This window comes from Pseudomonas sp. H11T01, assembly GCF_048515765.1.
In the GTDB taxonomy this organism is placed as follows: domain Bacteria; phylum Pseudomonadota; class Gammaproteobacteria; order Pseudomonadales; family Pseudomonadaceae; genus Aquipseudomonas.
Genome location: NZ_JBLYED010000031.1, coordinates 1 through 57,671, shown reverse-complemented (window position 1 = coordinate 57,671; position 57,671 = coordinate 1). Strand labels below are relative to the sequence as shown.

Genomic DNA, 57,671 nt, shown 5'->3' with positions numbered 1-57,671 from the left:
GAAACGAGTTTCACGCCTAGTCGGGGCGTAGCGCAGTCCGGTAGCGCACTAGCATGGGGTGCTAGGGGTCGAGTGTTCGAATCACTCCGTCCCGACCATATTTTTCAATGCCTTGGCCCAATCTTCACCGGTTGGGCTTTTTCATGTCTGAAAAAATACTCCCACATTTACTCCCACGGATATTCTGGATCTAGGTAGCTTCGTGTGAGCTAGCGATATCTTTGGCACTGCTTCGCGCGAGTTTTGGTGTAAGTAAGAAGATGACCCGCCTCGAAACCCTCACCGACATCCAACGCGCCGCGCGATTTTTCTACCTGCAGCATCATACCTTCGCAGGCCAAGGTCACCGGGCAGACATTCGGCACCGCCACCACCGGCCTGGCCATTAACCTATTGCGTATCGAGGAAAACCTCTCGGCTGCCTGGCAGCGCCAGTCCGGCACCTATGTTGAAAACTTATTTTGGCTTGAATGCGCCGAACGATACGATCGCGCCCATACCTTCCACTACATGGGCCCGCCTTACAGGCAGACTGCCGGTTAGGGGGGACTTTTAGTTTGAGAACGACGAGCGGATGACCAACGAAGATCGCTGGCGAATACGCCAGGAAAAAGCGGCACCCATCCTCAGCGCACTGCATACCTGGATGTTGGCCCCGCGCGATCTTGTGCCCGAAGGGTCGGCTATCGCCAAAGCTCTGGATTACAGCCTCAAGCGCTGGGCTGCACTGACTCGCTATGCCGAGGATGGCGCTGTGCCCACAGATAACAACGCAGTCGAAAACCAGATCCGGCCGTGGGCGACGTTCGAACTGGTTGTTCGCTGGCTCGTTACGCAGCGGCAAACGTGCGGCAGTGAACATGAGTTTGATCCAGACGGCGCGCATGAATGGGCATGATCCTTATGCCTACCTCAAAGATGTGCTGACGCGGCTGCCGACGGAACGGGGGAGTGAGCCAGTTGCTGCCGCATCGGCGGATGCTTGCCTGAGTCACGCAAGGTGACTTGGCAGGACGCTTGCGGCCCTCCCGATCGAGTCAGGAATGTGGCGGTATTGGAAGGCTGCTGGCACACAAAAAAACCGCTCTATAATGCCCCCCAGAGTGTGCGCCAGTTATGCATAACGGTGTACTGTGGCTGCTGGCTTGTTGCAGAGGTGTGTTCATGTATCAGGTGCTTGGTATTCAAAAATGTCTCGGTTACTTCGCCCTATTGTGCTTCATCGTTTTCGGGGTGCTGAGCTTCTGGCGCCTGCCTGAGGTGTTCAGTGACTTTTCAGCTTTTTGGTCTGTAGCCAAAGTAGCGGTAGGTGTTGCAACGGTTGTCCTGCTTGGCGTGGGTCAGACACCTATGTTCCCCTGGATCTGCAAGCTGCCCTTGGTCCGGAAGTTTTTCCCTCCCATTGATGGAGACTGGCTGGTAACCATCCGGTCGAACTGGAATGTGGTCAGGCAGTTAACGGGGCAACCGGCTGGCGATGCGCTTTTCGACAAGCAGGGCAAGGTCACCATCACATCCCGCCTGTTCAGCGTGCGGATGAAGTTTGAGTCTGATGATAAGTACTCAAAGTCGAGCACTACGATCGTGGGCGTACGGCGCGATCCAGAGCACGGAACCATTGAACTCAACTACTCATACCTTAACGTCACCCGGAATCCGGAGGTAACGGATAGCGGCTGCCATCATGGTTCGGCGCGAGTGGAGGTTCATGACGAGAATGGGGGGGTAACTCTTGATGGGGAGTACTGGACGAATCGGAACTGGAACAAGGGCTTGAATACAGCGGGTATGATTTTCTTTGAGCGACTGAAGTGAGTTAGTCGCTGCCTTGGCGCCTTCGCCAGGCCAGCTTGGTTGGGCCGATCATAAAATTTGGTTACCCCTCTCTTTCTGGCGCCTATTCGAAGCACTTTTCGAGGGGGAGGCGCTCGGCTGGAGCTCCCTCCTTAACAGGGGCGGATTCCAGTAGCGAACTGTGGGGTTGCCGGGAGCATTCGGTTATCGGCACTTCGCCTGAAGCCGTCATAATCAAGGTGCTGCTCCCAGCGCATTGCTCTCAGGGTCTCAGCCACAACCTAGTACAGCCAACGTGTGGCGATTACACAATATGTGGTGTTTTTTGCCTATGTTGCCCCATGTATTGCACAAGATGTAGGTGTCTGGCAGTATTGGATCCAGCTTGTGTCCGCTTCGCTACAGTTGCGCGCTATTTGGCTACGAATCCATTGCCGGTTTGTGGCAGCACGGAAGAGGTTGGTTCTTGGGAAAGGGTTCCCATCGCGAGGGTTAGCATGAAGACAGGCACGGTGCTCACTAGCCATCGACTGGAGATGTTTCATGCCCAACCTGAGCCCCTTGCTGTACACCACCAAAGACCGTCCCGATGGCGACGGAACCGTCGCCGATCACCCGACATTTCTGAAGTCCCTGGATCTCACGACCGACGAGAAGCAGAAGATCGACGCGGCGCGGAAGGACATTCGCCAAGCACTACGTGATGGCCTACCCCAAGCCTTGCGGGACCAAGGTTACGAAGGTGAGACGTGTGAGCCGAAGTTTTACATCCAAGGCTCCTGGGCGTACAAGACGCTGAATCGCCCGTGCCAGACTCCGCCGCAACAGTCTGATGTTGACGACGGGGTGTACCTACCGCTGAGCATCATGAAGGAGGAGGAAAAGCCCCACCTGGCGATTGATGACTTCTTTGATGCGGTGCGCGAGGTGCTGAAGCCGTTGTGCGACGTCAACGGTTGGTCGCTGGAGCGCAAACCCAACTGCATGCGGGTCGTGATCTCGACTTACGCACATATCGACCTGCCGCTCTATGCGATCCCTGATGTGCAGTACATGCTCTTGAAGGCGGGTATGGAAGCGCGTGGCGTTCCAGTCATGGACGGTATCAATGCCACTGCCGCCACCCAGAGCTGGAAGAAGCTCCCGTCCGACAAGATCTTGCTCGCGTGCGATCGTGGCTGGATCAAGTCCGACCCTCTGGCGATGAAGGAGTGGTTCGAGTTGGAGGTGCAGGACAAGGGCGAACAGTTGCGCCGGGTGATCCGCTACATTAAGGGATTCCGTGATCAGCACTGGGATGATAAAGGGCCTAGTTCAATTCTGCTGATGGCGGCCGCCTGCCCACTCTTCGAACTCGAGAGCAAGCGCGATGACCAGGCACTGCTCAACGTAGTGAGGGGCATCCCAAAGGCCCTGCGAGATGGCGTTCTAAGCCCGATTGATTCCAAGGTTTACCTCACGGCCGCGATGTCCGAGGATGAGCTCCAAGCGGCGGCGGAGAAGTTTGAAACGTTCGAGAAGTACCTTGATGCTGCGATCAACGCGAGCTCTGAGGCAAAGGTGTCAGCTTGTCGCTGGATGCGGGAGATGTTGGGTGATCGTTTCCCGAACCGGCCGGATCTGATTGATGACAAGCCTGTGGCAGCGCTGCCAGCGGCGATGGCGGCTGTTGATCCGGAGCCCGGCGAACTGGAAATGCTGAAACGTTCGAAGTCGGGTTGATGGTCAATGGTGATCCCTCAGCTGCTGCAATCAATTAAGCCCCTGGGATTCCGTCGTAAGAAATCCCAGGACGTTTCGGGCTACCTGGCAGTGGAAGGCGCGCTGGAGACGCGCTTTGGTTTGGTGCCGTGCGACGTATTCATTGACCGCGAGCTTCGTTCGTTCCCGACGATCATTCTCCAGCATCCGTTGTCGGAGCTTCTGCTTCCTTTTGCGCCGCATGTTGGGCCGGATGGTTTTCTTTGCTATGTAGCGGAGGGGACAGTCGTGTTTGACATGTACAGACCTATCAGCCAAACGATCGCTGCCCTGAAGCGGGCGGCGGTCGTTCTCGATCAGATCATGGCCAAAGAGCGGGTGGATGATCTGGAGGAGGAGTTCTTCGCGTTCTGGCGTGGTGACTACTGCTACACCGACATCGAGAGGCCTGAATCAGGCGAAGTTGCGGCGCTGAGTCTGGGTAAAGGGCAGGGGCTCGTTTTCACCGATGATCTGGCACGCGCAGAATCAAAGTTTGCTTACCGAGCAGGTCGCGTCGAGGCGCTCCTTGGAGTCACGGCAAAAATCACGACGAAGGTTCCTCCTCGTCCTTTGATTGGTGCCTGGCCGCCAAAGACTGTCGGTGAACTTCTAGACTGGCAATCGAAACTGGATCCTCCATGTCGCCGGAAGATCCTGGCCCGAATCATCAAGGCCTACCGTGCTGACAAGCAAGCCATTGTCGTAGTTATTGACGCACCTACGATCCAGTATGGGTTTCTCGTGACAGATCTTCAGAAATACAAACGCACATCCAAGGCGGATCAGGGTACTCCTATCTTCGAAGCGCCTATTGAGTTGATGCAGATGGTCAGGATGGACGATCGATATATTGTAGGGCGCAACATTCCCGGGCAGAAAACGCTCGCAGGCAAGAAGATTGCGTTGGTTGGCTGCGGAACCATTGGCGGCTACCTTGCGGACTTGCTGGTTAAGGCGGGTGCCGGCACGGGCGGTGGTGAGTTGCAACTGATCGACAATCAGAAGCTTGCTCCTGGGAATATCGGACGTCACCGACTCGGCGCCAATCGGTTAGAACTGAACAAGGCGCAAGGGTTAGTCACAGAGTTGAAAATCGGGATGCCCTCAGCAAACGTCAGGGCCCTCCCGGAGGACGCCTTTTCGGTCAACCTTGCAGGGTTCGACCTGATCATCGATGCGACCGGTGAGCAGGGCCTCGGGAACTGGCTGGCTGGTCAACAAGCGAATGGTAGTCTGCCGAATGGCGGATGGCAGACTCCGCTCCTTCATGTCTGGATTGAAGGTTCTGGTGAGGCAGTGCGGGCGCTTCTCAAGCAGCATCGGTCTGAGGGCTGTTACCGCTGCTTATGCGATTACGAAGCCGAGCAGCGGTTCCTTTCAGTAGCCGGAGGTGTGCGTCCGATCCTCGCTGGAGGAGGCTGTGAGGGACAGTACGTGGCGTACCCTGCATCGGTGTCTGTTCAGGCAGCAGCGTTAGGCCTGGATGCTGCTTTGGCTTGGGTAGGGGCCACGTTGTGGGCTCCCTTATCCACTCGCGTCATCAGCCGGGCGCATGATCCTGCCACGGGGGATGTCACGATCCTTCCACGACCAGGGTGCCCCGCATGCGGTTCATAAACGCCTGGAAAGATCCAGCCAGCGAACGGCTTGTGTATTTCGCTCCACAGGTGATCGAAGTCTTCGAGCGGTACATCCAAGGCGAGAAGGACGCAGAGGCGGGCGGCATTCTGCTTGGTCATGTTCGTGGTATCCACCTGGAGATCCTAGAGGCCACGGTACCCACGCCAAAGGATCGTCGGCTGAAGTACTTTTTCGAGCGCTTGCTCGATGGCCATCAAGGCATCGCCGAACGCCGGTGGCGAGATAGCAACGGGCTGGTCAGGTATGTCGGGGAGTGGCACACGCACCCTGAAGATCATCCGACGCCATCTGGCCTGGATATCAGCGAGTGGCAGAAGCTTGCGGCCTCTCGGAGAGATGGGAGGCCTATGTTGGCAGCGATTGTTGGGCGGCAGGACTTACGCGTGGAGTACATGCTGTCGGATGGAGCGAGGCACCGCTTGTACCCCTTCAGCGGGCAGTAGCTGTGTAACTGAACGCGATACCCATCACCTGAGTAGTCCATGTCGGAAGCGGTGATGCGGACTCGAAGGTCAGTGTACTCATGGAGTAACCAAGTGTGCGGGAAGTGCAGCCTACATCTCCACTTACTTCATGTCGCGTCCGCTACCTTCGTGCCTGAAGGTTGCAAATTAAGATCAGCTCACCTCTCGTAAGAGGTTCTTTGGCGCGCGGATGGCCTAGGCCTTCTTTGGAAGGTTGGGGAGTCAATTGCCTGGCCCTTCAGTGAGACGGGATAGATCTTCTTCAGGCCCGAATGCATGTAGATCATCAGCGGCGTGTCGCTACCGCCGTGGGCGCGAGTAGCACTTGTGTGACCCGTTGCTGCGCCTCGTCTTTCGTCAGCAATTTCGCGGTTGTCTGGATCCTGCACAGGCCCTCACGGTACTCGAACCACCGTGGAGCATTTCCATACTGAGCATCCACTCAGGAGACTTCCAAGTGCTTTTCGCCGACGCGTGTCCGAGTGATGATAGGAAGAAATTTTGCCGTGCTTGTGGTGCGTATCTCGTCGAGGTAGGTCGATACCACGGTGGTGCCATCCGGCACCCCATTGGTACGTGAAAGAGGCGCAGGCAGGAAGCCGGAGCCCCTGATGGCGTCAATAAGGCCGTTGATCGCCCGGAAGTCGTTTTCTTCCTCATCGAGCGCGACCTCTTCTGCCTCTTTCGCATCCGCGCGGTGGCGCAGCGGCGGAGGATGCGTTCAAAGCTTAGGGGCAGGGCAGACCAATGAGGTCTGGTTCAATATATGGAAAAAAAGCAAGGTGGCGATGCAACTAAGGCAGCTTCTGAATAGGGGATGAGATTATGGTCTTTGCACTCGGGCCAACCTTCTCCGTAGGCTAGTATTCGTTGCCATTCGTCATATGGACAGCCGGCGCTACCCAAGGTACCGTTCTATCGTCGTGGCGATGCGCCATCACGACGATGTCTAGAGGGATTTAGAGTGCACGTTAAATCGATCAAGCTGATCAACTTCAAAAAATTCCGCGACGAACTTCTAGAGTTCAACGACGACGTCAATATTTTCGTCGGCGACAACAATGCCGGTAAAAGCACAATCCTGGAAGCAATGGAAATTGTGCTCAATTACAACCATCGCGGACGGCCCTTCAACGGCGAATTCTCCCCTGATCTTTTCAATCAAGACGCAGTCACTCGGTTTCTCGCCTCCGACTTGAGCTCCAAGCACCTGCCCAGTCTGATCATTGAGGCCTACATTGACGGTGTGCCTGAGTACCGAGGCTCGAACAACAGCCTCAAGGCTGACGCCCAGGGCGTCGTGGTACAAGCCTGTTTCGACCCGTCGCTGGAGGCTGTGTACGAGAGCCACCTGCTGACCAAGCCGAACATCACCAGCATTCCGATCGAGTTCTATAAGGTGGAATGGCTCGATTTCGGCTGGAACCCGATAAAGCCGATAGCCAAGAAGTTCAAGGCGCTGTACATCGACCCCACACGCATCCACCCCACCATGGGGAAGAACCAGTACATATCGAGCATCCTCAACACCGCGTTGGCGAAGGAAGAGCTCGTCAAGCTGACCCTCAATTATCGTGAAAACCTGCAGGTGTTTAACAACTCCGGGGAGGTCAAGACGGTTAACGCCAGCCTTGATTCGGATCACCTCATCACTGATAGCAAGCTCACCATTGCAGCAAGTACGTTACCAGCAGGTTCCATACAGACCGGCCTGCAGCTTGAGGTCGATGATGTGCCGTTTCACTTCATAGGCAAGGGTGAACAGAGCAATGTGCAGATCAAACTGGCCATTCAGAACAAATCCCACGACATCGATCTGGTGATGATGGAGGAGCCCGAAAACCATCTGTCTCACACCAATCTGAACAAGCTGGTGCACTACATCGAAACCCAGCGGGGCGACAAGCAGCTGTTCCTGACCACCCACAGCTCGTATGTGTTGAACAAGCTGAGTATCGACAGGATTTGCCTTGTGCAGTCAGGGTACAAAAGGCTGCACACGCTAGACCCCAAAGTGGTAAAGACCCTCAAGCGTCTCCCTGGCTACGACACCTTGCGGGTGGCACTGTCGGGCAAGGTCATCCTGGTCGAGGGGCCGTCGGATGAACTGGTGCTCAAGAAAATCTACCAGCGAAAACATAACCGACTGCCTGAGCAGGACGGGATCGATATCATCGTAGTGCGCGGTGTGGGGTTCAAGACGTTCATCGAGGTGGGCAAGGAGATCGGCACCAAGATCCATGTGCTCAGGGATAATGATGGCGACTATAACGGTAACGTTGTGCAAGGACGTCTGGAATACGCGGCGTTCCCTAACATCCAGCTGTTCTCGTCGATGAACAACGCCGAATTTTCGCTTGAGCCTGCGATGATTTATGCCAACGCAATTGACATCAAGACCCTTGACTGTTTTTTGAGACCAGATGCTCGGAGCCGGCCGGTTCATACCAGTACTCACCGGTCTTGTAGGTGATCGCCTTCTGCCCCTTGACCTGGGAAATCACCTGGCCTTGCAGCACGTACGCCATGGCTGTGCCGTCATGTTTATGGGCGATGGAGGATTGGCCGGGCTTGTAGTCGACCTCAATCATCATGGCCTTTTTGCCGGGCACGTTTTGCAGCAACTCGTCCTGCAACACCGTGACTTTTTCCGAAGGGCCGTGGGCGAAGGCCGAAGCAGAAACGGTCAGGGCCAGGGCGGCGAGTAAACTCAAAGCTTTCATGGTTGATCACCTGGGGGGATAGTTGTCAGGGACCACAGTAAGCCTCGGGCCGGGGCGCGAAAACCGCCAATTTTCGGGAAGGTGAGGGGACCAATTCCCGGGTTTCTGGCGTAGAAGTGAGGTGGCAATATTGACGCGTTCGCGAGCAGGCTCGCTCCCACAGGTGACCGAGTTCCTACAGAGGAATGCGATCAAATGTGGGAGCGAGCCTGCTCGCGAACGCGTCGGAGAGGTTTACACAATCGGAAAGCTGTTGAAGTCCACGGCATTGGCCAGGCGGCTGTCGATCAGGCCGATAAAGCCTTGCACTTCGGGGCAGTTGAAATGGGATTGCATCGCCGCCTCCGATTGCCAGCGGGCGCTGACTGTCCAGCGGTTGTCGTCCTCGGGGCAGCGGTCGACCATATAGGAATCACAGCCTGGAAGTTCGCGCAGGGTTTCGACAATCTTTTGCAGTTGCTTGCCCAGTTCTTCCGAGCGGCCTGCCGCCGCCTGCACCTGTACGGTATTGATCACTTCGTTGGACATTGCTCACACTCCTGAATCAGGCCGGACGAATCCTGCTCATTGAGGGATAACGCCCATGCAGAATAGGCCTGCACCACCGGACCGCCAATAGCCAATCGCCGGATAAAGCCCCAGACCAATGCCTCAGGCCACCTGCCGCAAAATGTCGCGCAAACGGTCCAGCGCGGTGTCGATGTCCAGGGTTTCGACGGCGCCAAACCCCATGAGCAGCCCTGCACGCGGTGCTTGCTGATAGAAAAAGCCTTCAATGGAATAGAGCCCGACTTCGACTTTTCTGGCCAGTTCGATGATCAACGGGATGTCGATGGGCACTTTGCACAGCACCACCATGTGAAACCCGGCGACAGTCGGCACGGCCTCAAACCAGGGTGAGAGATCACCCGCCATGCGCGCCAGGAGCCGCTCGCGGCGCCCGGCGTAGATCGTGTGGCACCGGCGAATGTGCTTGAGCAGGCAACCCTCGGCGATGAATTTGGCCAGCGCCCATTGCGGCAGGGTGGAGGTGTGCAGGTCGGTGAGTTGCTTGGCGCGGATCACCGCTTCGAGAATCGCGGGCGGCAGAATCGTGTAGCCCAGCCGCAGCTCTGGCAGCAGGGTTTTCGAGAACGTGCCGACGTAGGCGACGATGCCGCGCTCGTCCATGCTTTGCAGCGAATCAGTGGGCCGGCCTTCGTAGCGAAATTCGCTGTCGTAATCGTCCTCGATGATGATCGCGCCCAGCTCATAGGCCCGTTCCAGCAGGGCGACCCGACGCGCCTGGCTCATCGGCATGCCCAGTGGGAATTGATGAGACGGCGTGACATAAATCAGCCGCGTGCCGTCGGGAATCAAGTCGACCTGAATGCCCTCGGCGTCCACCGGCACCCCGACCACCGTGGCGCCGTGGCTGCCGAATAGCAGCCGAGCCGGCGGATAACCCGGGTCTTCCATCGCCACCAGGCTGCCGGCCTGGATCAGTACTCGGGCTATCAGGTCCAGGGCTTGTTGGGCGCCGTCGCACACCACCACGTCTTCGTCCTGGCAATTGACCCCACGGGAAAACGCGATGTGCCGGGCAATCGCATGACGCAGCGCCGGCAGGCCTTCGGGCAGGCTGTAGAAACCCTTGGAACCGGCAATCTGGCGTAACGCGTGAGAGGTGCAGCGCCGCCAGTCGTCCAGGGGGGACTGGCCTTTGCTGGTGGCGCCGCCGATAAAGTCGTAGCGCAGCGAACCCTCCAGCGTAGGGTGACGCAGGAACACCGGCAGATTGCGCCAGGACTCGATGACCTCGCTGCTGGCCAGTTCCGAGTGGCTCTGCTTGCGCTGGATTTTTGCCGGGCGTGCGTTGACGTAAGTGCCTTTGCCGATCACCCCGGTCAGGAAGTTTTCGTAGGTCAGTTGCGAGTACGTGTCGGAAATGGTCTTGCGCGAAATCCCCAACTGCTCGGCGAGCAAGCGGCTGGGCGGCAGTTGCGTGCCGGCTGCCAGTCGGCCGGTTTCGATGGCGCTGCGCAGTTGTTGGTACAACTGGCCTGCCAAGTCCTTGCGGCCGTTGATGACAACGTGAAGTTCCATACCGGCGGGGCTCCTGAGGCGACTGTGGGTCGCGCAAGATTACCCCCATTGCGCCGTCGCATAGAAGTTGCGTGGGCAAATAGGACTGAATTGGCCTAAGTCCGGATGGACCCTGGATTTTTCGTTGAATTGGATCTGTAACGCCTGCGCATCAGCGCCTGCCGTGAATACACCTATTTCCGCGCTACGAGGCTCTGCCATGAATCCCCGCCTGGACTACTACAGCGCCTCGCCCAAAGCGATGAAAGCAATGATTGCCATGGAAGCGTAGACCAGCGACCTGAGCATCGAACCGGCCTTGCTGCACCTGATCAAAATCCGCGCCTCGCAACTCAATGGCTGCGCGTTCTGTACCGACATGCACTCGGTGGATGCCCGGCGCCTCGGCGAGACGGATCGGCGTCTTTACTCGATTGTGGTCTGGCGCGACAGCAGCTTCTTCACCCCCCGGGAAAGGGCGGCGTTGGCCTGGGCTGAAGCGGTGACGCTGCTCTCCGAAAGCCACGTCCCGGACGAGGTCTATGCGCTGGCGCGGGAGCAGTTCAGTGAAGGTGAGCTGGTGGACCTGACCGTTGCCGTGACCACGATCAATAGCTGGAATCGGTTGGCCGTGAGCTTCCGCCAAACCCCCAGCGATTGAAATTATCGCTTGGCCTGAGTGACAACCCTTGTGGCGAGCGAGCTTTTGTGGCGAGGGGGCTTGCCCCCGTTGGGTCGCGAAGCGGCCCCCTGCATTCTTCCCGGCCCACTAAGTGGACTGGATTTACGACTGCTGCGCAGCCGAACCGGGTGATGCGGCATTCCGACAAACCCCCTCGCCACAAAGGCCCCTTGTCACAAGGATTGTGCTTAATTCAGCACTAATGCAGGGCCAGTTCACTTGCCTATCAGCAACGGGGAAGTCCCGACAGTCGGCGCCGGCCGTTGCGGTTTCACCGACGTGCCAAAGGTATTGCCCATCCGCGTACTGGTCGCCGCCGGCGTGGCCAGCCCCAGCTGATTGGGCGGGCGCTTGTTGACCGGGTCGTTCATCGCCTCCTGATTCTTCTGCGCCGCCGTCGCGCCCTCGGGGTTGTTGCCCATCTGCTGGCTCAGGCAGCCGTAGTCCGGCGCTTTGTAGCCACCGACACTGACCTCGACACACCCCGGCGGTTGTTCCGCCTGCACCGCGCTCACGCCCACCATCAGCAGCACGCCTGCCACCCCACTCACTATCGGCTTCATCACTGGCCTCCTGGCCGACCCGGTTGGGCCGTTCTGGGGGTTGAGTCTAGTGCAAAGCCCTTGACCGCCCCGTGATGGTTTTTTTGCACCGATCGTCACACCAGAGTCATAAACAGCCCTCAGGATGACGGTTTTCAGGGGTACGTCATCCGTGCAGCGAGGCAGAGCCAGGGACGGGCATCGTGGTTCAGTGTTCAGGGCTCGAAGCGTGTTGCGCGGCGTGGTGTGCCTGTGGCTGTTGATGTGGCTGATGCCGGCCCGCGCCGAAGTCGCGCCGCCCCAGGCCTGGAACACCTACGACATTGCGGCGCAGGAGCTGAGCAGTGCTCTCGACGCGTTCAGCCGCAGCAGCGGCATGGCGGTGCTCGTGGATCGCCAGTTGACGCGCGGTCGGCGTTCGATCGGGGTTCAGGGCCGCTTAACCGCTACTCAAGCCTTGAACACCTTGCTTGTCGGCACCGGATTGATGGCGCGTTACGCGCGCGCGGATGCGTTTACCTTGCAGGTTGCACAAGTTGCGCCAGTGCCGTTGCCGCCGGGTGCCGCCGCCAGTGGCAGCAGTCAGGTCGGCAGCAGCTATGCACTGGCGATTCAATCGGCCATTGAGCGTCGATTGTGCGCGTCGCCCTTGACCCGCCCTGGCGGTTATCGGGCGTTGCTGCAAGTGTGGATCGGCCGCGATGGCGCGGTGCAACACAGTCGGCTGGTCACTTCCAGCGGTAATGATCAGCGCGATGCGGCGCTGGTGGACAGCGTGCAACACCTCAGGATCGAACGTTCGCCGCCCAGCTCATTGCGCCAGCCAGTGACCCTGCTTCTCGTACCGGACTCATCAGGAAAACGCATGGAATGCACACAGCAGCAAGGAGCCCTCGGGGCATGAAAGACAGCGGACAGAGTTCGATGGTCAGGTTGTTCCTGACGTCCTACGACGATTTCAAGGTGCGCCTGCGCCGCCGTCTCGGCTCCGAAGACCTGGCCAACGACGTGCTGCACGAAACTTACCTGCGGGTGGACCGCATGGAAGCCCCGCCGAACATCGTCCAGCCCAACGCTTACCTCTATCGCATGGCCCTGAACATCGCCGCCGACCGTCGCCAGGCCGATGCGCGGCTGTTGACGGGCAGTGAAGTCGAGGAACTTTTGCAGATGTCCGACGACGCCCAGGACCCGGCGCGGGTGGTGGGCGGGCAGAAGGAAATCCAGACCCTGCTCAAGGCCCTTTACGAGCTGCCCGCGCGACGCCGTAAAATCTTTATCGCCGCGCGCCTGGAAGAAGCCCCACACCTGGAAATCTCTCAGCGTTTCGGCATCTCCACGCGCATGGTCGAGAAGGAAATCAAAGCGGCGTTGGGGCACTGCGCGGCCCGTTTGGAAAGAAAAGTGATTCAGCGGTTCGGTCCCGGGGCAGGAAAACCGTCTTGATAGAAGAGAATGAACTAATCCGTGAGTATCCCCGCGCTTGAACATCTTCCGTTTCCCATCGCCTGAGCCTTCACCCGAAGATCGCTTGCACAGCGAAGCCCGGGACTGGCTGATCCTGCTGACCTCTGGCCAAGCCACCGTCGCCGACGCCCGGGACTTGCGCCAGTGGTGCGCGCAAAGCGCCGAACACGTGCAAGCCTTCGAGCGCAGCAAGGCGTTGTGGCACAGCCTGAAACCGGCCACCGAGGCTATGCAAGCGCCGCGGCATTTTGGGCGGCGAGCGTTTTTGGGGGGGGCAGTGGCCGCGTCGGCAGCGCTGTTTTTGGTGCGATACACCGTGCCGGGCGGCTTTTCCGGGATCGGCGCGGACTACATCACCGAAGTCGGCGAACAGCGGCGATTCGAGCTGGGCGAGGGCGTCAGCCTGGAACTCAACACCCAGACCCGCGTCAGTCGCCGAACCCTGGCCGACGGTGGACAAAGTATCGAGGTGTTGAGCGGCGAAGTCGAAGTGCTGGCGCGGCAAACCACACCGTTGAAAGTGCAGGCCGGGGCAGGGTGGTTGAGCGCCAGCCAGGCGCGCTTCAACCTGCGCAACACCGACCAGAGCGTCTGCGTCACCTGCCTGGAGGGTGCGTTGCAGATAGACGTGCAAGGCCAGCGCATTCGCTTGGAATCCGGCCAGCAACTGACCTACAGCGCCCAACAAGTCAGCGCCCCGAAAGCCGTCAACACCTCCGACGTGATCGCCTGGCGTCGGCAGGTGTTGGTGTTCAATGACGCGACGTTGAGCCAAGTGATTGACGAGATCAACCGCTACCGGCCAGGCATGTTGTTGCTGCTCAACACCGAGCTGGGCAAACGCAAGGTTCAGGCGCGGTTCAGCCTGGATCAATTGGCGGGCGTGGCGTTGCTGATTCGCGATGCGTATGGCGCGACCTGTACCGAGTTGCCGGGTGGGGTGGTGGTGCTCAGCTGAGTGCTGGGTTGCCTGGACCAACGCCTTCGCGAGCAAGCCCGCTCCCACAGTTGATCTTCAGTAAACACAGAACCTGCGTTCAACAGTAATCCCCTGTGGGAGCGAGCCTGCTCGCGAAAGCGGTGGGTCAGTCAATATCAATATTGGATGACAAACAGCCTTCGCGAGCAGCTTCGCTCCTACAGGAGGTCATCGTCGTACACAAAATTTGTGTGCACCGCAGATCCCTTGTAGGAGCAGAGCTTGCTCGCGAAAGCGGTGGATCAGCCACCCTCCATCCTCAATCCGATATGAAGCTTTCATGACAAAAGTTCGGTAGCACTTCGCCAGTCCGGTCATGCCTATGTGACGCGCTTGAGGGGGCCCAAGGGCCACTTTTTTAAGCCGAGGCGGGACGCCGGGAGTGAGGCAATGGGGACTATGGAACGCTACTCGAAAGTGGGCATGCAAGAGCTTGATCAACGCTTGTCGAAGATCGTCGAAGCCGCGCGCAAGAAGCCGGTTTCGGTGTATCGCTACGGCGCGCCGTGGGTCGGGATCGTGTCGCAGGATGACTGGCAGGGCGCGCTGAAAGAGGTGTCCAGCTACATTCCGCCGGGCCATTCGCTGGTGCTGCTGCGCCCACAAATCGATGACTTGCTCGATGACCATCGCGACGTCCTGGCCGGCCTCAACGCCGAGCCCGGCATGCTCATCGCCCCGCAAACGGTCATGCATATCCTGTTGTTGCAACTGCTGTATTCGGTGCCCAGCGAGCAGCAACTCTACGAGCAGCTCAATTACAACCTGCTGTTCCGCTGGTTCGTCGGCCTGGACCTCAATCAAAAGGTCTGGAGCTTTAGCGTCCTCAGTCACGACATCGCCGCCCTGCTGAACAACCCGCGGGCGGTGCAACTGATCCAGAAAATCATTGGCGAAGTGTTCTGCGGTGCCTTGCTGCAAATGCCGGAGTTCTCCTTGAACTTCGCGCTGTTGCACACATGGCTGGGCAAACACGCCGCGACATCGACAGCAAGCAATTGAGTGGGCCAAACGCCGGGCAAACGGCGACGGTCATTTCGAATTCAGGGGGTGGTGTGGAGCATCTTTTCAAGACGCGGCTAGGGCTGTGGGGTTGGCTGCTGATGGCGGCGAGCGCGCAACCGGTGTTGGCCGAGGACGCCGTGCCAGGCAAATTGGTCGATGTGAACGAGTACTTCGTGCGCGGCAACACCGTGCTCGACGCTCGGGCCATCGAAGAAGCGGTGTACCCGTTTCTCGGCCCGCAAAAGGCCCTGACCGACATCGAAGGCGCCCGCGAAGCGTTGCAGAAAGCCTATCAGGCGCGCGGCTATCAGTCGGTGTTCGTCGAGTTGCCCGAGCAGAAGGTCGAGGACGGCATCGTCTACCTGCAAGTCAGCGAAACCAAGGTCGGCCGGGTGCGGGTGGTCGGTGCCAAACACTACTCGCCGCTGGATATCCGCGAAGACGTGCCAGCGCTGAAAGAAGGCGAGGTGCCGGACTTCAGCAAGGTCCAGAGCGAACTGGCGCAACTGAACAAGACCCCCGGCCGCCAAGTGATGCCGCTGGTGCGCGAGGGCCAACGTCCCGGCACCATGGACGTGGATTTGCAGGTCGAGGACCAGAACCCGTGGCAGGCCAGCGTCGGGTTGAACAACGACTACAGCGCCGACACCGAAAAGCTGCGCACCGTCACCAGCCTGGGCTACAACAACCTCTGGCAGCTCGGTCACAGCCTCTCGCTGACGTTCTTCACCGCGCCGCAAGACACCGACAACGCCAAGGTCTGGTCCGGTTCCTACACCGCGCCGTTGAACGAGCGCTGGAGTGTGCAGTTCTCCGGTTATCAGTCCGACAGCAACGTCGCCACCATCGGCGGCAGCAACGTGCTGGGCAAAGGCCATTCCTATGGCGTTTCGGCGATCTACACGCTGCCGTCCAGCGGCAACTGGTCCAACTCGTTGTCCGCCGGCATCGACTTCAAGGACTTCGACGAGCAACTGACCCTCGGCGGCGAAAGCGACAAGGTACCGCTCAAGTACGCACCGTTCACCTTCGCCTACAACGGCTTTCGCTACACCGAAAGCAGCCAGTTGGGCCTTGGCCTGAGCCTGGTGGCGGGCACCCGCAGCCTGTTCGGCTACGGCAGTTCCGACGAAGACTTCGACTACAAACGCTACCGCGCCAGCCCCAGTTTCGCGGTGCTCAAGGGCGACACCCATTACACCTACACCTTCGCCAGCGACTGGCAGACGGCGAGCAAAGCCGCGTTCCAGTTGGCGTCCGGGCCGTTGGTCTCGAACGAGCAATTCTCTGCCGGCGGCGCGACTTCGGTGCGCGGCTATCTGGCCGCCGAACGCACCGGTGACGACGGGGTCCTGCTGAGTCAGGAGCTGCGCACGCCGTCCTTCGCCAAGTACCTCGGCCCTTACGTTCAGGAGTGGCGTGTCTATGCCTTTGCCGAAGGTGCGCAGTTGTACCTGCGTGACGAACTCCCGGATCAGGACGCCGATTACGCCCTGGCCAGTGTCGGCCTGGGCACCCGCGCGAGCCTGAGCAAATGGCTGTCCGGCAGCCTGGATTGGGGGTATCCGCTGCTGGACGGGCCGAACACGCAAAAACACGATTCGCGCCTGCATTTCAACCTTCAGGCCACATTCTAAAAGGAGCATTTTCATGCAGCGCTTATTCATCGCTTTCTTTATCTGCCTGGGCTTCGTGCTCCCGGCTACCGCCCAGGCCTGGTGGCAGGACGACTGGCATTACCGCAAGCAAATTGCCGTGGACACCACGCCGCAAGGCGCGGCCATCAACGAAGCCCTGGGCCGCACGGCGCTGCTGGTGCGTTTGCACACCGGCAACTTCACCTTCGACGGGGTCAAGGAGGACGGCTCGGACCTGCGCTTCGTCGCCGCCGATGACAAAACCGTGCTCAACCACCAGATCGAAAGCTTCGACCCGTTGATGGGCATGGCGCTGATCTGGGTCGATGTGCCGAAGGTGGAGGGCGGTCAGCGCCAGGACATCTGGATGTATTACGGCAACCAGAAAGCCCCGGCCAGCGGCAACGGTCAACTGACGTTTGATCCGAATTACACCGCGCTCTATCACTTCGACGGCGCCAACGGCACGCCGACCAAAGACACCACCGCTTACGGCAACACCGCCCAAAGTGCGACTGGCGCGAGCATCGACGGCGTCATCGGTCGGGCCTTGCAGTTCAGTGGCCAACCGTTGCTGCTGCCGGCCAGTCCTTCGCTGCAACACAACACCGGCAGCGCGTTTACGTTCAGTGCCTGGTTGCGTCTGGATCAAGCCACGGGTGAGCAACTGGTGTTGGCCCGACGTGAAGGCGCCAATAGCCTGCTGCTGGGGTTGAACCAGGGCATGCCGTTTGTGGAAATCGACGGCCAGCGTGCCGTGTCGACGCAACCGCTGAACCCTGGCCAATGGCAGCACCTGGCGCTGAGCGCCGAAGGCGGCAAGGTCTCGCTGTACGTCAATGGCCGCGAAACCGCGAGCCTGGCGGTGGCAATGCCGGCGTTCAACTCGGTCATGGCCATCGGTGCCGACCTGTCCGCCAGCGCTTACTTGCCGTTCTCCGGCGCCATGGATGAGTTGCGCCTGTCCAAGGTTGCCCGTCCGGCCGCGCTGTTACTGGCCGACGCCACGTCCCAGGGCGCCGAATCGAAACTGGTGGCCTACGGCGTCGATGAAGAACAGTCGGGCTACGGCTTCGGCAGCCTCGGTTTTCTGCTGAACGCGGTGCCGCTGGACGCCTGGGTGATCATCGCCGTGCTGGTGCTGATGATGTTCCAGTCGTGGGTGATCATGATCCGCAAGAACCGCATGGTCAGCCGCGTCAGCGCCGCCAACGAAGGCTTTCGCGAGCAGTTCGCCAAGGTCGGCACGCGCCTGGAAATGTTTGCCGACGATCAGGACCTCGCCCAGCGTTTGCAGCATTCGTCGCTGTGGCGTCTGTACATGGTCGCGGTGAAGGAAATTCGCACCCGCCGCGAGCAGGGCGCCGACACCTCGTCGGTTTCGGCCGCGACCATCGAAGCGATCCGCTGCTCCATGGATGGCGTGCGTACCCGTGAGAACCAGGCCCTCAGCTCGAAACTCTCGACCCTGTCCAACGCCATTGCCGGCGGGCCTTACATCGGCCTGCTCGGCACCGTGCTGGGGATCATGGTGGTGTTCCTCGGCACGGCGATGGCCGGTGACGTGAACATCAATGCGATCGCCCCCGGTATGGCCGCCGCGTTGCTGGCCACCGCCATGGGCCTGTTCGTCGCGATCCCGGCGCTGTTTGGCTACAACCGCCTGATTACCCGCAACAAGGAAGTCAGCGCTGATATGCGGGTGTTCGTCGACGAGTTCATCACCCGCCTGGCAGAGATGCACGGCGAGCGCCAGTTCAGTGAATCGGCCCATCGCCGTGGCAATCACACCAATACGTCCGTACCGGCCTGAGGAGCGAAAGAACATGGCTTCCGTAAATGCTTCCCACGACGACGAAGACGATGCAGCGGTGGACACGATCAACATCACGCCGTTGGTGGACGTGCTGATGGTGGTGCTGGTGATGTTCATCCTCACAGCCACCGCCCAGGTCTCGGGCATCCAGATCAACTTGCCGAAGGCCAGCGCCTCGGTGTCGTTGTCCGAAGCCAAGACCAAGGCGATTTCGGTCAACGACGGCGGCCAGGTGTTCCTCGATGCCTACCCGGTGACGTTGGCTGAGTTGGAAGATCGGCTGCGCATTGAGAAGGCCCAGAGTCCGGATTTCCCGGTGATCGTGCGCGGCGACGCCCAGGTGCAGTACCAGAAAGTGATCGAGGTGCTGGACTTGCTGCGGCGTCTGGAGTTGTCCCAGGTCGGTCTCGTTACCGGCAAACCGAGCCAGGGCTGACCATGACCGCACAACAACCTTTCAAGCCGTTGCCGGTGAAGCAGTCCCCGGTGCGCTTCCTCAAGTGGGGCGCGGGGCTGCTGCTCGGCGCCGTCGCGGCGTGGTTTCTGTGGCAATGGGCCAACGACATGAGCGGCATCCGCCGAGAAGCGCCGAAGGTGCCGACGATCATCCCGTTGCCGCCACCGCCACCCCCTCCGCCGGAGAAACCGCCGGAGCCGGAAACCCCCGTGGAAGAAAAAATGGTCGAGCCACAGCCAACCCCAGAGCCGGAAGAGGTCAAGCCTGCGGAAGAGGCGCCGCCATCCCCGGCCGACGATTTGGCCAACCCGATGCAAATGGACGGCGATGCGCAGTCCGGCAACGACGCCTTCAACATCGGCGCGGGCAAGGGCGGCGGCATGGCCGGGGCCGGCGGCGGGCGCGTGGGCAACGGCACCTACAGCCAGTTTCTGGCCTTCACCTTCCAGCGGTTGCTGCGGGAGAACCCGGACCTGCGCAACCTGGCGTTTTCGCTACAGGCCGATGTCTGGCTGAGCAGCGTCGGCGAAATCACCCGGGTCGAGCTGGTCAAGTCCAGCGGCAAACCCGACATCGACACCCAGGTGCTCGCGGCCTTGCGCAGCGCGCCGCACCTGAGCGAACGGCCACCGGCCTCCATGACTTTGCCTGTGCGCCTGTCCCTGCAAGGGCGGCGTCCGGGTTAACCGAATTATAAACAGTTTGCCAAAGGAGTTGTGTGCAGATGATTTCCAACGTGAATCGATTGTCCCTGGCGCTCGGCATGGTCATTGCGACCCTGGTCGGGCACGCAGCGGCAGCCCCTGCGCCCTCGGAAAACGCCACGATCAATCTGATCCGCTTGCTGGTCGAGCAGGGCATTTTGAAGCAGGACAAGGCCGATGCGCTGATCGCCCAGGCCCAGAACGAAGCGGCGCAGGCGCGTCAGGCAGCGAGTGCGCCGACGGCGGTGGCGGCCGGTCCGGTCGCCGCGCCGGGGGATGTGCGGGTGCAATATGTGCCGGCCGCCGTACGTGATCAGATCCGCGATCAAGTGAAAGCCGAAGTCATGGCCATCGCCAAACAAGAGAACTGGGCTCAGCCCAACACGTTCCCGGATTGGGTGTCGCGCATCAGTTTCGACGGCGACATTCGCCTGCGGGACGAATCGCGTTACTACTCCGATACCAACAGCAACCAGGTCGTCGACTTCGCCAAACTCAACAACAATGGTCCGTACGATGTGAACCCCAACAGCAGCACCAATTTGCCGCCGTTGCTCAACACCCGTGAAGACCGCTCCAACCTGTTCCGCCTGCGGGCCCGTCTGGGCATGAAAGCGGTGCTCGCGCCGGACTGGACCGCCGGCATTCGCCTCGGCACCGGTTCGGACAACAACCCGGTGTCCACCACCCAGACCCTGGGTGGCGGCTTTGGCAAGAAAGACATCTGGCTCGATCAGGGCTACCTGAGCTGGAAGGCGACGAATGATTTGACGCTGACCGGCGGGCGGATCGCCAACCCGTTTTTCTCCACCGACATGCTCTATTCCAATGACTTGAACTTTGACGGCATCGCGGCGATTTTCGACCACAAGCTCAGCCGCGACTGGGGCGTGTTCGGCACCGTCGGCGCGTTCCCGGTGGAGTACACCAACGACACCAGCACCAGCAATGGCCTGGACAAGGAAGACAGCGACAACAAGTGGCTGTACGGCGCGCAGGTGGGCGCCAAATGGGCGATCAACAGCAACAACCGACTCAAAGGTGCGCTGGCCTATTACCGTTTCGACGACATCCAGGGCGAGCGCTCCAGCCCCTGCGCACCCTGGGCCGGCGCGCCGGGTTGCGACACGGACGGCAGTCGCTCGGCGTTCATGCAGAAGGGCAACAGCGTGTTCCTGCTGCGCGATATCACGCCCAACCCGCTCAACCCGGCCGCCACGCCGCAGCCGCAATTTGTCGGCCTGGCTTCGGAATTCAACCTGCTGGACCTGAACCTGGTGTGGGACGCCGACCTGCCGAATGACTTCAAATTGCGCAGCCAGGGCAACTACATCCACAACCTCGGTTACGACGAAGGCGACATGCAAAAACGCTCTGCCGGGCAGATCGTCAACAACCTCGACAGCAGTGGCAACGTCGAAAGCGGCGCCAATGCGTGGATGGTGCAATTCACCCTCGGCAGCGAGCTGGAGTTGAAGAAGCAGGGCGACTGGAACTTCTTCGCAGGCTACAAATACATCCAGCCGGACGCCTTGCCGGACGGCTTCAACGATTCGTCGTTCCACTTGGGCGGGACCAACGCCAAGGGCTATTTCCTGGGCGGCAATTACGGCCTGGCCAAGAACGTCTATGCCACGGGCCGCTGGTTGAGTTCCGAAGCGGTGTACGGCGCGCCGTTCGACATCGATGTCTTGCAGCTTGAAATCAACACGCGCTTCTAGCGCGCAGGGAGAGCTTCATGAAATCACTATGTGTGCTGCTGACGCTGGGGCTGCTGTTCGCCCAGGGCGCGAGCGCCGAAGGCATGGAAGAACGCCTGCGTACCCAGTTGCGCAGCACCACCCAACAGTTGCAAGCCCTGCAAAGTCAGCAGGCCCAGGCCAGCGCCGCGCAACTGGCGGCGCAGGGCGAAGCGAAGGCGGCCCAGGCGCAAATCAAGCAATTGAGCGCTGAACTGGCCAAGGCCAAAGGCGTGGCCGAACAACTGGCCGGCCAGCAAAGCAGCCTGCAAAACCAGGCCCAGGCGCAAGTGGCGGCCAGCAGCGAGCAGATCGGCAAGTTCAAGAAGGCTTATGAAGAGTTGTTGGTCATGGCCCGTGCCAAAGAGGCAGAACGGTCAAAGCTTCAGGCGCAATTGGCTGAACGTGACACACAAGTGCAGCAATGTTCAGTCAAGAATCAGCAGATGTATGGCGTGGCCAAGGAGATTCTCGCGGCCTACGAAAAAATCGACGTCGCCGACGTGATGAAGATCCGCCAACCGTTTGCCGGTGGCGCTCGGGTCAAGTTCGAAGAACTGGCCCAGGGCTTCGGCGACGAACTCTACAAGACGCAATACGACGCGCCCCAGGCGGCGGTCGCTCACTAAATCCAAGGATGAACTCCATGACTCAATTGATCAGCCACGTATCGCCGCAATCCCTGACCGACGTACTGCAAGCCGCCGGGTATCGGGTCAATCAGACCGAACAGAACGGCATCGTGCAATTGCTCAGCGCCAGCCAGGGCATCGGCTACGCCGTGCGTTTCGGCAACCCGGCGGTGGAGCAGGGCAGTTACGTCGACTTCACCTTTAGCTGCGCCTTGCGCGTACAAGGCGAATTGCCGGCTGGCCTCGCCGAACTGTGGAACGCCTCGCGGCGCTTTGCCCGGTTGTCGGTGCAGGGCGAGTTTCTGGTGATGGAAATGGACGTGGTGGTGGCTGCCGGTGTCAGCGCCGATCACCTGAAAGGCAACCTGGAATTGTGGGACCGTTTGCTGCAGGAGTTCATCGTGTACCTGCGTGAATACAGCCAGAACGCCGCGCAATTGCAAGCTCAGGCGCAAACCGTCGAGCCTGTGCCACACGAGGTGCCGGCCCTGTGAAAAAACGAACGGCAGTGGTCAGCGTCGGTGCGCTGACTTTGCTGGTGGTGGCCGTTGCGTTGGGGCTGCGACCGGGTAACGACCCGGTGGCGGCCCAGCAGCCGACACCCTCGGCAGTGAATGTGAACGGGCCAGCGGTGGCGCGACTGGGTAATCAGTTGGTCACACCGGACGAGTTGAAAGCCTTGCTCGCCACCGTTGCGCCTGAGGTGCGCGAGCAACTGCGCGGCAATCGCGGGGCGCTGGAAAGCTGGATTCGCTCGCGTCTGGCGCAAAAGGCTGTGCTGGAACAGGCCGACGCCCAGGGCTGGCGGCAACGCCCGGAGGTGGAGCAGCAAACCCGCGCGGCCACCGAGCAGATTGTCTTTCGCGACTACTTGCAGTCGGTCAGCCAAGTGCCGGCCGATTACCCCAGCGCGGCTGAATTGCAGCAGGCTTACGAGGCTGGCAAGTCCGGGTGGGTGACACCGCCGATGTACCGGGTCAGCCAGATTTTCCTTCCGGTGAATGACCCACAAAGCCTTGAAACCGTACGCAAGCAGGCACTGGAACTGAGCAAAAAAGCCCAGGCCGCACCGGGCGATTTTGCCGCGTTGGCGGGACCGGGCGATGTCAGCGATACCGGGCTGCAACCCTTGCAGCAACTGGTGCCCGAGGTGCGCGGCGCGGTGTCGCGGCTGAAAGTCGGCGCCGTTTCCGAACCGGTGCAAAGCGCGGCGGGTTTCCATCTCATCAAACTCACCGAACAACAACCGTCCCGCGTCGCCACCCTGGACGAACTGCGCGAGCGCCTGACATTGGCGCTGCGTGCCCAGCGTCAGGAGCAAATTGCCAAGGCCTATCTGGAAGGCATGCTCAACACCGCGACGTTGAGCATCGACGGTGCGGTGTTGAACAAAGTCCTGGAGGAAAAACTTTAGATTTACGGCGCTGTGGAGGGCGCTTTCGCGGGCCTCGCTCCTACAGGACGGCGTGTTTTTTGTAGGAGCGAAGCTTGCCCGCGAAGGCGCCGGACGAATCGCCACACATGCTCCAAACCAAACAAAGATCGACAGGGAGTCATCGATGTCATTCATAGAACCCGCAGGACGCCAGGGCACCATCGATTACCGCGCGCCGTCGCACACGCCCAATGACTGGCTGGCGCTGGCCGCCGGGATCGAGGACGACGTGGCGCAGTACTTCATGGTCAGCGCCCGGTGTGGCTGTTTCATGCAGGCGGCGCGCAGTCTCAATATCCGGGCGACCGTGTTGCGCAAGCAATTGGCGCAGCTGGAGGCGCGGTTGCAGCGTTCGCTGTTCAGCTTCCAGGGCAGCGCCCTTACCCTCAGTCGCGAAGGCCAGCAACTGCACGCGCAATTGACCGTCCTGGCCCACGAACGCAGGTTGCCGGTGGTGGAACAGCCCTCCATCCGCCTGGCCGTGGCGGAATCGCTGCTGCATGACATTCTTGGCCGGGATCTGATTTCTTTACTGCGGCGCAACGCGAGCATTCGCCTGGAAATCATCTCCCTGGACAGCGAACTCGCCTTGCAATCGGTCAGTGCCGATGTGGTGTTGTGGCTGACGGCCGGGGATTCGCCGTTGCCTGGCCCCACGTTCACCACCGGTGAGCCACAACGCCTCGCGCAACTGAGCTACCTGCCGCACATCGCCAAACGCTATTCCCGGGTGACGGCGCGGCCGGACAGCGTCGACGACCTGGCCGATTTCATGTTGGTGCAATGGCAGCACGATCGGCAGGTTGACGGCTTTCGGCCCTGGAACAACCTGGTGGAACAACGCCTGGCCGGGGTGGTGAAGTTGCAGTCCTATGCGCTGATGCTGGACATGATCCGGTGCAGCGCCTGCATCGGCCTGCTGCCCGCTTACATGACCCGTTACGACCGCAGCCTCGTGGCCTTGCCGGGACTGTTCAGCGAACCGATGCAGCATCAGGTGTGGCTGGCGGTGAATGACGAGACCGAGGACGTGGCCGAGGTGCAGATGATTGCGCAACTGATCCGCAACACCTTCGCCGAGCGGCGGGAGTGGTTTGAATCGTAGCTCCGCCGTATTGCGAAAGCCTGTAGCAGTGGCAATCAGGGGGGCGTCAGTCCAGCGGGCCCATGACCTGGCGATACTTTTCTACCCCTTGCGGTGTCTTGCGGGTCAGGCTGACCTCGATGCCCAAAGGGTTTTCCTTGCGGTTGCCGCTTAACGTGCGCCAGCCCTTGTCTGCCTCCCAGACCCGCAACGTAGCGTCGCTGACGTCATTCAACACCGCGACGCCGTCCGTGGGGGCGGGCAGCGGGTAGCGGCTGCGAGCCGGTGCAATCGCCCGGTACAGCACATCACCCTTGAGCCACCAGCGCACCCGTTGCACTTCACCGTTGCCATCGGCCGCCGCGCGGATCACCTCCAGGCGAAAGCCCTTGCCTTCGGTACTGCGCACGCTCAACGCGGGTGGGGCGTTGGGCGCCTCATTCTCTTCACCGGGTTTCAGCGGTTCCGCCAACTCGGTGCTCGCGCGCAACGCGACGTCCCGTTCCATCTGGTTCAGCGCCCGCAGCAAGGCTTCGGTCTGTTCGGTGCTGGCCTGTAAATGCGCGTCGGCGCGGGTCACGCTGTCCAGTCCGCGCCAGGCAATCAGGCTGACGATTGCCATCAGCATGATCGCGACCATCACCTCTATCAGGGTAAAACCTTGTTGCGCTTTCATTGCACGCTCACCTGACCGGCCGCACTGCGTTGCACGGCGATGCTGTGTAAGCCGTCGGAGAGCGTCAGCCGCAGCGGTGGGTTGATCCATTCGGCGTTCAAGACGATTTTTTGCCGAGGCTCGACACTCACCGCCATGCCCGGCGTCTGCCAGGGCCGAGGCCGCAATTGTGAGTCGTTGTTGAAGTGCTCGAAGCCCTTGCCGCTGTCATTGCGGCGGCTGAAATGAAAACCCTTGGCGTCGGCCCGCCAGGTGATCGGACGCCCATCGGCCCGGGCTTCGGCCTGGGCCACTTGCAGCAACTGCGCCACTTGTGCGGCGTCTTTACGCAGCAGGTGCAGCGGGTCCGGTTTGATGCTCAGGCTGATGGCCGCACTGGCGATGCCGATGATCACCAGCACCACCATCAACTCGATCAGGGTAAAGCCGTGTTGTCTGAAACCGTTCATCCGCTGCGCGCTCCTTTGCGTCGATTTTCATCGTGCACGGTGAAGATGATGAGTGTGTGAAATAAAAACGTGAACATTGCGCTGTACGCTCGGGGCAGGGACTAAAAGGAGATTCAGCCCATGTCATTCACCGAGCGGTTTTCCGCGCCACAACTGGTTCAAACGTTTGCCGTGCTGGCGGCGCTGGCCGGCATCGTCACGTGGTCGTCGCTGATGCTGACGTCTGCCCAGTCACGCACCCCGGACATGGCGCCGCCCCTGAGCGCGATCCGCAGCGATAACCCGGCACTGCAATGGTTTTCCAATCAGGCGGCGGTCGACATCAAGGTCAGCGGGGTCATGGCCGGCGCTCGTGGGGCGGTGGCGATTCTTAGCCTCAATGGCGGTTCACCCCGGAGTTTTCTGGTGGGGGAAAGCGTGAGTCATGGGGTGAAAGTCGTGGCCATCGAAGGTGATGCGGTGGTGATCGAGCGGGGGACGGATAAAAGCCGCCTCGAGCTCAGCAAATTGCCGGATTCGCCGTTTTTGCCGGACTTGTTGAAACGCTAGATCATTTCGCCGCTGGCCGGCTCAATAAGGTATCGAGCCGCGCCAACGGTGGCGCCTCGCGGCTGCGATCAAACACCTGCAAGCCAACCTGCAACAACCGGCCATTCTGTGCGCTGCCAATGGCTTGCTCGCAGCGCAGCAACAACCGCCCCTGATCACATTCGACCGCTCGAAAACCCGATGGCAATCGACCTTCAAGCCGCAGTTCTGCCAGGCGACTTTGCGCTGCCAGCAACGCAATCGAGCGGTCGCGCAACAGCCCGTTGCTCTGGGTCATCAACCCGGCCACGCGCACGGCGGCGGACATCGCCACGGCGATAATTGCCAGCGCCACCAGCACTTCGATCAGGGTAAAACCGGCTTGTCGGGAAGGGCGTCGCATCGGGGGCTCGAACGGTTTGAATGAGCCGCAGGTTAACGCTCCGGGCTTGACCGCTTGACGACCAAAGCTCCCGAGGATTTTCAACGTCACTGACATATCTTCTTGCAACACTGCGCGTCGAATCGAATCAAGCCAGGGAATGACGAGATGGATATCGCACACTGCACAGCATTCAAACACAACCCTCGTCGGCATCATGGGCAGGGCGGTTTCACCCTGATCGAAATCATGGTCGTGGTGGTGATCCTCGGGATTCTGGCCGCCATGGTGGTGCCCAAGGTACTGGACCGCCCGGACCAGGCCCGGGCCACGGCCGCCAAGCAGGACATTGGCGGCTTGATGCAGGCCCTGAAGCTTTATCGCCTCGATCACGGCACATACCCGAGCATGACCCAGGGCTTGAAAGTGCTGGTGGAACGTCCCGCCGATGCGAAGAACAGCAACTGGCGCTCGTACCTGGAGCGCTTGCCGAATGACCCGTGGGGCCGGCCTTACAACTACTTGAACCCGGGGGCGAATGGTGAAGTCGACATCTTCTCCCTCGGCGCCGATGGCCAGCCTGACGGCGACGGCGTCAATGCCGATATCGGCTCCTGGCAGCTCTAAGGCCCGGCATGAAAACCTATTCGAAGCAACGCGGCATGGCGATCATCAGTGCGTTGCTGATCGCGGCGGTGGTGGCGGTGATTGCCGGGGGCATGCTGACCCGCCAGACCGTGTTCACCCGCAGCCTTGAAGCCGAACAGTTGCGGGTGCAGGGCACTTGGGTGCTGCACGGCGGGATCGAAATCAGCCGCCAGTTGCTGCGGGATGCGCATCAGCGTGACCCGTTGACCCGACTGGATCAGCCGTGGGCGCAGCCGATTGTGATGAGCCCGTCAGGTGTTGTGGTGCGCACCTTCGACGGGCGCCTGGAGGATGAGCAAGGCAAGTTCAACCTGCGCAATCTGGTGGCCAACGAGCGGATCGATGACGAGCAGTTGCGCAACTTTCAGCGCTTGTGCCAATTGATCGGGGTGAATGCTGCCGTGAGTCAGCGCATCAGCCAACGGGTGATCGCGGCCTATCCTCGGTTGCTCAATCCGGGGCTGGCGGACAAGGCCCCGGTCAACAGCGGCCTCGACAGCGGTCGTAGCACCTCGCCCAATGCCGTGCGCAAACCCGAGCCGGCCACGCGTCCGATGCTGCGCAGTGTCGACGATTTGCGTGGCATCGAAGGCGTCAGCGACGCGCTGATGGCGAAAATCAGCCCGTTTATTACCATCCTCCCGGCCAACACTTGGCTCAACGGCAACACCGCCAGCGCCCAGGTGTTGGCGGCGTATGTGCCGGGCTTGTCGATCGAGCGCGCCCAGGCGTTGGTTGCCGAGCGTGATGGTGGTCAGTGGTTTATCAACCGCGGCGACTTTGTGAATCGTCTGCGCATGCCCGAGCTGGAGTTGACGACGATCAAGGTCGGCATCACCAGTGACTGGTTCCGCCTGCGCGGACAAGCCCGCAGCGAACAACACCGGGTCAGCCTCGACGCGTTGCTGCGCCGTACCGAGAACCGTTTGCCCGAGGTGATCTGGTCGCGGGTGGGCGTATGAGCCTGGTGCGCGTGGCCTTACCGCCCCTGGCGCAACTGACCCTCGAAAGCCCCGTGAGCGTCACTTGGCTGGACCGTCAGGGTCAGGTGACTCGCGAAGGGCAGAGCACGTTGCTGCAATTGGGACAGGGCGGCAAAACCCCGGCGATTGTTTTTTTCCTGCACCCCCAGGACAGCCTGCTGGCGAGTATGGACTTGCCGCTGCTGCCTGCGGCAAAAACCGTCGCGGCGGTGCAGTGCGCGGCGCAGTCGCTGATTCTCGGCGCCAGCGAGCAGATGCACATTGCCCACAGCCCACGGGATGCGCAGGGTCGGGTGCATATTGCCTGGCTGTCCCGGCAATGGCTGAGCGAGTTCGGTCAGTTGTTGCGTCTGGCCCGATTGACCCTGCGCGGGTTGTACCCGGCCGCTTATGGCTTGCCGGTGAATGCCGCGGGCCTGTACGAAGATCATCTGCTGGTGCGCCATGATCTGGAGCACGCGCGGGTGCATCCGCATTTCGAGGAAGCATTGAGTGATCTGTTGCTGGAAGCCGGCAGCGGTTTGCAGTGGATTGGCGAAGCGCCGCCGCAGGGGAGACTCAAACCTCTGCCCGAGGCGCAACGCTGGACCGGTCCGTTACCCGGCTGGGGCTTGCACGGGGGTGTTCAGCAACGCCGTGCCAGTCAACCGGGTTGGGGCCGCGCGGCGGTTTTTTGCGCGGTAGCGCTGGCGGTCTGGTCCCTCGGCCTGAACCTGTACGCCGCCCGCGAAGCTGCGCAAGGGCAGCAACTCAAGGCGCAGATGAATCAGCGGGTGAAACAGGCCTTTCCTGAGTTGCCGGTGATTCTCAACCCGTTGCAGCAGGCGCGACAGCAACTGACCGCGCGCCAGGCCAGCGCCGCGACCGACGCCACCCAGCGTTTTTCCAGTCTGGTCTTGCAAGCGGGCAGCGGCATGCCGTTCATGGCCGGCAGTGTGCAAAGCCTGGTGTTTGAAAAAGGCGAACTGCAATTGAGCCTGCTGGAAGACGCGCGGCGAAACACCGCCGACAAGGCCTGGCAAACCGCGCTGACCCAGGCTGGCATCGACGTCAGCGCCACCGAGGCGGGTTGGGCACTGCGCCCGGCGGCCGAATCAACCGCCAGCGAGGCGGACACCCACGCCGGAGCCGACGATGAATAAGCAATCCTTGATGCGGTTGCGGGCCCGTTGGCAGCACTTCAATGGTCGCGCACGGGTGATCTGGCAAGGCCTGGCCCTGCGGGAAAAACGCATGGTCGCGGGCACTGCACTGGTCCTCGGCGGGCTGTTGATCTGGTTGCTGTTGATCCAGCCACCGCTGAAAAAAATCGATTACTGGCAAGCCGAAACCCCGAAATTACGCGCGCAAACCGAAGCGCTGGACGTGTTGCTGCGCGAGGTCGCAACCCCGCCCGCTGGGCAAAACCTCGAGCAATCATTGCAGCAAACCCTCGATGCCAGTGGACTGGCTGGGCGCTACAAGTTGCAGCCTGAGGGTGCCGCGTGGCGTCTGACGTTCGAGGATGCCCCAGCCGATGCGGTGATCGGCTGGCTGTTGGGCAATCCCCGGCAGTTTTCACTGGAGGTGGTCGAGGCCCGTTTGCAACGCGCAGACAACCCCTCGACCGAAGTCACTGCCGGCACTTTGTCAGGCACCGTTCGCATGGATCAGGCGCAGGGCGCTAAGGAAGCTTCATGAAGTGGTCAGGATCCAAACCGGCACGTCTGGCGTTGCCGATGCTGCTGATGGCATTGAGCGCGTGCAGCACCACCACGCCACAGAATCAGCCACCGTTGCTGGTCGACAGTGAACTCGGACGGCCGCTGGCCAACACCCAGCGCAGCGGCGATGCGCTGGTGGATCGGCAGCGGGCGCAAACCCCGACGCCGCCGCGGCCGCAGCATAAAATCATTAACCTGGCGCGCGGTGGCGCTGCCAGTCGCAGCAGCACATTGCCGAGCAATCCACTGGGCGATCAACCGGTGACGCTGAATTTCGTCGAGGCCGACATTCAGGCGGTGGTGCGGGCGCTGTCGCGTTCCACCGGTCAGCAGTTTCTGGTCGATCCACGGGTCAAGGGCACGCTGACCCTGGTTTCCGAAGGTCAGGTGCCGGCGCATCAGGCCTATGACATGTTGCTGGCGGCGTTGCGCATGCAGGGCTTCAGCGTGGTCGATGTCGGCGGTGTCGCGCAGGTGGTGCCGGAGGCCGACGCCAAGCTGCTCGGCGGGCCGATCTACAGCGCCGACAAACCGGCCGGCAACGGCATGCTCACGCGCACCTTTCGCCTGCAATACGAAAATGCGGTGAACCTGATCCCGGTGCTGCGCCCGATCGTCTCGCCGAACAACCCGATCAACGCCTACCCCGGCAACAACACCATCGTCATCACCGACTACGCCGAGAACCTGACGCGGGTGGCGCAACTCATCGCGGGCATTGACACCCCGAGTGCCATCGACACCGATGTGGTGCAGATTCAGAATGGCATCGCGGTGGACATCGCCGGCATGGTTTCGGAGTTGCTGGAACAACCGGGCAACGACCCGACCCAGAAAATCTCGGTGATCGGCGACCCGCGCTCCAACTCGATCATCATTCGCGCCGGCAGCCCGGAGCGCACCGAGCTGGCGCGCAACCTGATCTACAAACTCGACAACGCGCAAAGCAACCCGAGCAATTTGCACGTGGTGTACCTGCGTAACGCCCAAGCGGCCAAACTGGCCCAGGCGTTGCGCGGCTTGCTCACCGGGGAAAGTGAAAGCGGCAGCGGCGACAGCGGGCGTTCGGTGTTGAGTGCAATGGGCGGCGGTAACGCCGGTGGCGGGCAGAACGGCCAGAGTGGCAGCCAGAGCAGCACCAGCCAGACGTCGACCTCCGGCAGCAACACCGGCAGTGGCAACGGTTACGGGCAGGGCGCCAGCACGTCGGGCGGTCAAACCGGCGGCCAGCAGAATGAGCAGAGCGTGGCTTTCAGCGCGGGTGGCGTGACGATCCAGGCCGACGCCACCACTAACACCTTGCTGATTTCCGCACCGGACCCGCTGTACCGCAACCTGCGGGAAGTCATCGACATGCTCGACCAGCGCCGTGCGCAACCCCGGCATCGGCAAGGTCATGGACCTGAAGGTGCTGGCCCACGCGCTCAAGAGCAAGGGCGGCACCAACGTGCTGTCGACGCCGAACCTGTTGACCCTGGACAACGAAGCGGCGAGTATTTTCGTGGGCCAGACCATCCCGTTTGTCAGCGGCAGCTACGTGACCGGGGGCGGCGGCACCAGCAACAACCCGTTCCAGACCGTGACTCGCGAAGAGGTCGGCTTGAAGCTTAATGTACGGCCGCAGATCTCCGAGGGTGGCACGGTCAAGCTCGATATCTACCAGGAAGTCAGCAGCATTGATGAGCGTGCTTCGGCCAGTTCGACCTCGGCGGGCATCGTCACCAACAAACGCGCGATCGACACCAGCATCCTGCTCGATGACGGGCAGATCATGGTCCTTGGCGGCTTGCTGCAAGACGGCTACAGCCAGAGCAATGAGGCGGTGCCGTGGCTGTCGAGCATTCCGGGGATTGGCGCGTTGTTTCGCAACGAACGCCGGGCGATCACCAAGACCAACCTGATGGTATTCCTGCGCCCGTACATCATCCGCGACAGCGCCGGCGGGCGGGCGATCACCCTCAACCGCTACGACTTCATGCGCCGCGCCCAGGGCGGGCTGCAACCGGAACGCAGCTGGGCCATGCCGGACATGCAGGCGCCGCAATTGCCCGCGGCGGCGCAGGGCGTGCCGGTGGTGAATGCGCCGCCGAGGGCGACGATTCGCGCGGTGCCGGCCTCCGGGAGTACGACGTAATGATCCGCACACCCTTCCCCTGTGGGAGCGAGCCTGCTCGCGAAGGCGGCAGCCCATTCAGTATGGTGGTGACTGACACCCCGCCATCGCGAGCAAGCTCGCTCCCACAGGGGATCTTCGGTGTTTTGCAGATGAGCGTGTCGTCATGAGCGCCTTGCCCTACGCCTGGGCCAAGGCCCAACGCATCCTGTTGCGCCATGGCGAGGAGGGCGCGGTGCTGACGGTGTGCCCCTCAACCCCCGGCTGGTCGATCAGCGAAGTCCGTCGCCAATTCGGCCCGGCACGCCTGGAGCGGGTGCGCGATGAAGAACTCGATGGCTTGCTCGCCAGTGCCTACGCCGACACCGGCAGCGCGGCGGCGGTGGTCGGGGCGGCGGAGAACGAAGTCGATCTCGACCGCCTGATGCAGGACATCCCGGAAATCACCGACCTGCTGGACACCCAGGACGGCGCCCCGGTGATCCGCATGATCAATGCCTTGCTCACCCAGGCGGCGCGGGACGAGGCCAGCGACATTCACATCGAACCCTACGAAAGCCATTCGGTGGTGCGCTACCGGGTCGACGGCACCCTGCGCGACGTGGTCTCGCCGCGCAAGGCCTTGCACGGCGCGCTGGTGTCGCGGATCAAGATCATGGCGCAACTCGACATTGCCGAAAAACGCCTGCCCCAGGACGGGCGTATTGCCTTGCGCGTGGCCGGGCGGCCGATCGACATCCGTGTTTCAACGGTGCCCACCGGCCACGGCGAGCGGGTGGTGATGCGCCTGCTCGACAAACAGGCCGGGCGCCTGCAACTGGAAACCCTCGGCATGGATGCGCAGGTGCTGGCCAAACTCGACACCCTGATTCGCCAGCCCCACGGCATCGTGCTGGTCACCGGCCCCACCGGCAGCGGCAAGACCACCAGCCTCTATGCGGCACTGGCGCGACTCGATGCCAGCACCAGCAACATCCTCACCGTCGAAGACCCGGTGGAATACGACTTGCCGGGCATCAGCCAGATTCAGGTCAACGCCAAGATCGACATGACCTTTGCCCTGGCGCTGCGCGCGATCCTGCGCCAGGACCCGGACATCATCATGATCGGCGAGATCCGCGACCTCGAAACCGCGCAAATCGCTGTGCAGGCCTCGCTCACCGGGCACCTGGTGCTGGCGACCCTGCACACCAACGACGCGGTGTCGGCGGTCAACCGACTGATCGACATGGGCGTCGAACCGTTCCTGCTGGCCTCGTCGATGCTCGGCGTGTTGGCGCAACGGTTGGTGCGACGCCTGTGCAATCACTGCAAGCAGGAAGACCCGGCGGCTCCCGGCACTTGGCGCCCGGTCGGTTGTGCGGCGTGCAACCACACCGGCTACAGCGGCCGTACCGGGATTCATGAATTGTTCTGTATCGACGATGACATTCGCACGCTGATCCACCAAGGCGCTGGCGAGCAGGCCCTCAAGGCCGCCGCCCGCCAAGCGGGCATGTTCAGCCTGCGCGAGGACGGCGAACGCTGGGTGCGCAGCGGTGCCACCGCGCGTGAAGAAATCCTGCGTGTAACACGGGACGCCTGATGAATCGCTACCGGTTTGAAGCCGCCGACGCCACCGGCAAAATCGAGGCCGGGCACCTGGAAGCCGACAGCCAAAGCGCCGCGTTCGGCGTCTTGCGCAGCCGTGGCTTGACCGCGCTGTTGGTGCAGATCGAAAACAACACGCCCTCGGGCGGCCCTGGCGGACTGTTCAGCGCCAAGCTGTCGGACAACGACCTGGCCTGGGCCACCCGGCAACTGGCGAGCCTGCTCGGCGCGAGTCTGCCGCTCGAAGCAGCCTTGAGCGCCACGGTCGAGCAAGCCGAAAAAAAACACATCGCCCAGACCCTGAGCGCGGTGCGCGCCGACGTGCGCAGCGGCATGCGCCTGGCGGAAGCCCTGGCCGCAGGGCCGCGGGACTTTCCGGAAATCTACCGGGCGCTGATCGCCGCGGGGGAGGAGTCCGGCGACCTGGCTCAGGTCATGGAGCGCCTCGCCGACTACATCGAAGAACGCAACAACCTGCGCGGCAAGATTCTCACCGCGTTTATTTATCCGGGTGTGGTCGGGTTGGTGTCGATTGCCATCGTGATCTTCCTGCTCAGCTACGTGGTGCCCCAGGTGGTCAGCGCGTTTTCCCAGGCGCGTCAGGACCTGCCGGGGCTGACCCTGGCGATGCTCAACGCCAGCGACTTTATTCGCGGCTGGGGCTGGTTGTGTTTCAGCCTAATGGCCGGCAGCTTCTGGGGCTGGCGCCTGTACTTGCGCAACCCGGCGGCGCGGTTGAGCTGGCACAGCCGCATCCTGCGCTTGCCGTTATTCGGCCGCTTCGTGCTGGGCCTGAACACTGCGCGTTTCGCCTCGACCCTGGCGATTCTGGGCGGTGCCGGGGTGCCGTTGTTGCGTGCGCTGGAGGCCGCACGGCAAACCCTGTCCAACGACCGCTTGAGCCTGAGCGTCAGCGACGCCACGGCCAAGGTTCGCGAAGGGGTCAACCTCGCCGCCGCGCTGCGGGTGGAAAAAGTCTTCCCGCCGGTGCTGATCCACCTGATCGCCAGCGGCGAAAAAACCGGCTCGCTGCCACCGATGCTCGACCGCGCGGCGCAAACCTTGTCCCGGGACATCGAACGCCGGGCCATGGGCATGACCGCGCTGCTGGAACCGCTGATGATCGTGGTCATGGGTGGGGTGGTGCTGGTGATCGTGATGGCGGTGTTGCTGCCGATCATCGAGATCAACCAACTGGTGCAGTAAAAGCTTCGCGAGCAGGCTCGCTCCCACAGGGGATCTGCGGTGTACACAAGTCCCTTGTGGGAGCGGGCTTGCTCGCGAAGGCGGCCTGACAAACGCCACCGCCCTCAAACTTTTTCTCCCTCATCCGCGCACCACCCGAGCCTTCCTCGGGTTCTCCGTTCTGTCATGTGCAACGGCAGATCAACCGTTCCAGCCAGCCCCTGCCAGATCCCGCCAGAACTCCCTCCCCAGACGCCTGTAAAGAGGTGACAAACACCCGAGAATTCCCCGAAAAATCAACGCCCGGCTCCCGAGGTTTTTTCCTTTATCTGTCACTGGAAGCTGCGAACTTCTAACCCATGGCCTCACCCCGGACGACCTTCAAGGCAAGGCGAGGATTTGAGCGCCATGGCGTCATTAAACGAGCACATCACCCCACGTACGAACACGACGAAAGGAGCTTCTTCATGTTTAAGCGCACTATGATCGCAGCCTCGTTGGCTGTTGCCGCACTGGCCTCGGCCCAATCCATGGCCGCTGTTGTTGGTGGCGGTGCAACCCTGCCGGAAAACCTCTACAACGGTACATCGACCCTGCCACGCCTGCTGCCGACTGACTTCAGCTACACCGGTGTTGGCAGCGGCGCCGGCAAGACCCGCTTTCCTGACCAACGCCCCGGCTTCGATCGGCCAACCTGCCGGTACGCCAGTGGATTTCGCCGGTAGCGACTCGGTGTTATCCCAGGCTGAACTGGATGCCTACAACAACCTCAGCACCGGCAAGGTTTCCACCTTCGGCAAGCTGATCCAGGTGCCAGCCGTTGGTACTTCGGTGACCATCCCGTACAAACGCACTGGCGTCACCACGCTGCAACTCAGCGCTACTCAGCTGTGCAACGTGTTCTCCGGCACCACAACTACTTGGGGCCAACTGCTGGGCACCGCTGACACCACCGCGATCAAAGTGATCTACCGTTCCGGCAGCAGCGGCACCACAGAACTGCTGTCCCGCTTCCTGAACGATTCCTGCCCAACCAAGTTCGGCGTAAACGGTACATTCACCACCGCCAACATCGGTGCAGAGCCTGCCAACTGGCAAGCCGTGGCCACCAGTGCTGACGTCGTGACCGCCGTCAACGCTAACGACGGTGCCATCGGCTACGTCAGCCCTGACTACGTCAGTGCCAACAACAACGCCGTGGTTGCCCGTGTCAGCAAGGCTGCAATGGCTGCCGGCACCGCGCCGCTGCCAAACGCCACGAATACCGGTACCGCGCTGGGTACCGCACTTGCACCGTCCACCGATGCAGACCGCGCCAACCCGCTGAAATGGGTACCGACCTTTGGTAGCAACTCTGCTGCCGGCGACCGTCCTGTTCCAACCACTGGCTACCCAATTGTTGGCTACACCAACTTCCTCGTAGGTCAGTGCTACGCCACCGCCGCCGACGCCACAGCTGTACGCAATTTCCTGACCGACCTGTACACCGGCGCCAAAGCCACCACCATCACGCTGCACTCGTTCGTCAGCCTGCCAACCGCGTACGCGGCTGAAATCAAGAAAACCTTCCTGGACAACACCTACGCCCAAGGCCTGGACATCGCTAACACCAGCGTCTGCAACAGCATTGGTCGTCCGTAAACCAAACGCCTGACATCACTTCGCGCGGTACCGGCGAAGGCAATAACAATCGGCAGCGGCCAACAAGGCGCTGCCGATTTTTGCGTGAGTGTGGGGTGGCCTTACCCGACCTATATGAACTTTGCATGACAAGCGTTCGGTCCCGGCCCGCGCCAACTGCCTTATCCCATATCAGCAGCGCCAGCGTTGCAGCAGCCCGTTTTTGAGAATTGCAAAAGGAAGAGTAGTGATGCCTCGCGGTAAAACCACGCCTGATCTGAATGTCCCTGTGCGCTCGATGGAGCATCCGTTGTTGCGCTTGAAACCGTTGGCCCAGGCCATTGCGTTGCTGATGATTGCCGGCAGTGCCGAGGCGGCCACGGCGTTCAGTTCCGGTTGGTTTGCCGCTAAGGGCGCGGCCCAGGCCAGTGGCGCCGCACGCCCCGGCGCGCAGGTGCCCGGCGCGCCGCCACCCCTGGCGCAGCAGCAGCGGGTCAATCAGCAGTTACAGCGTTCCCTGGACAATCTGAACAACACCGTGGCCGCGATTGCCGCGCAACAGGCCGCACAAGCGGCCGGGCGTCAGTTTGCCCTCGGGCAGCCGCAGAGCATTCCCAACGGGTTGGGCGAGGGCGGCCTGAAGGTCGATGACAATGCGCTGACCAAGGGCTGGATCAACGCCAATGGCCCTCAGCAGAGCCAGGCCGACGGCAAGACCACCGTGCGGATTCAGCAGACCGCCGACAAGGCGATCCTGAATTGGGAAACCTTTAACGTCGGTCGCGACACCACGGTGGAATTCGCCCAGCAATCGAACTGGGCGGTGCTCAACCGCGTCAACGACCCCAACGCCCGTGCCAGTGTGATTGCCGGCCAGATCAACGCGCCGGGCACGGTGCTGCTGGTCAATCGCAACGGCATCCTGTTCAGCGGCAGCAGCCAGGTCAACGTCCGTAACCTGGTGGCCGCCGCCGCGACCATCAGCGACGATCAGTTCAGCAAAAACGGCGTGTACGTCGACCTCAACGGCACTCAGCCAACGTTCAGCGATGCCTTCGGCAAGGTCGAGGTGCAGCGTGGCGCGGTGCTGCAAACCCTGCCGGCCGGGTCCTCCACCCAATCCGGTGGCTATGCCTTGCTGCTCGGCAGTGAGGTGCACAACGACGGGACGATCGTGACCGCCAAGGGCCAGACCACCCTGGCCGCCGGCGACAGCTTTTACATACGCCGTGGCGTGGGGACTGAAGGCAACCAGCAGTCGACGACGCGGGGCAACGAAGTCGCGACCAGCCTCAAGGTCGGCAGCACGGCCGGCACGGTGATCAACAGCGGGATCATTCAGGCGGCGACCGGCGACATCACGTTGACCGGGCATCAGGTCCAGCAAAACGGCGTGCTGCTAACCAGCACTTCGGTGGACGCGCGCGGCACGATTCACCTGCTCAACCCCGCCAGCGATGCGACCGGCAGCGTGACGTTGGGCCAGGGTAGCGTCAGCACGATTTTGTTGGAGCAAGGCACGTCGGCGCTGGACGGTCAGCGTCAGGCGGCGATCAATAACCTCAGCGGTGTGCTGCCGAATAACGTCACGGGCCATTTCGATAACCTGAGCAAAGTGACCGATCGCACCGATCAATCACGGGTGGAAATCGTCAGCGGCGGCACGGTGGATTTTCAGGGCGGTTCGATTGTGTTGGCCACCGGCGGGCAGGTTGCGGTCAGCGCCGGCAAGCGCAGCCTGGTGCGCGATGGCGCGATCATCGATGTGTCCGGTGCCATTGGCGTCAAAGTGGCGATGGAATCCAACAGCATCAAGGTCAATATTCAGGGCAACGAACAGCGTGATGCCTCGGGCAACCGCGACGGCGGGGCGCTCAATAGCACCGATGTGTGGGTCGATGTGCGTGACTTGGTGCACGTGGCTGCGGGCGTTAACGGCTACGCCACGGACCGTTGGTACACGGCGGGCGGTTTGCTGGAAGTGGGCGGCTACCTGGGCACCCGCAACCACAGCGTTGGTGAGTGGATGGCCCAGGGCGGCAGCCTGACGTTCACCGGCAATGACCTGGTGACCCAGCAAAACTCGCAGATCAATCTGTCCGGCGGTACCTTCGATGTACAAGCAGGCTACGTCCAGCAGAGTTGGCTCAAGGGCGCCGATGGGCGTTTGTATGAAGTGTCCAGGGCCCCCGGTGATTTGCTCTATACCGGCGTCTACAAGGGCTATGAAAGCCACAGCGCGCGCTGGGGCCAGACCGATTATTTCTACAACCCGCTGATTGCGCCGCGCCAGCGTTACGAAGCGGGCTACAGCGTGGGGCGTGATGCCGGGCAACTGGTGGTCGCCACGAACAATGCGGTGCTCGACGGCGAACTGGTGGGCAAGACCTTCCAGGGCGACCGACAAACCCAGGCACCTCAGGCCGGGCTCGACGGCTACCAGCAAACCCAGAGCAGTGCGCCCCGTGGCGCGCAACTGATCGTCGGCACGTACGTGCCGCGTTATTTGCAAAGCGCCGGCACCCTGAACTACCAACTGGGCGCGGTGCTGGACACGATCACTTTCAGTGACGAGCAAACGCCGCTCAGTGAGGCCATCGGCCTGGGTGACGTCGTGGCGACGGAGCGAAAAGGCAGCCTGTCCCTGGACAGTCGCCTGCTCAATGACTTCGAGCTGGGCGCGATTAACGTCGCGGCCAAGGACCGGATCGTGGTCGATGGCGCGTTGCAGGTGGCACCCGGTGGCGCCATTACTTTGTATGGCCCGCGCATCGACGTGAACGCTGACCTGACTGCCCGCAGCGGCAGCATCCGTGTGGGCAACGTGCTCACTCAACTGAATCTGGACAAGGTCGAAGACACGCAGTTGAGCGCGCCGGCGGGTAGCCGTGCGGCGGTGGTGGTAGCCGAGGGGGTCAAGCTCGATGCCAGTGGGTTGTGGCGCAATCAATCCCTCAGCGCAGTGGAAAGCGACGGCGTGGCCTATCGCAACGGCGGCACCGTGTCGCTGCGCAGCAGTGATGATCTGCTGTTGCAGTCGGGCAGCCGGATTGACGTGTCGTCGGGCGCGACCTTGCTCAGCAATAACAAACTGCTCGGCGGACTTGGCGGCAATATCACCCTGGCGGCGAACGCCAACAGCACCGGTGCCAATGGCCAATTGCTGATCGGTGCCGAGTTATTGGGGTATGGCGTCGATGGTGCCGGTACTCTGGATGTTCAGGCCGGCAAGGTACAGATCGGCAACCCCGCAGGCGCGGTGGATGACGGCACACTGGTATTGGCCGCGGACTTTTTCAACAAGGGCTTTGGCCAGTATCGGGTAACGGGTAGCCAGGGGCTGACCGTGCTGGCGGGCACCGAAGTTGATGTCACCCGTCCGGTGTATCGCCTGCGTTCGGGCGTGCAGGGCAACGACAGTTCGCTGACCGAGCAGTTGCTGGAAGTCTGGACCCCCGAGTTGTACCAGGAGGACCCGATCAAGGGCGTGCTTAGCCAACGGAGTGGCGCGGACCTGAGCCTGAACGCCGGGACGCTGCTGTCGCCATTGGCCGAGCGGCCGAATGTCAGTCTGACGGTGGAAAAAGGCGCGGTGTTGAACGTCGATCCGGGACGGTCATTGAACCTGGCGAGCATCGGACAGTTGACCGTCAATGGTCAGCTCAACGCCTGGGGTGGTTCGGTGACGCTGAGCCAGATTAACCCAGTCATCATTGATGCCGGCCTGGACGAGGCGGCGCACCAGCGCTCTATCCGCGTGGGCAGCAGCGGGTTGATCGATGTATCGGCGCGGGCCGTGACGGCCATCGACGCTCAAGGCCGGCGCTACGGCCGGGTGGGCGCTGGCGGCAGCGTTGTCATTGGCAGTGAGATCAACGCCGACCAGGGCACGGCCAAGGCGCCGGACCTGTTCGTGGTGCTGGAGCAGGGCTCGCGGTTGCTGGCCAACGGTGCCCAGGCCGAGTTAGACATTCGCGATCAGGGCGCGCGCTCGATAGCCGGTGCCGGCGGCAAGATCGCCTTGAGCTCCAACAATGGCCTGGTCATCGACGGCCAGCTCAGTGCGGCGTCGGGTGGCGCGGGCGCGGCGGGCGGCAGTCTGTCGGTGGCGCTGGAGACTGGGCTGTACCTCAATCGCACGATTGACAATGATGTGCGTGCGCCACGGGAGCTGATCCTCTCTCAAACGCCTGGCACTGCGATCGACCCAGCGGCACCCCTGGCCTATGGTCAAGGTCGCCTTGATGTGCAGCGGATTGTCGATGGCGGTTTCGACAACCTGTCGCTGCTGAGCAACGGCATCCTGTCGTTCGACGGTGATGTGAGCCTCAACCTCAAACAAAGCCTGAGCCTGTATGCCGGTTCGCTGGCGCTGGCGGAGAATGCCGCCAGTCACAGCCGAGTATCGTTGCAGGCGCCGTACTTGCGCCTGGCCGGTACAACGGCGCAGGGGACGGACGTCGCAACCCGTCCCACCGTGAAAGGCGGCTTGTCTGACCGCGACAGCCAGGCGCAACTGCTGTTAAGCGCCGATCTGATGGACGTGCGCGATGACGTCACTTTCGGTGCCCATGGCTTGCTGAAACAAAACACCGGCCCGGACGTGCTGGTGGATCGCCGAGGGTTCGCCCAAACCACGTTGCGCAGCGCGGGCGATCTGCGCTTCATCGGCGCATCGGCACTCAATGCCGCCGGGGTGACACAACTGCAGAGCAACGCTGATCTGGCCCTGCTGGCGGCACAGCTTTACCCTGTCACCGGGGCCAATGCGAGAGTCCGCACCACCACTGAATCCACCCTGAGCATCGGGCGCACCACCGACGCACTGCCGGCCGTGCCGTATTCGGCGTTCGGTCAGTTGAGCCTGGATGGCGGCACAGTCTTGCAGGGCGGGGTGATTCGAGCGCCGCTCGGCCTGCTGAACTTTGGTGATGTCGACAACGTGATGCAAACCCTGTCGTTCCTGCCCGGCAGCCTCACCTCGGTCAGCGGCGCGGGCCTGGTGATGCCTTACGGCGGCACGATCGACGGCCTGAGTTATCAATACAACGGCAAAACCGTCGAGTTGACTGGCGTTGGCGGCAGTGCCGGCAACAGCATCCTGAAGGTGGGTATTTCGCTGAAGAGCCCCAGTATCGATGTGCAGCCGGACGCGGTGCTGGACTTGTCCGGTGGTGGCGAGTTGACCGGTGCCGGGTTTATTTCCGGGCGTGGCGGCTCCACGGACGCCCGTTACAACCCGTTGGTGCAAAACGCGGCGGATGGCCATTTCACCTTGCCGGGGCTTTCGAGCAATCCGGTGTATGCCATCGTGCCGGGCAATCCATCGGCTTACGCGCCGCTGGCCGGCGAGCAGGGCGTCCGCGACCCGGTGATTGGCCAACGCATCACTCTCGATGCCGGCGTGCCAGGGTTGCCGGCCGGCACCTACACCTTGATGCCGGCCAGTTACGCCTTGCTGCCGGGCGCGTTCCGGGTTGAACTCAATGGCCTGGCCAGTGCCGGGACCTTGAGCAAAAGCCTGGCCATGCGCAACGGGTCATGGGCGACCTCGGGCCGATTGTCGATTGCCAACACCGGGATTCGCGATCCGTTGTCCAGCCAGTTGATCGTGACGGCGGGGGATGTGCTGCGTCGTTACTCCCAGTACAACGAAACCAGCTACGCCGCGTTCGCCAAGGCCGATGCCGCTCTCAAGGGCGTGCCACGGCCGATGATCGAGGCGGACGGCAAGACCTTGCTGCTCAACTTCCCCAATCGGGGCGCGGACACGCCTGCAGAAACGTTCAGCTTCAAGGGGCGAGCGGCGTTTGCGCCCACTGGCGAAGGGCTGGGGGGCAGCGTGGGTGTCATCGGCAATACCGGCGTGCTGGAAGTGTTGGGGGCCGGACAGTCTGCGACACCGGACTTCGTCGGCCCGTCGCTCTTTGACAGCGAACTGAATGCACTCAAGGCGCCACGGTTGACCATTGGTGCACTGCCGGGCGTGCAATATGGCCAGGGCGGCAATCTGGTGAGTTTCAACGCCCAACTGCGAGACATCTACCTGCGCCAGGGAGCGATGCTCAAGGCCGGGGAAGTGTTTCTGGTGGCGAATGGCCAAACCAGCGATGGCATCGTCATCGAGCAAGGCGCCGGCATCAACACGCTGGGGCAGGGCAAAGCGCCTTATGACTCACGCAGTGGCTTTGTCTATGACCCGGGAAGCAATGGCTTGCTGGCGGTTTCCAACGGCTGGCTGGACGTGCTGCCACCCACGGCGGTGCCTGATTCGTTCCTGGGGCCAAGCCCGGTCCGGGTCGGCCTGTGCACATCACTGGCCTGCACCGGCACCACGCAACTGTACTCGGAGGGCTCGATCACCGTGGCCACCGACAACACCTTCAGCCTGGATGATTCGGTGCGATTCGGCACCCGTAACCTGATCCTGGCGGTGGGCGGCGTCAATATCGGTTCGGCCGAGGCGTTGGCCGCCGCGCAATTGCGCAATGCCTTGCCGCAGGGCCTGACGCTCAATCAGCAAGTGCTCGACCGTCTGCTGCGTGGCGACACCGCCATGGGCGCGCCAGCCCTGGAAAATCTGGTGCTCAACGCCCGGGATTCGGTGAATTTTTATGACAGCGTAGACCTCAGTACCTTCGATCAGAACGGTCAGTCGCGCTTGCAGCGATTGGTGCTCGGCACACCGGCCATCTACGGTTATGGCGCGGCGGGCGACCGGGCGACGATTCGCACCGGCACCCTGGTCTGGAACGGCACCAACACCTTGCCGGCGGCACCGATCGCCCATGGCGCCGGCACCGGCAGCGGTTTGCTGGACATTCAGGTCGACACCCTGGAATTCGGCTACGGGCCAAACAGCCAGGCGAACAACAACGACAGTCAGCGCCTGGCTCTGGGTTTCAGTCAGGTCAATCTCACGGCCACCCAGCGCATTACCGCCAACCATACCGGTGGCTTGCAGGTCTATCAGTCCCAGGGCGACTACGTTGCCGGCAGCGGGTTCACCTACAGCGGCGGCGACCTGCGGGTCAGCACGCCGCTGTGGACCGGCGAAGCGGGTTCGGTCAACCGCATCAAGGCCGGCGGCGCCATCACGGTGTCCGGTATTGCCGGGCTGAGTGCCGGGGTCGTGGACGCTTCGGCGCTGGGAGCGGAACTGGGCCTGGAAGGTCGCAGCGTGCTGTTGGACAGCACGGTGCGCTTGCCCAGCGGCAAGTTGACCCTGGCCAGCGCCGGCGACATCACCCTGGGCGACGCTGCGCAGCTTGATCTGGCTGGCCGTGAGTTGGTGCTCAACGACGTGCGCAAATACAGCTGGGGCGGAGACCTGATCCTCAAGAGCGAAACCGGCAATATCCGCCAGGCGGCCGGGTCGGTGATCGACTTGAGTGCGCGCAACAACAATGCCGGGGAATTAAGCGCCTTCGCCTTGAATGACGCCGCCGGCCTGGTGGATTTGCAGGGGAGAATCCTCGGCAGCAGCAGTGGCGAATACAACGCTGGCGGCACGCTGGTGCCTTATGTCGCGGGCGGCGTGGACATTCGCGCACAAAGCGTCGGGGATTTTGCCGCGCTCAACCAACGGCTCAACCGCGATCAGGTCTTCGGTTCACGCAGCTTCCAGCTCAAGCGTGGCGACCTGGTGATCGGCAATGAGCTGAAGGCTCATGAAATCAACGTCTCGGTGGACAATGGCAGCCTGACGGTGCTCGGCACCGTTGACGCCAGCGGTCGGCAGGTGGGGAGTATTCGCCTGGCCGGTAAAACCGGGATGACGCTGGCCAGTACGGCGGTGCTGGATGCCCATGGCACGCAGTTGCGGGTGGACAGTTACGGCAAGATCATCGACTCGCCGAACCGCGCGGCTGTCGAGTTGACGGCCCAGGACGGCACGTTGGTACTGGCCCAGGGCGCACGGATCGATTTGCGGCATGGCACGGAGGCGCCGTCCGGCACTGGCGCCGGACAGAACGACGGTCGTCAACGCGGCACGCTGGAGCTGAATGCCCGTCGCCTGGGCGCGAATGACATTGACATCGATGCCCGTGGACCGCTGACAATTCAAGGCGCACGCTCGATTGCACTTAATGCCGTCCAGCGTTACACCGATGCGCCGCTTGCCAGCGATACCAACGCCGAGGGACGTCCGTATCAGGTGATCGATCAGGCGTACCTTGATGGCAAACACGCCGAAAGCGCCGCGTTTATCGATGCCGCGCTGCTCAACACGGCGTTGCTCAATGGCAAACTCGCCGGGCTGAACAACGCGACGTACGCCGACGCCTTCCACTTGCGTCCCGGCGTGCAGATCGCCAGCGCAACGCCGACTGGCGACATGGTGATTTCCGGTGATGTCGACCTGTCGGGTTACCGTTACGCCAGCCTTAACCCCCACAGCCAGAAAACCTCGGTCTATGGTTCAGGCGAACCGGGGAGCCTGGTGATTCGTGCCGGTGGCAACCTGGATATTTTCGGCAGCGTTACCGACGGCTTCATGCCGCCGGACCCGGCCGATGCCGTGGGGCGCACGGACGGTAACGGCTGGTTGTTGATCCCCGGCAAGCAACCGTTTGGTGGTGATGTGGTGGTGCCGCGTGGCGGTGTCGAACTGGCCGACGGTACGCAATACCCGGCGGGCAGCGTGCTCAACTATGACCTGCCGTTCAAGGCCATGACTTTGAGCGCGGGCACTTTGTTGCCCAACGCGCTGCTGCTGGACACACCGCTGAGCCTGGCGGCCGGCACCTTGTTCAGCGCCGCCGTGCGCGACGCCAATGGCAACGTACTGTTTGCGGCGGGCACGGTGTTGACAGAGGCAGTGACCTTGCAGTCCGGTACTCGCCTGGACGCTGGCAGTCGCTTTAAAGTCGATGTGGCGGTGCAGGCGGGCGTGTGGCCCAAAGGCATGGCGTTGCCGGCCACCGGCCTGGTGCAATCGGGTGCCAATACCTTGCCGATCGGTGGCGTGATCCCGGCAGAAACCGACGTCAAACTGGCGGACGGCACTGACCTGATCGAATTGCGTCCCAGCGTCAACGGGCAACAGGGCCGCAACTGGGCGGTGGCAACCCTGCTGCCGGACGGTTCGCAGTCGTGGTCGATGCGGCTGGTGGCCGGGGCTGATACGCAAGCGGCGGATACTCGCCTTACGCGGGTCGATGGCAGCGAAGGGCATTTGCGCCTGGCGGACGGGCATTACCTGGCTAAACGCGAAACCGTTGGTGAAAACCCCGGTACGGGCTGGCAGTGGAGCGACGAAAACGGCATCGCCGATCCGGGCACGCCCGTCTCGGAAGACCAACTTATCTTTTGCGAAATCTTTCCCTCTTGGTGCGTTCCCGTGCCGGTCAAAACAGTCTGGGTATGGGGGCCGGACAATCCTATTGCGGATCCTGGAACCCCCGTTCCTGAGGATCAACTTCAGTTCTGTTCGCTCTTCCCTTCGTGGTGCGTTGAAGTTCCGGCACCGCAAGAGCCGGCCCGCACCGTCGTGACCCCGAGCACTCAACTGTTCAGCGTCTTGCGCACCGGCACCGGTGATCTCGACCTGCTTAGTGCCGGCGACTTCAGCATGCAGTCGTTGTTTGGGGTCTACACGGCGGGCACGCAATCGGCCTCGCTCGCCACTGAAAGCAGCGATCCCTGGCAACAGGCGCGTGGGCGGGGTGCCGACGGCACGGTACTGGGTGCCGAGGCCAGCGCTTACGAGCCGCTGACTCAAGGGGCCGCCTACCAAGCCTGGTTCCCGGAGCAGGGCGGTAACCTGCGGCTGAACGCTGGCGGGCAACTACGCGGCGATACCCTGGGCCGCAAGTCATTTACCGATGGCGTGCGTCCACAACTTGGGTCGGCGGCGGTCGGCAATTGGTTGTGGCGCCAAGGCATGGGCAATGGCTCGGACATCCCGACGGCCTGGTGGATCAACTTCGGTACGTTTGTCGGGCAACCCACCGGCGATCCGGCGCTGGTGGGCTTCACCGGTATCGGTACCCTCGGCGGCGGCAATCTGCAGGTGAGCGCCGCCGGTGACGCGGGGTTGTTGGCTTACAGCGGTGTGACCGGTGATGCGTTGGTGCAGCGTAGCCAGGGTATCAACCTGGCCGTGGGCAGCACCGGTCGGGTGACCCGTGATGGCAACCTGGTGCTGACCGGTGGTGGTGACATGCAGGTCCATATCGGCGGCAGGCTAAACCCTTCGGCGCCGGCCCGGGTCGCCGCCAACGGCTCAACCGCCGATCTCAACGGTTCCTTGGTCAACCTGCGCGGAGCACTGCAATTGCAAGCCGGTGCAGTGGGGGCGCTGGACCTGATCTATGGCAGCTATGGCGCTACCCAGGACCCGAAAGAGTCCCGTGCCTATGATGCCTATGTTTCGACCAAGGCCAACGCACAAGGTGGTGTCACGGTGGTGGCCGGTGACGCCGGGGTGCGCCTGGACAGTCGCGGCGACCTGGTGCTCGACGGTGTCGGCGATCCCGGACGTCTGGAAATGCGTAACGCCACAGGCTTTACCGATGCAGCGGGTGTTGACCATGACGGTGGTGGTTATAGCGGCTTCTCATTGTGGACGCCGAACACCGCGATCGATCTGTTCAGCGCGGGCGGCAACCTGACGCCGTTCCGGAAGACTGAAATTCAGCCAAGCCTGAACGCTCCCGCCGCCGGCGGACGGATGTTTTACCCGTCGATTCTGCGGGCCGTGGCAGCCAATGGCAGTCTCTACTACGGCGCTTCCGCATCCGGGGGAAGTGGCGAGTCGTCAACGTATTCGCTGATGACGGCACCGTCGGCCAATGCCGAACTGCAACTGATTGCCAGCGACTCGATCTACGCGGGCGGTTACGCCGTAACGCAGTCTGGAGCCGATCCGGCGGGAATTCCCACACCCTTCAATCCGGCCTATTCGGGGGTCAACTTGCTCAATGGTCAGTCGATCTACAGCAACTTCAGTGAGCAAGTCTTTAGATCGGAAAGCAACGCTATCTCCTTATTCACCTTTGGCACGAACACGTTCAGCACCCAGTCCTGGCCGGAGCGCCAACCGGTGCGGTTCTATGCCATCAACGGCGACATCATCGGTTTGCGCACGGGTGAGATTCTGCGGTTTCCAGCCTTGGGCAATGAAGTCCGTTATGAGGGCAGCGGCCCTCTGAGAGTCATGGCCGGGCGCGACATCGTCAATGCCGGCATGCCATTGGGCACCTATACCAACGTATCCGCCACGGTCAGCGGTGCTGATGGTCAATCCACTGGCAACCTGATCGTTCACAGCCGGGCTGATGATATTTCCATCGTGTCCGCCGGGCGCGATATTCGCCTGAGTACCTTCAACATCGCCGGCCCCGGTTTGCTGGAAGTCAGCGCCGGGCGCAATTTGTACGGCGCCGGCTCAGGCGTGGCTCAGGTCTATCAGGAGGGTGGTTTCAACAGCATCGGTAACGCTGATTCCCGTGCCACGGTCAACGAGGGTGGCGCATCGATCTCGCTGATCGTCGGTGCTGGCGCCCAGGGGCCGAATTATCAAGGTTTGCTGAGCCGTTACCTGGGGCAGGGCGCAATCAAGAACTACAGCGCCGACCTGACCCAGTGGCTGCGCGAGCGCTTCGGTTTCATCGGCGATGAACGTCAGGCCGCGGATTATTTCGCGGCATTGCCGGCCGAGCAGCAGCGCGTGTTCGCTCGCAAGATTTACTTCGCCGAACTCAAGGCCGGTGGCCGTGAATACAACACGACCGGTGCCACGCGCAGCGGCAGCTACCTGCGTGGACGCGAAGCGATTGCGGCACTGTTCCCGGCCAAGGATGTGGCTGGCAATACGATCAACTACGACGGCGACGTGACGCTCTACGGCGGCGCGGGCATCCACACCGATTTCGGTGGCGACATCCAGGTACTGACGCCGGGCGGCCAGCAAATCTACGGCATCGAAGGCTCGGCGCCGCCGTCCACGGCAGGGGTGATCACCCAGGGTTCCGGCGACATTCAGCTGTATTCCCAAGGCAGCATTTTGCTCGGCCAGAGCCGGATCATGACCACCTTCGGCGGCTCGATTTTCGGCTGGTCGGCGCAAGGTGATATCAACGCCGGTCGCGGCTCGAAAACCACCGTGGTCTACACCCCGCCCAAACGCGTCTACGACACCTGGGGCAACGTCACGCTGTCGCCATCAGTGCCGAGCACTGGTGCAGGGATCGCCACGCTCAATCCGATCCCGGAAGTGGCGCCGGGTGACATCGACTTGATCGCGCCGCTGGGCACCATCGATGCCGGCGAGGCGGGGATTCGGGTCTCCGGCAACGTCAACATCGCTGCACTGACGGTGGTGAACGCGGCGAACATTCAGACCCAAGGCAAGTCCTCCGGCGTGCCGGTGACCGCGTCGGTCAATACCGGGGCGATCACCTCGGCCAGTTCGGCGGCGACCTCCGCCACCCAGGCAGCGGAAGACGTGGCTCGGCAGCAACAGGCTGCGGCGCGACAGAATCAGGCGTCGGTATTTACCGTGCAGGTGCTGAGCTTCGGTTCGGAACAACTGGCCCCGTCCCGCGATGGTGCGAGCCTGGCACCGACCAGGGGCTACAACCCCGACAGCCCGGTGCAAGTCCTCGGCGCCGGGGCACTGGATGACCAGGCCCGGCAGCAACTGACCGAGGAGGAACGCGGCCAGCTGACCCTATAGAACTCTCGTTGTACCCACCTTTGAGGTAGCCGATTTGGCTGCCTCTTTTTTTTGCGTGCGCCAGGCATGGCGCGTTGCGCGTAAGCGCAACCAGTTTGGCTGTGGTGGCCACGCTGGTGACTTGGAGGTGAAAGTCCTCTACACACCCGGCAAGGGGAAGTGTTAGCCAGAGGCAAGGGTGTCGCGGGTGACTGCGAATCTGAAGGAAGCCCGAGGCAAAATGCTGGTCTGACGAACAGGAAGCGGATTAGGCGGCGTAGCGGGGTAAGACGGCGCATATCGTCAAAGCCCAATACTTGCATGGAACGCTGCGACGTAGATCCGACAGGCATAAGCAGGAAGGTCGCGCGAATTACCCTGGGAGATCTGCACGCTTGCCACAGTGCTACCGAGCGTCGAGAGGCGACGGGATGAACGTGCAGAAGTCAGCCGAGGCCGTAGTAAGTGGCGAATAACCCCGTCACCAAGGGCCGAACAGGTTATGCCGCCAGTAGGCGTCAAAGTCTCGTTGAATACCGAAATGCAGAAATTTCTCCCAGAGAAGACTGTTACTCCAAGTCCCGGACAGAATCCGAGGATGACGGCTGACAGCGCACAGGTATCAGCGGCGTCTGTGACGTGGACGAGCGCGGAGCCGGAAACGCTGATGGCGCGGGTGCTTGCACCGGCCAACCTTAGGCGTGCGTATCAACGCGTGGTCAGCAACAAGGGCGCACCGGGTGCCGATGGCATGACGGTCGCCGACTTGGCGGGCTACGTGAAACAGTATTGGCCGATCCTCAAGGCTCGGTTGCTGGCCGGTGAGTACCACCCGCAAGGTGTACGCGCCGTCGAGATCCCCAAGCCCAAAGGTGGCACAAGACAGCTGGGCATTCCCAGCGTCTTGGATCGCCTGATCCAACAGGCACTGCTGCAACAGCTGACGCTGATCTTCGATCCGCTGTTCTCGGATTACAGCTACGGCTTTCGTCCGGGCAGAAGCGCTCACCAAGCCATTGAAACAGCCCGCACCCATGTGGCAGCGGGTCACCGCTGGTGCGTGGAACTCGATTTGGAGAAGTTCTTTGATCGGGTTAACCACGATGTATTGATGGCCTACATCGAGCGTCAAATCGAAGATAAACGTGTGCTCACGCTGATCCGTCGTTATCTCGAAGCGGGAACGATGTCGGGCGGGATCGCCAGTCCACGGCAGGAAGGGACGCCGCAAGGCGGCCCGCTTACGCCGCGTACGATCTTGCATACTTTTTTCTCTGGTGCCTGAGCCAGTCGACGTCTCGCTGGCGTTGAACCCCGGATCCGGATCAACCCGGAACACCACCAAAATTTCGTCCTTATGAATTTCGACACGTTTGACCAGGCCGCGGATGATCTCGCGTTTCGTGACGAAATCCACAGCACCCAATCGGTCATGGACCGCAGCGGCAAACTCTTCGAGACGATTAATGACGAGAAACAGCTCGCGTTGACCCACCTGATGACGCCGTGACTCCTGAATCTGCTGATCAAGCTGTTCCAGACGGCTCTTCAAGTTTCGCATCTTTGGATCAAAGTCCATTTTGTCGATCATACCTTCGGCATAACTATCGATGAGCCGCGACTTGCCTTTCTCGAGTTGCAGTCGTTGTCGTTCCAGTGCGGCAGTATCAGGGGCTGTTTTTTCTTTTTCTTCGAAGATTCCCAGCCGACGTTCATATTCATTCTTTAGTCTTCCAGGATGGGCGAGCAGCTCAATAACCTGCTGCCACACCAGTTCATCAAGACGATCCGTTCGTATTTGCTGATTATCACAGACGCGTTCGCCACCAAAGCGGTAGGCATCGGTTCCAATGCAACGATAATAGGCATAGTTCCGACGTTGGCCTTTGGCCGCTGCCTTGCTGACTTTTTTACCGTAATAGGCGTAGTGACAATGGCCGCAAACGGTCAAGCCCTGAAGCAGGTAAACTGCACCATGACCGCGCTGACGAGCCGATTTGCGATTTTCGGCAAGTTGTTCCTGAACCGACTGAAATAACCCTTCGCTGACGATTGCCGGTACGGATATCTCGACCCACTGACTTGGATCCGTACGTACGGTTGAATACCCCTTCCTGGGCACCTCCGCACTGTGGCGTTGTGCGCGTATCCGAGGTAAACGATCACGCGCCTGTGTTTTACCGAAAGCAGCTCGTCCCATGTACGCTGGATTTTGTAATAACCCCCACACGGTACTGCGATCCCAATACGGTTTACCTGAAGCGGTGACGGTGCCAGTAGCACCAAGACGCCGCACCACTTCGCCAATGCTCAGTCGCTCCATCCCAATCCATTGAAAGATGGCTCTGACCGTCGCCGCTTGCGCCAAGTCGATAACGTACTGTGCGGGTGCGCCATCAAGTTGCTTACGAATGTAGCGATAACCGTACGGCGCAGTCGACAACACATTGATGCTGCCGCGTCTGGCTCCATGAAGCTTGCCGCGACGATGGCGCTCCATGATTTTGGCCCGTTCATACTCCGCAATCATGCCCTGCATCTGCAGCAGCAACGACTCCTCTGGCGTGACGCCAATGGCATGATTGAGGAACACAACCTCTACGCCGCACGCCGATAGTTCTTCCATCAGCAAGGCCTGGTGAGCATATTTTCGCGACAGCCGGTCTGGGGACAGGACGTAGAGACGATCGACCAAGCCAAGTGCAGCGCGGTCTCTGAGCCGTTCCAATTGTGGGCGAATCAGCGTCGCGCCGCTGACGCCTGCATCGACAAAGTGCATGTCTTCAGCAACCTGGGCTCCATCAGCCACGATCCGCTCTGTCAACGCGGCAATCTGGCTTTCAATCGTGCCGCGTTTAGCCTGTTGATCAGAGGATACCCTCGCATAGAACGCCACCATCACAGCCTGGCTCATTGCTCACCTCGCTTGGCAGCACGATGTTTTTTGACAGAGGGTTGAGATTGTGGCGATTCTGAAGAAACCCGCGTTTCTGTCGGTTTTAGCTGCTCATAGACCCTCTCGAGCTGTTCACAAGAGAATCGATTTGGCTCAAAAGCCAGACGAATACGCCAGATCCGCGGTTTTCGGCTCATGACTGAAGTCTCCCGTCAGTGGGGGCGATGACCTCAATGACGAGAACAATCTCGACGTCGGGGCATCCCGCATACCTCGGAGCAAAACTCTCCCTGGCGATGCGCAGCCCCCATTTTATCCGAGAGTAGTTTGCTCTATTGTTGCCGGCGCTCTCTCGCCGTTGCTGTCGAACATCTTGCTCAACGAACTCGATCGTGAGCTGGAGCGGCGGGGTCATCGCTTCGTGCGCTATGCCGACGATGCGAACATTTATGTGCGCAGTCATCGTGCAGGCGAACGGGTCATGGCCAGTGTTGAGCGCTTCCTGACTCAGCGTCTGAAACTGACACTGAATCGGGAAAAGAGCCGAGTGGCACGGCCTTGGGTCTGTGATTTTCTGGGCTATGGGATGAGCTTGCATCGACAGCCGAGATTAAGAGTGGCGACGATGAGTCTAAGCCGCTTACGCGATCGACTCAGAGACCTGCTGCGTGGAGCGCGGGGCCGAAAGTTATCGGATGTAATCGAGCAACTAAACCCTGTACTGCGCGGATGGGCTGGCTACTTCAGGCTCAGTCAAAGTAAAGGTCCCCTTGTAGAGCTTGATGGTTGGGTGCGTCGAAAACTTCGTTGTGTCGTATGGCGCCACTGGAAGCGGCCCTCTACGAGGGCCCGCAACTTGATGCGTCTAGGGCTCAACGAAGCTCGTGCTTGTAGCTCAGCATGCAATGGCCGAGGCCCATGGTGGAACTCGGGAGCATCCCACATGAATCAGGCGCTGCCAAAGAAGCGATGGGATGCACTGGGGCTGGTCTCGATACTGGATACGATTAACCGGCTTAGCCGCATAGCCTGAACCGCCGTATACGGAACCGTACGTACGGTGGTGTGAGAGGACGGCGGCTGTGAAGCCGCCTCCTACTCGATCTACAAAATTACTCCCACATTTACTCCCACGGATATCTTGGATCTTGGTAGCGCTGCCATCTGAGAGGCGTATTTGCGCCACGCCAGGCGAATTGGCTATCGCAATTCAGTCAGCACGGCGAGTTTTGCTGGTGGGGGATCATCGACAATTACCACCACACTATACCAAGCAAGTTGTACAGAGGATTGCAGCAGACTTGCTATGGCGGGATCGCTCCATGCTGACCCGTAGTGACTTCGAGCGCGCTTTCGAATCCAGTTACGGACGGCAAGTAGGTGCGACCCTGCGCACGCAATACCGAATGGCACCGCCTATTGGTGAATTAGTGTCGGCTTGCTTCTACCCTATACCGTTGGCGCCAGGTCGTGGTGCCCCTGTGGCTTGGTTTGATCAATTGCCTGACCCCCTCCGCGCAGTCGTAACCTGGATAGATACTTCTGAGGCAGGGCGCGAATCTTACGACCGTCCGAAGAACCCAGGCTTCGACAACGCCTATGAAGCGCGCGAGATAATTGATCTGTTGCGTTCGATATGCACCAGTGGAAACTTTATTCAAGAATTGATGCAGGACAGCTCTGAGGATGAGAAACCTATCGGTGTGATCTGCATGTACGTGGAACAGAAAAAGTTGCTCCAGCGGCTCCTAAGTGAGCAGGATTGGGCGACCGGTTACCGAAGGCTGATCAAAATAGACACAGTCGACAGTTATCAAGGCAAAGAGAATCGAATAATTATTGTATCCACCACGCGTAACAATAGATTGTACGACCAAGGTTTCCTGAGCAGTATTGAACGCGTGAACGTTGCCATTTCACGCGCGATGGATCGGTTGTTTATCATCGGTGCAGCACGGATGTGGCGCGAGCGGAATCAGGAGGCACCCATGGGCCGGGTTCTCGCCTACATCGAACAGCATCGAGATGGTAATGCGTTTGCCATTGTTGAGACATCAGGCATCACCGGAGGGCGGTCATGATCACGGTCGAAGAAAGTCAACTCCAAGAGCAGCTTGCTGTCGACGAGATCACATTTGCCATTCCAGCACAGAGTTTCGGAATTTCCTGCGCAATTAGCGCTGAGGAGACGCTGCCGGTGGTCACTGAGTTTGCGCTCCGTATAGCGTACGTATGCGGTAGTCTTAGTCCGGCTCAGATTCAGGATTTCTTCGGATTCTCAAACAAAGAGGTTGATGCAGTCATCCAGGCGTTATTGAGTGAGCGACTAATCAAGTGGAATGAAGAGCATCTAGAGCTGACCAACTATGCGTTGACACGTTTCCAGGATAGCTCCGACAACCTCCCACGGTTTTTCAAGATTCAGGACTGGAGCGCGGAGGTTGTGTTTGACCTAATCAGCTTCAGCCCGGCAGCCCGCCCTTCAAGAATAAGACGCGTGCGTTCACAGGTCGAACTTGCTACGCGTAATTTTGACAAACAGTCGCGCACCCTTCAATTTGCAGAGCAATCTTTCCAGCAGAACTTCCGCCAGATATGTACAAAAGAGAAGGCTGAGATCTACAAGATCAGTGCGATTGATCCGGGCGAGCGCTTTAGCATTCCTCTGTCTTGTACATTTCACCTCGACTTAGATGGGCAAATGAGTGTCGTAAGAAGTATTGACGATAAGAGTTTTGGCAGTCGGCTTGAAATCTCCGAATCGATCACAGATGCGCTCGCCAATCAGGAGAGGGGAAGCAATGAGAGCTTGAGAGAGTTTATTCGCATCTTTGATGATAAGCTTCTAGGTCGGTATGTTTCAGATGATACTTTTGACCTACGGCGTTATGTACAGCAAATTCATCTCACGAAGCTGGGTGGTTACGACGATGATCGGGTGATGCCATTGCTGGGTGCTTTGCATTTGCCAAGTAACACTGAGCTATTGCTGGACCGTATTCAGGCCGAATTGAAGCGAGCCGACCAGGCCGAATCAGAGGATTTGGATGTCTGCGAGGATCCAGAAGATCGGGATGGCAAGGTAAAACCAAAACTAAACTGGGATGCCTTGTGGTGCGCACCTAAATCGACGCTCTGGGCGCGTTCGCGTAGCGCCCGTCAACTAGCCCAAAAGCTGGACCGATCGCTCATGCCTCACTCCGATGGAGCCTCCCCACAACGGGGAGGATTGCGCGTACTCCTCCCAGTAGAACAGGGGGCACCCCGTGAGCGGCTTGCTACCTATGTGGATCAGTTTCCGCGGCTCTATGCGGGGAAGTTTTCTCTGATGGAGGGCAATCTTGAGGTGCTGCTCATACCGGGATGTCTGGTCTGTGCATTGTTTCACTTCCATCTAGCTCACCAGTCCATAACGATTCCTATAGGTTTTTTGTCCTCCCACCCGGATCACTTACGCACGATTACTGCATTGCTGTCTCGGCAGATCAGCATGAGGCCTGACACGATCTCGGTCATGAAGGAGGAGGGTGGTTCGGCTGCGGTCCAAGACTTGCTCGCTCTGGTCGATCGGCTATCCAATTCGAGTGAGGTAGTGACTCCGACTAGGAGTGGCCGGCCATTGTTAAGTTTGAAAAAAACATTGTGAGTATCCAGCTCTATTAGCCTCTAGAAAACAACCCCGAGTTCCCCGGGCCCACGGGGATCGTCACCATTTAGGTGGGATTACATGTGAAATCGAAATTCTGGTTCAGTGTCATCCCCAATCCTGCAAGCGGACCCCATGCGCCAACGAAACTCTTACCCCAACGCTTCAAAGCTCAGGTCGTCCAGGAACGCCTCCAATCTGCGCCGCGGTGGCCAACGTTGCCTTGCCACGGTATCAACGCCAGCGTCGTGAGCAAATGGATACCTGTCCACCGCCCCCGTCATCCTCCCAACCGCTTGCTTTCATACCATTGATGGTCGAGGTCAATCGTTATCCGGAGGTATCGGTGATCATTGAGCTGCCTCGATTCTATTCAGAAGCTCAATCAAGGGAAGGAGCGGCGTACTGGTGAAGCTATTGCGTATGTACCCGTCACGGCCGCCCCACTGATCCACAGCCTTGGCGACGGGCGCTTCGTCAATAGGGATACCTTGATCGAGCCAGTGACAGAGAAGTTCGGTTGCTGACTCACTGGCTTTTTCATTGTCGGAACACAGACATACCAGCGTTGAATTCATGAGCCTGGTCGATGGTGGGGTATCAAGTTTTCGGAGCACCTCGAAAATTCCGCTCACATCACCCGTTGCGTCACTGTCCAGGTGCTGCAACATCATCTGGGTTGTTTCCTCAAAATGGTGACGCAGAATCAGGTTGATTACACAACGTAGCGAATAGCCCTTCGCTTTGCTCAGAAGCACTTCAAGCTCATCTCGTGTCATCGGAAGGTATTCGCAAATATTCGCGGCGAGATGATTGATCCAAGTCGAGGTGTGTAGAAGCGCGCGCTTGACCTCCTCACGGTTGATCGGCAGGGCTGCGACTTTCTCCCAGGCAGGAGGTGCTATATCAACCGCAGGCAGAAAATCGAACATCGATTCGCATGCATCTGTGTCGAGTATATGAAGCACTTCTCTGGCTTCTTGCGCCAGAGCATGCACGTCGAGAGGGATCAGCGCCGCAACGGCTTTCATCGTCGAATGCACGGCAGGCTCGTCGTGAGCTTGCGCCCAAGAGTAAAGGTCGCTGACTGGCACCGTCATGAACCCAGATGCACTCATCAGTCCGGCAAATTGAGGGAACGCACGACGATGCCTTTGCTCAAGGCCTGCCGGAGTTTTGTTGTTTATAAAAGCCGTGGCGATTGAGCGGCAGGCGTAAAGATTTGCCTGTCTCCAGCTAACTCCCACCGAGGACAGAGTGACAGGCGAGACGGCTCTTTTAGCTTCCGGCAAGGGCGTTGGTAACTCTTCGATCCCTCGGGATCGCAGGATATGGTTGATTTGAAATATGAGATTTACGGTTCGGAGTTTCTCGTCGTTAAGCTCATACTCAGCAAAGGATCTGATCCGATCATCCGGCTGCGCCTTCAATGCCGCCAAAGCAACACGTTGCACCAGTTCGCGGTCGCTGCGGTCTTTATTATCGAAAATATCCCGGATGTTGAATGGCTCTACATTCGGCAGCAACTCCTGCAGTGCGACGGCTATGGCCGTGGCGTCATAATGGGAGGAGTCGCAGCTGACGGCCGTAGCCCATGCTACAAGCTTGACTGACGAATCGAATGCCTCAAGTTTTGATGCAGCTTCGGCTTCAACGAGGTGGCTCGCTTTTGCGCCGACGTCCGAGAGTGCGATGCCTATGCTGAATTTGTCGCTCGCACCGTCCTCGATTGTTTTAAATGATTGTCGTATCAGCTCTTGCGTCCACCGATCAGAAACCAGGATCTCTTGATGTCCAAGCAAGGCAAGGGCTGGCTGCAATTGTTGTGGGCGCCCCGAGGTATGTCGGCTTAAGTACCAGCCCTTTCAAGGTGTTTTCCCTTTATGGGCCTTCAGCACCCGATCGGTCGACACATGAGCATTCGCAGCCTTTCCCTCCAACCATTCCTTGGGCTTGGCGATTTTGGGACCGCGTATGCTTTTG

At 60.7% G+C, this 57,671-nt stretch carries 35 protein-coding genes, 1 tRNA gene and 9 pseudogenes; 36 read left to right on the top strand and 9 right to left on the bottom strand.

What is annotated here, in order from left to right; genetic code table 11:
• Positions 1 to 21 precede the first annotated feature (21 nt).
• The 8 genes and pseudogenes from ACN1C3_RS28510 (at position 22) to ACN1C3_RS28475 (ending at position 8,115) form a co-directional block, all read left to right on the top strand.
• Positions 22 to 98 (top strand) — tRNA-Pro (locus ACN1C3_RS28510).
• A 156-nt stretch (positions 99 to 254) separates the two neighbouring features.
• Positions 255 to 540: pseudogene (locus ACN1C3_RS28505) on the top strand (DNA adenine methylase); the annotation flags it as partial.
• 34 nt (positions 541 to 574) lie between these two features.
• Positions 575 to 1,004: pseudogene (locus tag ACN1C3_RS28500) on the top strand (IS66 family transposase); the annotation flags it as partial.
• 160 nt (positions 1,005 to 1,164) lie between these two features.
• The gene (locus ACN1C3_RS28495) at positions 1,165 to 1,815 is read left to right on the top strand and encodes a hypothetical protein (protein WP_419119060.1); all 651 of its coding nucleotides are present in this window, start codon (positions 1,165 to 1,167) and stop codon (positions 1,813 to 1,815) included.
• Between the two features lie 522 nt (positions 1,816 to 2,337).
• Complete coding sequence (locus tag ACN1C3_RS28490; protein WP_090454269.1) at positions 2,338 to 3,516, top strand: CBASS cGAMP synthase; 1,179 nt, start codon at positions 2,338 to 2,340, stop codon at positions 3,514 to 3,516.
• A gap of 6 nt (positions 3,517 to 3,522) precedes the next feature.
• Positions 3,523 to 5,154, top strand: a complete 1,632-nt coding sequence (locus ACN1C3_RS28485; RefSeq protein WP_419119059.1) for a ThiF family adenylyltransferase — start codon at positions 3,523 to 3,525, stop codon at positions 5,152 to 5,154.
• Positions 5,142 to 5,621 carry a Mov34/MPN/PAD-1 family protein gene (locus ACN1C3_RS28480; RefSeq protein ID WP_419119058.1) on the top strand — a complete coding sequence of 160 codons (480 nt, stop codon included), beginning with the start codon at positions 5,142 to 5,144 and terminating at the stop codon, positions 5,619 to 5,621. The genes ACN1C3_RS28485 and ACN1C3_RS28480 overlap by 13 nt, the downstream gene beginning before the upstream one ends.
• Before the next feature lie 985 nt (positions 5,622 to 6,606).
• Positions 6,607 to 8,115, top strand: coding sequence for an ATP-dependent nuclease (locus ACN1C3_RS28475; RefSeq protein ID WP_419119057.1), 1,509 nt, complete (start codon positions 6,607 to 6,609; stop codon positions 8,113 to 8,115).
• On the opposite strand, the pseudogene ACN1C3_RS28470 reads toward ACN1C3_RS28475, so the two are convergent.
• From ACN1C3_RS28470 to ACN1C3_RS28460, 3 genes and pseudogenes are all read right to left on the bottom strand, one after another.
• A pseudogene (locus ACN1C3_RS28470) lies at positions 8,039 to 8,365 on the bottom strand (cupin domain-containing protein); the annotation flags it as partial. The gene ACN1C3_RS28475 and the pseudogene ACN1C3_RS28470 sit on opposite strands and share 77 nt — an antisense overlap.
• 234 nt (positions 8,366 to 8,599) lie before the next feature.
• Positions 8,600 to 8,893: an antibiotic biosynthesis monooxygenase family protein gene (locus ACN1C3_RS28465; RefSeq protein ID WP_419119056.1), complete on the bottom strand. Its 294-nt coding sequence runs from the start codon at positions 8,891 to 8,893 to the stop codon at positions 8,600 to 8,602.
• A gap of 123 nt (positions 8,894 to 9,016) precedes the next feature.
• Positions 9,017 to 10,450 carry a PLP-dependent aminotransferase family protein gene (locus tag ACN1C3_RS28460; RefSeq protein WP_419119055.1) on the bottom strand — a complete coding sequence of 478 codons (1,434 nt, stop codon included), beginning with the start codon at positions 10,448 to 10,450 and terminating at the stop codon, positions 9,017 to 9,019.
• Between the two features lie 199 nt (positions 10,451 to 10,649).
• Here ACN1C3_RS28460 and ACN1C3_RS28455 point away from each other — a divergent pair.
• A pseudogene (locus tag ACN1C3_RS28455) lies at positions 10,650 to 11,090 on the top strand (carboxymuconolactone decarboxylase family protein).
• 236 nt (positions 11,091 to 11,326) lie between these two features.
• On the opposite strand, the gene ACN1C3_RS28450 reads toward ACN1C3_RS28455, so the two are convergent.
• Positions 11,327 to 11,635: a hypothetical protein gene (locus ACN1C3_RS28450; protein WP_419119074.1), complete on the bottom strand. Its 309-nt coding sequence runs from the start codon at positions 11,633 to 11,635 to the stop codon at positions 11,327 to 11,329.
• Between the two features lie 190 nt (positions 11,636 to 11,825).
• On the opposite strand from ACN1C3_RS28450, the gene ACN1C3_RS28445 reads away from it, so the two are divergent.
• From ACN1C3_RS28445 to ACN1C3_RS28385, 13 genes are all read left to right on the top strand, one after another.
• The gene (locus ACN1C3_RS28445) at positions 11,826 to 12,557 is read left to right on the top strand and encodes a secretin and TonB N-terminal domain-containing protein (RefSeq protein WP_419119054.1); all 732 of its coding nucleotides are present in this window, start codon (positions 11,826 to 11,828) and stop codon (positions 12,555 to 12,557) included.
• Complete coding sequence (locus ACN1C3_RS28440) at positions 12,554 to 13,099, top strand: RNA polymerase sigma factor (protein WP_419119053.1); 546 nt, start codon at positions 12,554 to 12,556, stop codon at positions 13,097 to 13,099. Before ACN1C3_RS28445 ends, ACN1C3_RS28440 begins: the two co-directional genes overlap by 4 nt.
• A 37-nt stretch (positions 13,100 to 13,136) precedes the next feature.
• A complete protein-coding gene (locus tag ACN1C3_RS28435) occupies positions 13,137 to 14,078 on the top strand; it encodes a FecR family protein (RefSeq protein WP_419119052.1) in 942 nt (313 codons plus the stop codon).
• 411 nt (positions 14,079 to 14,489) lie between these two features.
• Positions 14,490 to 15,101: a transposase gene (locus ACN1C3_RS28430; protein ID WP_419119051.1), complete on the top strand. Its 612-nt coding sequence runs from the start codon at positions 14,490 to 14,492 to the stop codon at positions 15,099 to 15,101.
• Between the two features lie 53 nt (positions 15,102 to 15,154).
• Positions 15,155 to 16,741, top strand: a complete 1,587-nt coding sequence (locus ACN1C3_RS28425) for a ShlB/FhaC/HecB family hemolysin secretion/activation protein (RefSeq protein ID WP_419119050.1) — start codon at positions 15,155 to 15,157, stop codon at positions 16,739 to 16,741.
• Between the two features lie 13 nt (positions 16,742 to 16,754).
• Complete coding sequence (locus ACN1C3_RS28420; protein WP_419119049.1) at positions 16,755 to 18,554, top strand: DUF2341 domain-containing protein; 1,800 nt, start codon at positions 16,755 to 16,757, stop codon at positions 18,552 to 18,554.
• Between the two features lie 13 nt (positions 18,555 to 18,567).
• The gene (locus ACN1C3_RS28415) at positions 18,568 to 18,993 is read left to right on the top strand and encodes an ExbD/TolR family protein (protein WP_149658241.1); all 426 of its coding nucleotides are present in this window, start codon (positions 18,568 to 18,570) and stop codon (positions 18,991 to 18,993) included.
• Positions 18,994 to 18,995: 2 nt separating this feature from the next.
• The gene (locus tag ACN1C3_RS28410; RefSeq protein WP_419119048.1) at positions 18,996 to 19,700 is read left to right on the top strand and encodes an energy transducer TonB; all 705 of its coding nucleotides are present in this window, start codon (positions 18,996 to 18,998) and stop codon (positions 19,698 to 19,700) included.
• 38 nt (positions 19,701 to 19,738) lie between these two features.
• Positions 19,739 to 21,439: a putative porin gene (locus tag ACN1C3_RS28405; protein ID WP_419119047.1), complete on the top strand. Its 1,701-nt coding sequence runs from the start codon at positions 19,739 to 19,741 to the stop codon at positions 21,437 to 21,439.
• 17 nt (positions 21,440 to 21,456) lie between these two features.
• The gene (locus ACN1C3_RS28400) at positions 21,457 to 22,086 is read left to right on the top strand and encodes a DNA repair protein (RefSeq protein ID WP_419119046.1); all 630 of its coding nucleotides are present in this window, start codon (positions 21,457 to 21,459) and stop codon (positions 22,084 to 22,086) included.
• Between the two features lie 17 nt (positions 22,087 to 22,103).
• Positions 22,104 to 22,583 carry a YbjN domain-containing protein gene (locus tag ACN1C3_RS28395; protein ID WP_419119045.1) on the top strand — a complete coding sequence of 160 codons (480 nt, stop codon included), beginning with the start codon at positions 22,104 to 22,106 and terminating at the stop codon, positions 22,581 to 22,583.
• Entirely contained in the window at positions 22,580 to 23,503 is a 924-nt protein-coding gene (locus ACN1C3_RS28390) for a peptidylprolyl isomerase (protein ID WP_419119044.1), read from the top strand. Before ACN1C3_RS28395 ends, ACN1C3_RS28390 begins: the two co-directional genes overlap by 4 nt.
• A 145-nt stretch (positions 23,504 to 23,648) precedes the next feature.
• Positions 23,649 to 24,629, top strand: coding sequence for a LysR family transcriptional regulator (locus ACN1C3_RS28385; RefSeq protein ID WP_419119043.1), 981 nt, complete (start codon positions 23,649 to 23,651; stop codon positions 24,627 to 24,629).
• 46 nt (positions 24,630 to 24,675) lie between these two features.
• Here ACN1C3_RS28385 and ACN1C3_RS28380 read toward each other — a convergent pair whose 3' ends face one another.
• Complete coding sequence (locus tag ACN1C3_RS28380; RefSeq protein WP_419119042.1) at positions 24,676 to 25,284, bottom strand: prepilin-type N-terminal cleavage/methylation domain-containing protein; 609 nt, start codon at positions 25,282 to 25,284, stop codon at positions 24,676 to 24,678.
• The gene (locus ACN1C3_RS28375) at positions 25,281 to 25,733 is read right to left on the bottom strand and encodes a GspH/FimT family pseudopilin (protein ID WP_419119041.1); all 453 of its coding nucleotides are present in this window, start codon (positions 25,731 to 25,733) and stop codon (positions 25,281 to 25,283) included. The genes ACN1C3_RS28380 and ACN1C3_RS28375 overlap by 4 nt, the downstream gene beginning before the upstream one ends.
• A 120-nt stretch (positions 25,734 to 25,853) precedes the next feature.
• Between ACN1C3_RS28375 and ACN1C3_RS28370 the strand changes: the two genes are divergently transcribed.
• Positions 25,854 to 26,282 (top strand): type II secretion system protein N, encoded by a 429-nt coding sequence (locus ACN1C3_RS28370; protein WP_419119040.1) that lies wholly within the window; start codon positions 25,854 to 25,856, stop codon positions 26,280 to 26,282.
• Position 26,283: 1 nt separating this feature from the next.
• Here the strand turns inward: ACN1C3_RS28370 and gspI are convergent, their stop codons facing one another.
• Positions 26,284 to 26,664 carry a type II secretion system minor pseudopilin GspI gene (gspI, locus tag ACN1C3_RS28365; protein WP_419119039.1) on the bottom strand — a complete coding sequence of 127 codons (381 nt, stop codon included), beginning with the start codon at positions 26,662 to 26,664 and terminating at the stop codon, positions 26,284 to 26,286.
• Between the two features lie 147 nt (positions 26,665 to 26,811).
• Between gspI and gspG the strand changes: the two genes are divergently transcribed.
• From gspG to ACN1C3_RS28315, 10 genes and pseudogenes are all read left to right on the top strand, one after another.
• Positions 26,812 to 27,270, top strand: coding sequence for a type II secretion system major pseudopilin GspG (gene gspG / locus ACN1C3_RS28360; protein WP_419119038.1), 459 nt, complete (start codon positions 26,812 to 26,814; stop codon positions 27,268 to 27,270).
• Positions 27,271 to 27,278: 8 nt separating this feature from the next.
• A complete protein-coding gene (gspK, locus tag ACN1C3_RS28355; RefSeq protein ID WP_419119037.1) occupies positions 27,279 to 28,253 on the top strand; it encodes a type II secretion system minor pseudopilin GspK in 975 nt (324 codons plus the stop codon).
• A complete protein-coding gene (gene gspL / locus ACN1C3_RS28350; protein ID WP_419119036.1) occupies positions 28,250 to 29,416 on the top strand; it encodes a type II secretion system protein GspL in 1,167 nt (388 codons plus the stop codon). The genes gspK and gspL overlap by 4 nt, the downstream gene beginning before the upstream one ends.
• On the top strand, positions 29,409 to 29,954 hold the full coding sequence (gene gspM / locus ACN1C3_RS28345; protein WP_419119035.1) for a type II secretion system protein GspM: 546 nt from the start codon (positions 29,409 to 29,411) through the stop codon (positions 29,952 to 29,954). The genes gspL and gspM overlap by 8 nt, the downstream gene beginning before the upstream one ends.
• A pseudogene (locus tag ACN1C3_RS28340) lies at positions 29,951 to 32,111 on the top strand (type II secretion system protein D). The gene gspM and the pseudogene ACN1C3_RS28340 overlap by 4 nt, the downstream one beginning before the upstream one ends.
• A gap of 145 nt (positions 32,112 to 32,256) precedes the next feature.
• Positions 32,257 to 33,675 (top strand): type II secretion system ATPase GspE, encoded by a 1,419-nt coding sequence (gene gspE / locus ACN1C3_RS28335; RefSeq protein WP_419119034.1) that lies wholly within the window; start codon positions 32,257 to 32,259, stop codon positions 33,673 to 33,675.
• Positions 33,675 to 34,886: a type II secretion system inner membrane protein GspF gene (gene gspF, locus ACN1C3_RS28330; protein ID WP_419119033.1), complete on the top strand. Its 1,212-nt coding sequence runs from the start codon at positions 33,675 to 33,677 to the stop codon at positions 34,884 to 34,886. The genes gspE and gspF overlap by 1 nt, the downstream gene beginning before the upstream one ends.
• 446 nt (positions 34,887 to 35,332) lie before the next feature.
• Positions 35,333 to 36,506: pseudogene (locus tag ACN1C3_RS28325) on the top strand (substrate-binding domain-containing protein).
• Positions 36,507 to 36,735: 229 nt separating this feature from the next.
• On the top strand, positions 36,736 to 49,167 hold the full coding sequence (locus ACN1C3_RS28320) for a filamentous haemagglutinin family protein (protein ID WP_419119032.1): 12,432 nt from the start codon (positions 36,736 to 36,738) through the stop codon (positions 49,165 to 49,167).
• Between the two features lie 481 nt (positions 49,168 to 49,648).
• Positions 49,649 to 50,395 (top strand): annotated as a pseudogene (locus ACN1C3_RS28315) (reverse transcriptase domain-containing protein); the annotation flags it as partial.
• A gap of 567 nt (positions 50,396 to 50,962) precedes the next feature.
• Here the strand turns inward: ACN1C3_RS28315 and ACN1C3_RS28310 are convergent.
• Positions 50,963 to 52,045, bottom strand: a pseudogene (locus tag ACN1C3_RS28310) (recombinase family protein); the annotation flags it as partial.
• A 340-nt stretch (positions 52,046 to 52,385) separates the two neighbouring features.
• Between ACN1C3_RS28310 and ACN1C3_RS28305 the strand changes: the two are divergent.
• From ACN1C3_RS28305 to ACN1C3_RS28295, 3 genes and pseudogenes are all read left to right on the top strand, one after another.
• Positions 52,386 to 53,075, top strand: a pseudogene (locus tag ACN1C3_RS28305) (group II intron maturase-specific domain-containing protein); the annotation flags it as partial.
• 289 nt (positions 53,076 to 53,364) lie between these two features.
• Positions 53,365 to 54,123 carry an AAA domain-containing protein gene (locus ACN1C3_RS28300; protein WP_419119031.1) on the top strand — a complete coding sequence of 253 codons (759 nt, stop codon included), beginning with the start codon at positions 53,365 to 53,367 and terminating at the stop codon, positions 54,121 to 54,123.
• Complete coding sequence (locus ACN1C3_RS28295; RefSeq protein WP_419119030.1) at positions 54,120 to 55,688, top strand: hypothetical protein; 1,569 nt, start codon at positions 54,120 to 54,122, stop codon at positions 55,686 to 55,688. Before ACN1C3_RS28300 ends, ACN1C3_RS28295 begins: the two co-directional genes overlap by 4 nt.
• Before the next feature lie 350 nt (positions 55,689 to 56,038).
• Here the strand turns inward: ACN1C3_RS28295 and ACN1C3_RS28290 are convergent, their stop codons facing one another.
• Entirely contained in the window at positions 56,039 to 57,508 is a 1,470-nt protein-coding gene (locus tag ACN1C3_RS28290) for a hypothetical protein (RefSeq protein WP_419119029.1), read from the bottom strand.
• Positions 57,509 to 57,671: the final 163 nt, after the last annotated feature.

Excerpts from the sequence above, each read along its gene's own strand:
- ACN1C3_RS28495 (WP_419119060.1), top strand. The coding sequence starts at position 1,165 with ATGTATCAGGTGCTTGGTATTCAAAAATGTCTCGGTTACTTCGCCCTA.
- ACN1C3_RS28490 (WP_090454269.1), top strand. The coding sequence starts at position 2,338 with ATGCCCAACCTGAGCCCCTTGCTGTACACCACCAAAGACCGTCCCGAT.
- ACN1C3_RS28485 (WP_419119059.1), top strand. The coding sequence starts at position 3,523 with ATGGTGATCCCTCAGCTGCTGCAATCAATTAAGCCCCTGGGATTCCGT.
- ACN1C3_RS28480 (WP_419119058.1), top strand. The coding sequence starts at position 5,142 with ATGCGGTTCATAAACGCCTGGAAAGATCCAGCCAGCGAACGGCTTGTG.
- ACN1C3_RS28465 (WP_419119056.1), bottom strand. The coding sequence starts at position 8,893 with ATGTCCAACGAAGTGATCAATACCGTACAGGTGCAGGCGGCGGCAGGC.
- ACN1C3_RS28460 (WP_419119055.1), bottom strand. The coding sequence starts at position 10,450 with ATGGAACTTCACGTTGTCATCAACGGCCGCAAGGACTTGGCAGGCCAG.
- ACN1C3_RS28450 (WP_419119074.1), bottom strand. The coding sequence starts at position 11,635 with ATGGTGGGCGTGAGCGCGGTGCAGGCGGAACAACCGCCGGGGTGTGTC.
- ACN1C3_RS28440 (WP_419119053.1), top strand. The coding sequence starts at position 12,554 with ATGAAAGACAGCGGACAGAGTTCGATGGTCAGGTTGTTCCTGACGTCC.
- ACN1C3_RS28430 (WP_419119051.1), top strand. The coding sequence starts at position 14,490 with ATGGGGACTATGGAACGCTACTCGAAAGTGGGCATGCAAGAGCTTGAT.
- ACN1C3_RS28420 (WP_419119049.1), top strand. The coding sequence starts at position 16,755 with ATGCAGCGCTTATTCATCGCTTTCTTTATCTGCCTGGGCTTCGTGCTC.
- ACN1C3_RS28415 (WP_149658241.1), top strand. The coding sequence starts at position 18,568 with ATGGCTTCCGTAAATGCTTCCCACGACGACGAAGACGATGCAGCGGTG.
- ACN1C3_RS28410 (WP_419119048.1), top strand. The coding sequence starts at position 18,996 with ATGACCGCACAACAACCTTTCAAGCCGTTGCCGGTGAAGCAGTCCCCG.
- ACN1C3_RS28405 (WP_419119047.1), top strand. The coding sequence starts at position 19,739 with ATGATTTCCAACGTGAATCGATTGTCCCTGGCGCTCGGCATGGTCATT.
- ACN1C3_RS28400 (WP_419119046.1), top strand. The coding sequence starts at position 21,457 with ATGAAATCACTATGTGTGCTGCTGACGCTGGGGCTGCTGTTCGCCCAG.
- ACN1C3_RS28395 (WP_419119045.1), top strand. The coding sequence starts at position 22,104 with ATGACTCAATTGATCAGCCACGTATCGCCGCAATCCCTGACCGACGTA.
- ACN1C3_RS28385 (WP_419119043.1), top strand. The coding sequence starts at position 23,649 with ATGTCATTCATAGAACCCGCAGGACGCCAGGGCACCATCGATTACCGC.
- ACN1C3_RS28380 (WP_419119042.1), bottom strand. The coding sequence starts at position 25,284 with ATGAAAGCGCAACAAGGTTTTACCCTGATAGAGGTGATGGTCGCGATC.
- ACN1C3_RS28375 (WP_419119041.1), bottom strand. The coding sequence starts at position 25,733 with ATGAACGGTTTCAGACAACACGGCTTTACCCTGATCGAGTTGATGGTG.
- ACN1C3_RS28370 (WP_419119040.1), top strand. The coding sequence starts at position 25,854 with ATGTCATTCACCGAGCGGTTTTCCGCGCCACAACTGGTTCAAACGTTT.
- gspI (WP_419119039.1), bottom strand. The coding sequence starts at position 26,664 with ATGCGACGCCCTTCCCGACAAGCCGGTTTTACCCTGATCGAAGTGCTG.
- gspG (WP_419119038.1), top strand. The coding sequence starts at position 26,812 with ATGGATATCGCACACTGCACAGCATTCAAACACAACCCTCGTCGGCAT.
- gspK (WP_419119037.1), top strand. The coding sequence starts at position 27,279 with ATGAAAACCTATTCGAAGCAACGCGGCATGGCGATCATCAGTGCGTTG.
- gspL (WP_419119036.1), top strand. The coding sequence starts at position 28,250 with ATGAGCCTGGTGCGCGTGGCCTTACCGCCCCTGGCGCAACTGACCCTC.
- gspM (WP_419119035.1), top strand. The coding sequence starts at position 29,409 with ATGAATAAGCAATCCTTGATGCGGTTGCGGGCCCGTTGGCAGCACTTC.
- gspE (WP_419119034.1), top strand. The coding sequence starts at position 32,257 with ATGAGCGCCTTGCCCTACGCCTGGGCCAAGGCCCAACGCATCCTGTTG.
- gspF (WP_419119033.1), top strand. The coding sequence starts at position 33,675 with ATGAATCGCTACCGGTTTGAAGCCGCCGACGCCACCGGCAAAATCGAG.
- ACN1C3_RS28320 (WP_419119032.1), top strand. The coding sequence starts at position 36,736 with ATGCCTCGCGGTAAAACCACGCCTGATCTGAATGTCCCTGTGCGCTCG.
- ACN1C3_RS28300 (WP_419119031.1), top strand. The coding sequence starts at position 53,365 with ATGCTGACCCGTAGTGACTTCGAGCGCGCTTTCGAATCCAGTTACGGA.
- ACN1C3_RS28295 (WP_419119030.1), top strand. The coding sequence starts at position 54,120 with ATGATCACGGTCGAAGAAAGTCAACTCCAAGAGCAGCTTGCTGTCGAC.